50 protein-coding genes (2 of these 50 running past the window's edge) are annotated in these 57,671 nt (G+C 71.1%); 15 read left to right on the top strand and 35 right to left on the bottom strand.

Annotation, left to right across the window (positions count from 1 at the left end):
- The 7 genes from ACZ5T9_RS04975 to ACZ5T9_RS04945 all read left to right on the top strand — a co-directional run.
- A protein-coding gene (locus ACZ5T9_RS04975) for an ECF transporter S component (RefSeq protein ID WP_464834200.1) crosses the window boundary here: on the top strand, positions 1–92 show its end. The gene continues 475 nt to the left of window position 1, outside the view; only the last 92 of its 567 coding nucleotides appear in the window; its start codon lies off the left edge, out of view; the stop codon is at positions 90–92.
- A 127-nt stretch (positions 93–219) separates the two neighbouring features.
- A complete protein-coding gene (locus ACZ5T9_RS04970; RefSeq protein ID WP_464834199.1) occupies positions 220–2,037 on the top strand; it encodes an energy-coupling factor transporter ATPase in 1,818 nt (605 codons plus the stop codon).
- Positions 2,024–2,866 carry an energy-coupling factor transporter transmembrane component T family protein gene (locus ACZ5T9_RS04965; protein WP_464834197.1) on the top strand — a complete coding sequence of 281 codons (843 nt, stop codon included), beginning with the start codon at positions 2,024–2,026 and terminating at the stop codon, positions 2,864–2,866. The genes ACZ5T9_RS04970 and ACZ5T9_RS04965 overlap by 14 nt, the downstream gene beginning before the upstream one ends.
- 17 nt (positions 2,867–2,883) lie before the next feature.
- Positions 2,884–3,438, top strand: a complete 555-nt coding sequence (locus ACZ5T9_RS04960; RefSeq protein ID WP_464834196.1) for an ECF transporter S component — start codon at positions 2,884–2,886, stop codon at positions 3,436–3,438.
- Positions 3,439–3,551: 113 nt separating this feature from the next.
- Positions 3,552–4,778 carry a M20 family metallopeptidase gene (locus ACZ5T9_RS04955; RefSeq protein ID WP_464834194.1) on the top strand — a complete coding sequence of 409 codons (1,227 nt, stop codon included), beginning with the start codon at positions 3,552–3,554 and terminating at the stop codon, positions 4,776–4,778.
- 55 nt (positions 4,779–4,833) lie between these two features.
- Complete coding sequence (locus tag ACZ5T9_RS04950) at positions 4,834–5,634, top strand: SDR family NAD(P)-dependent oxidoreductase (protein ID WP_464834192.1); 801 nt, start codon at positions 4,834–4,836, stop codon at positions 5,632–5,634.
- Between the two features lie 157 nt (positions 5,635–5,791).
- Positions 5,792–6,817 (top strand): isocitrate/isopropylmalate dehydrogenase family protein, encoded by a 1,026-nt coding sequence (locus tag ACZ5T9_RS04945; RefSeq protein ID WP_464834191.1) that lies wholly within the window; start codon positions 5,792–5,794, stop codon positions 6,815–6,817.
- A gap of 460 nt (positions 6,818–7,277) precedes the next feature.
- Here ACZ5T9_RS04945 and ACZ5T9_RS04940 read toward each other — a convergent pair whose 3' ends face one another.
- The 23 genes from ACZ5T9_RS04940 to ACZ5T9_RS04830 form a co-directional block, all read right to left on the bottom strand.
- Positions 7,278–8,768, bottom strand: coding sequence for a CoA-acylating methylmalonate-semialdehyde dehydrogenase (locus tag ACZ5T9_RS04940; protein ID WP_464834190.1), 1,491 nt, complete (start codon positions 8,766–8,768; stop codon positions 7,278–7,280).
- A gap of 3 nt (positions 8,769–8,771) precedes the next feature.
- Entirely contained in the window at positions 8,772–10,091 is a 1,320-nt protein-coding gene (locus tag ACZ5T9_RS04935) for an aspartate aminotransferase family protein (protein WP_464834189.1), read from the bottom strand.
- Positions 10,092–10,509: 418 nt separating this feature from the next.
- Positions 10,510–10,887 (bottom strand): helix-turn-helix domain-containing protein, encoded by a 378-nt coding sequence (locus ACZ5T9_RS04930; protein ID WP_464834188.1) that lies wholly within the window; start codon positions 10,885–10,887, stop codon positions 10,510–10,512.
- 29 nt (positions 10,888–10,916) lie between these two features.
- The gene (locus ACZ5T9_RS04925) at positions 10,917–11,780 is read right to left on the bottom strand and encodes a PucR family transcriptional regulator ligand-binding domain-containing protein (RefSeq protein ID WP_464834187.1); all 864 of its coding nucleotides are present in this window, start codon (positions 11,778–11,780) and stop codon (positions 10,917–10,919) included.
- Between the two features lie 370 nt (positions 11,781–12,150).
- Positions 12,151–13,584: an aldehyde dehydrogenase family protein gene (locus ACZ5T9_RS04920; RefSeq protein WP_464834185.1), complete on the bottom strand. Its 1,434-nt coding sequence runs from the start codon at positions 13,582–13,584 to the stop codon at positions 12,151–12,153.
- 59 nt (positions 13,585–13,643) lie between these two features.
- Positions 13,644–14,777, bottom strand: a complete 1,134-nt coding sequence (locus ACZ5T9_RS04915; protein ID WP_464834184.1) for a zinc-dependent alcohol dehydrogenase family protein — start codon at positions 14,775–14,777, stop codon at positions 13,644–13,646.
- A gap of 19 nt (positions 14,778–14,796) precedes the next feature.
- Entirely contained in the window at positions 14,797–15,633 is an 837-nt protein-coding gene (gene aiiT, locus ACZ5T9_RS04910) for a quorum-quenching N-acyl-homoserine lactonase AiiT (RefSeq protein ID WP_464834183.1), read from the bottom strand.
- A gap of 150 nt (positions 15,634–15,783) precedes the next feature.
- Entirely contained in the window at positions 15,784–17,532 is a 1,749-nt protein-coding gene (locus ACZ5T9_RS04905; protein WP_464834182.1) for a long-chain-fatty-acid--CoA ligase, read from the bottom strand.
- Between the two features lie 60 nt (positions 17,533–17,592).
- Positions 17,593–18,576 carry a phosphotriesterase family protein gene (locus ACZ5T9_RS04900; protein ID WP_464834181.1) on the bottom strand — a complete coding sequence of 328 codons (984 nt, stop codon included), beginning with the start codon at positions 18,574–18,576 and terminating at the stop codon, positions 17,593–17,595.
- 191 nt (positions 18,577–18,767) lie between these two features.
- A complete protein-coding gene (locus tag ACZ5T9_RS04895) occupies positions 18,768–19,979 on the bottom strand; it encodes an MBL fold metallo-hydrolase (protein ID WP_464834180.1) in 1,212 nt (403 codons plus the stop codon).
- 135 nt (positions 19,980–20,114) lie between these two features.
- Positions 20,115–20,867 carry a 3-oxoacyl-ACP reductase FabG gene (gene fabG / locus ACZ5T9_RS04890; RefSeq protein ID WP_464834179.1) on the bottom strand — a complete coding sequence of 251 codons (753 nt, stop codon included), beginning with the start codon at positions 20,865–20,867 and terminating at the stop codon, positions 20,115–20,117.
- Positions 20,868–21,000: 133 nt separating this feature from the next.
- On the bottom strand, positions 21,001–21,459 hold the full coding sequence (locus tag ACZ5T9_RS04885) for a MaoC/PaaZ C-terminal domain-containing protein (protein ID WP_464834177.1): 459 nt from the start codon (positions 21,457–21,459) through the stop codon (positions 21,001–21,003).
- Between the two features lie 62 nt (positions 21,460–21,521).
- Entirely contained in the window at positions 21,522–21,917 is a 396-nt protein-coding gene (locus ACZ5T9_RS04880) for a MaoC family dehydratase N-terminal domain-containing protein (RefSeq protein ID WP_464834175.1), read from the bottom strand.
- Positions 21,918–22,096: 179 nt separating this feature from the next.
- Positions 22,097–23,263 carry an acyl-CoA dehydrogenase family protein gene (locus ACZ5T9_RS04875; protein WP_464834173.1) on the bottom strand — a complete coding sequence of 389 codons (1,167 nt, stop codon included), beginning with the start codon at positions 23,261–23,263 and terminating at the stop codon, positions 22,097–22,099.
- Positions 23,264–23,330: 67 nt separating this feature from the next.
- Positions 23,331–24,044: an ABC transporter ATP-binding protein gene (locus ACZ5T9_RS04870; RefSeq protein ID WP_464834172.1), complete on the bottom strand. Its 714-nt coding sequence runs from the start codon at positions 24,042–24,044 to the stop codon at positions 23,331–23,333.
- Positions 24,032–24,862, bottom strand: a complete 831-nt coding sequence (locus ACZ5T9_RS04865) for an ABC transporter ATP-binding protein (protein WP_464834171.1) — start codon at positions 24,860–24,862, stop codon at positions 24,032–24,034. Before ACZ5T9_RS04865 ends, ACZ5T9_RS04870 begins: the two co-directional genes overlap by 13 nt.
- Positions 24,843–26,108 (bottom strand): branched-chain amino acid ABC transporter permease, encoded by a 1,266-nt coding sequence (locus ACZ5T9_RS04860; RefSeq protein ID WP_464834169.1) that lies wholly within the window; start codon positions 26,106–26,108, stop codon positions 24,843–24,845. The genes ACZ5T9_RS04865 and ACZ5T9_RS04860 overlap by 20 nt, the downstream gene beginning before the upstream one ends.
- Before the next feature lie 2 nt (positions 26,109–26,110).
- Entirely contained in the window at positions 26,111–26,986 is an 876-nt protein-coding gene (locus tag ACZ5T9_RS04855; protein WP_464834168.1) for a branched-chain amino acid ABC transporter permease, read from the bottom strand.
- Positions 26,983–28,638 (bottom strand): long-chain-fatty-acid--CoA ligase, encoded by a 1,656-nt coding sequence (locus ACZ5T9_RS04850; protein WP_464834166.1) that lies wholly within the window; start codon positions 28,636–28,638, stop codon positions 26,983–26,985. Before ACZ5T9_RS04850 ends, ACZ5T9_RS04855 begins: the two co-directional genes overlap by 4 nt.
- 83 nt (positions 28,639–28,721) lie before the next feature.
- On the bottom strand, positions 28,722–29,888 hold the full coding sequence (locus ACZ5T9_RS04845; protein WP_464834164.1) for a thiolase family protein: 1,167 nt from the start codon (positions 29,886–29,888) through the stop codon (positions 28,722–28,724).
- A 68-nt stretch (positions 29,889–29,956) separates the two neighbouring features.
- On the bottom strand, positions 29,957–31,198 hold the full coding sequence (locus ACZ5T9_RS04840; RefSeq protein WP_464834162.1) for an ABC transporter substrate-binding protein: 1,242 nt from the start codon (positions 31,196–31,198) through the stop codon (positions 29,957–29,959).
- 761 nt (positions 31,199–31,959) lie between these two features.
- Entirely contained in the window at positions 31,960–32,946 is a 987-nt protein-coding gene (locus ACZ5T9_RS04835) for an NADPH:quinone oxidoreductase family protein (protein ID WP_464834160.1), read from the bottom strand.
- Between the two features lie 25 nt (positions 32,947–32,971).
- A complete protein-coding gene (locus ACZ5T9_RS04830; RefSeq protein WP_464834158.1) occupies positions 32,972–33,262 on the bottom strand; it encodes a putative quinol monooxygenase in 291 nt (96 codons plus the stop codon).
- A 247-nt stretch (positions 33,263–33,509) separates the two neighbouring features.
- Here ACZ5T9_RS04830 and ACZ5T9_RS04825 point away from each other — a divergent pair, with 247 nt between their 5' ends.
- The 3 genes from ACZ5T9_RS04825 to ACZ5T9_RS04815 all read left to right on the top strand — a co-directional run bounded on the left by ACZ5T9_RS04825 (position 33,510) and on the right by ACZ5T9_RS04815 (position 39,220).
- Positions 33,510–35,090, top strand: coding sequence for a spore germination protein (locus tag ACZ5T9_RS04825; protein ID WP_464834157.1), 1,581 nt, complete (start codon positions 33,510–33,512; stop codon positions 35,088–35,090).
- Positions 35,087–37,546, top strand: a complete 2,460-nt coding sequence (locus ACZ5T9_RS04820) for a Ger(x)C family spore germination protein (RefSeq protein WP_464834156.1) — start codon at positions 35,087–35,089, stop codon at positions 37,544–37,546. Before ACZ5T9_RS04825 ends, ACZ5T9_RS04820 begins: the two co-directional genes overlap by 4 nt.
- Positions 37,547–37,681: 135 nt before the next feature.
- Complete coding sequence (locus tag ACZ5T9_RS04815) at positions 37,682–39,220, top strand: amidase (RefSeq protein ID WP_464834155.1); 1,539 nt, start codon at positions 37,682–37,684, stop codon at positions 39,218–39,220.
- A gap of 142 nt (positions 39,221–39,362) precedes the next feature.
- Here ACZ5T9_RS04815 and ACZ5T9_RS04810 read toward each other — a convergent pair whose 3' ends face one another.
- Genes ACZ5T9_RS04810 through ACZ5T9_RS04800 form a run of 3 tightly spaced genes read right to left on the bottom strand, consistent with a single transcriptional unit; the run spans position 39,363 to position 40,641 of the window.
- Complete coding sequence (locus tag ACZ5T9_RS04810) at positions 39,363–39,860, bottom strand: hypothetical protein (protein ID WP_464834153.1); 498 nt, start codon at positions 39,858–39,860, stop codon at positions 39,363–39,365.
- Positions 39,836–40,282 carry a hypothetical protein gene (locus tag ACZ5T9_RS04805; protein ID WP_464834152.1) on the bottom strand — a complete coding sequence of 149 codons (447 nt, stop codon included), beginning with the start codon at positions 40,280–40,282 and terminating at the stop codon, positions 39,836–39,838. Before ACZ5T9_RS04805 ends, ACZ5T9_RS04810 begins: the two co-directional genes overlap by 25 nt.
- Before the next feature lie 29 nt (positions 40,283–40,311).
- On the bottom strand, positions 40,312–40,641 hold the full coding sequence (locus ACZ5T9_RS04800; RefSeq protein WP_464834151.1) for a cell wall arabinan synthesis protein: 330 nt from the start codon (positions 40,639–40,641) through the stop codon (positions 40,312–40,314).
- A 444-nt stretch (positions 40,642–41,085) separates the two neighbouring features.
- Here ACZ5T9_RS04800 and ACZ5T9_RS04795 point away from each other — a divergent pair, with 444 nt between their 5' ends.
- The 3 genes from ACZ5T9_RS04795 (at position 41,086) to ACZ5T9_RS04785 (ending at position 45,280) form a co-directional block, all read left to right on the top strand.
- A complete protein-coding gene (locus tag ACZ5T9_RS04795; RefSeq protein WP_464834150.1) occupies positions 41,086–41,847 on the top strand; it encodes a TetR/AcrR family transcriptional regulator in 762 nt (253 codons plus the stop codon).
- Complete coding sequence (locus ACZ5T9_RS04790) at positions 41,844–43,433, top strand: acyl-CoA dehydrogenase family protein (RefSeq protein WP_464834149.1); 1,590 nt, start codon at positions 41,844–41,846, stop codon at positions 43,431–43,433. The genes ACZ5T9_RS04795 and ACZ5T9_RS04790 overlap by 4 nt, the downstream gene beginning before the upstream one ends.
- 242 nt (positions 43,434–43,675) lie before the next feature.
- Positions 43,676–45,280: an AMP-binding protein gene (locus ACZ5T9_RS04785; RefSeq protein WP_464834147.1), complete on the top strand. Its 1,605-nt coding sequence runs from the start codon at positions 43,676–43,678 to the stop codon at positions 45,278–45,280.
- 112 nt (positions 45,281–45,392) lie between these two features.
- On the opposite strand, the gene ACZ5T9_RS04780 is transcribed toward ACZ5T9_RS04785, so the two are convergent.
- Complete coding sequence (locus ACZ5T9_RS04780) at positions 45,393–47,345, bottom strand: right-handed parallel beta-helix repeat-containing protein (protein WP_464834146.1); 1,953 nt, start codon at positions 47,343–47,345, stop codon at positions 45,393–45,395.
- 735 nt (positions 47,346–48,080) lie between these two features.
- On the opposite strand from ACZ5T9_RS04780, the gene ACZ5T9_RS04775 reads away from it, so the two are divergent.
- Positions 48,081–48,821, top strand: coding sequence for a gamma-glutamyl-gamma-aminobutyrate hydrolase family protein (locus ACZ5T9_RS04775; RefSeq protein ID WP_464834145.1), 741 nt, complete (start codon positions 48,081–48,083; stop codon positions 48,819–48,821).
- Between the two features lie 75 nt (positions 48,822–48,896).
- Here the strand turns inward: ACZ5T9_RS04775 and ACZ5T9_RS04770 are convergent, their stop codons facing one another.
- The 4 genes from ACZ5T9_RS04770 to ACZ5T9_RS04755 form a co-directional block, all read right to left on the bottom strand.
- Positions 48,897–49,340, bottom strand: coding sequence for an RDD family protein (locus ACZ5T9_RS04770; RefSeq protein WP_464834143.1), 444 nt, complete (start codon positions 49,338–49,340; stop codon positions 48,897–48,899).
- 133 nt (positions 49,341–49,473) lie between these two features.
- Positions 49,474–50,784 (bottom strand): Ger(x)C family spore germination protein, encoded by a 1,311-nt coding sequence (locus ACZ5T9_RS04765; protein WP_464834394.1) that lies wholly within the window; start codon positions 50,782–50,784, stop codon positions 49,474–49,476.
- Positions 50,784–52,022, bottom strand: coding sequence for a GerAB/ArcD/ProY family transporter (locus tag ACZ5T9_RS04760; RefSeq protein ID WP_464834142.1), 1,239 nt, complete (start codon positions 52,020–52,022; stop codon positions 50,784–50,786). Before ACZ5T9_RS04760 ends, ACZ5T9_RS04765 begins: the two co-directional genes overlap by 1 nt.
- Positions 52,023–52,097: 75 nt before the next feature.
- Positions 52,098–53,975 (bottom strand): spore germination protein, encoded by a 1,878-nt coding sequence (locus ACZ5T9_RS04755; protein ID WP_464834140.1) that lies wholly within the window; start codon positions 53,973–53,975, stop codon positions 52,098–52,100.
- A gap of 173 nt (positions 53,976–54,148) precedes the next feature.
- On the opposite strand from ACZ5T9_RS04755, the gene ACZ5T9_RS04750 reads away from it, so the two are divergent.
- Complete coding sequence (locus tag ACZ5T9_RS04750; RefSeq protein WP_464834139.1) at positions 54,149–54,616, top strand: universal stress protein; 468 nt, start codon at positions 54,149–54,151, stop codon at positions 54,614–54,616.
- Positions 54,617–54,813: 197 nt separating this feature from the next.
- Here ACZ5T9_RS04750 and ACZ5T9_RS04745 read toward each other — a convergent pair whose 3' ends face one another.
- The 4 genes from ACZ5T9_RS04745 to ACZ5T9_RS04730 form a co-directional block, all read right to left on the bottom strand.
- Positions 54,814–56,196, bottom strand: coding sequence for a short-chain fatty acid transporter (locus ACZ5T9_RS04745; RefSeq protein WP_464834137.1), 1,383 nt, complete (start codon positions 56,194–56,196; stop codon positions 54,814–54,816).
- 124 nt (positions 56,197–56,320) lie between these two features.
- Positions 56,321–56,548, bottom strand: a complete 228-nt coding sequence (locus ACZ5T9_RS04740; RefSeq protein WP_464834136.1) for a hypothetical protein — start codon at positions 56,546–56,548, stop codon at positions 56,321–56,323.
- The gene (locus ACZ5T9_RS04735) at positions 56,548–57,438 is read right to left on the bottom strand and encodes a tryptophanase (protein ID WP_464834135.1); all 891 of its coding nucleotides are present in this window, start codon (positions 57,436–57,438) and stop codon (positions 56,548–56,550) included. The genes ACZ5T9_RS04740 and ACZ5T9_RS04735 overlap by 1 nt, the downstream gene beginning before the upstream one ends.
- 135 nt (positions 57,439–57,573) lie before the next feature.
- Positions 57,574–57,671: the 3' portion of a nuclear transport factor 2 family protein gene (locus tag ACZ5T9_RS04730; RefSeq protein WP_083855329.1), read on the bottom strand. It continues 112 nt past the right edge of the window; only the last 98 of its 210 coding nucleotides appear in the window; its start codon lies beyond the right edge, outside the window; its stop codon occupies positions 57,574–57,576.

Genomic DNA, 57,671 nt, shown 5'->3' with positions numbered 1-57,671 from the left:
GCATCCCGGAGATCATCGTGGCCGCCATCGTCACCTACGCCGTGGCCGTGCCGTGGAAGCGGCTCGATGGGGGGCAGCCGCGACGCTCCTAACCGCCCCGACCTACCCGAGCGTCACTCTGTCGGCTGCGGCCGTGTCAAGTTGTACGAAGGAGTTGGCGTGTCGAATGCGAAACGGATCCCCTTAACTGGGGGGCGGCTGCGGGTTGGCGGTGACGCCATGAACTCAAATACCCGATATCTCATCGAAGCCCAGGACGTGGACTTCGCCTACTCCGCACGGTTGGCCGCGCCGGTACAGGCGCTGGCGGGCGTGTCCTTGCGGATCGAGGCCGGGGAGCACGTAGCCATCGTCGGGTCCAACGGTAGCGGCAAGTCCACCCTGGCCCGCCACTTCAACGCGCTCCTTCTCCCCACTGCGGGCACCGTCTACGTCGCCGGCCACGACACCCGGCTGGTCACCGGGGATCCCACGCTGCGGAAACACATCCGGGCTACGGTCGGCATGGTTTTCCAAAACCCCGACAGCCAGATCGTGGCCACCATTGTCCGAGAAGACGTCGCCTTCGGCCCCGAGAACCTGGGCATCCCGCGGTCTGAGATCCAGCGGCGCGTGGAGGAAGCGCTGGCTTGGGTCGGCATGGCCGCGGCGGCGCTGCGGCCTCCCCATCTGCTGTCGGCCGGACAGCGGCAGCGGGTGGCCATCGCCGGCGTGCTGGCCATGAAGCCGCGGGCGGTGATCTTCGACGAGGCCACCGCCATGCTGGACCCCAGCGGCCGCCACAGCGTCATGGAGATCCTGCACCGGCTGCACCGGGCGGGAGTGACGGTCATCCAGGTCACTCACCACATGGACGAGGCGGCCCTGGCGGACCGGGTCGTGATCCTTCACCACGGGCGAATCGCGGCGGACGGCGCGCCGGACACCGTGCTGGTCGAACCGGACCGCATCAAGAGATTCGGCCTGGCCGTCCCCCCGACGGTGGCCATCGCCCGTCAGGTCGCCAGCGCCGTTCCCGGTTTCCCCACCGGCGTCATGACCGTCGAAGACCTTGTGCACGCCGTTCTGCGCCGTGCCGACGGAACTGGGACCCGCGTTGCACCCCCGCACGTTGCACTCCCGCCACGGGACTTGCCGGGGCGCCGCATCCAGGATCCCATTCTTGAGGTCGAGGAATTGACCCACGACTACATGCGGGGAACGCCGCTCGAGCACCGGGCCCTGGAGGACGTGTCGCTGGCCGTGGGCGCCGGCGAGGTGGTGGCCATCATCGGCCAGACGGGGTCCGGCAAGTCCACCCTTATCCAGCACTTCAACGGGCTGCTGCGGCCCCACAAGGGCCGGGTCCGGGTGGCGGACTTCGACCTGGCGAACCCGCGGGTCGACGTGCGCGCCCTGCGCCGGCGCGTGGGCATCGTCTTCCAGCGGCCGGAGGACCAGCTGTTCGAACGGTACGTGGGGGACGACGTGGCCTTCGGCCCGTACAAGTACGGCCTCCGCGGTGAGGCGCTGCGTGAGCGGGTGCGCTGGGCCCTGGGCGTCGTCGGCCTGGACTTCGAGACCTTCCGGGACCGGCCCATTTTCGCCCTCAGCGGCGGCCAGCGCCGCAAGGTGGCCCTGGCCGGCGTGCTGGCCTTGCGACCTGAAATCCTCGTACTGGACGAACCGACGGCGGGCCTGGACCCGCAGAGCCGCGACGAACTCCTGTCGATCCTGGCCGAGCTGCGGGAGCGGGAAGGGCTGACGGTGGTCCTGGTCAGCCACAACCTGGACGAGGTCGCCCGCCTGGCCGACTATGCCTACGTCATGGTGGGCGGTCGTGTCGCCCTGCACGGGACGCCCCGCCAGCTCTTCGCCCACCCGGCGGCCCTGGAAGCGGCGGGGCTCGACGTACCCCCAGCGTGCCGGGTGGCCCACGAGCTGCGGGCCGCCGGCCTTCCCATTCACGCCGGTGCCATTCACCCCCACGAGGTGGCGGAAGCCATCGCCCGGGTCCTGACGGTGCCTCAGGAGGCGCAGAACCGTGCAGGAGTTTGACCTCCTTCGCAACGTCACCATCGGGCAGTACCTACCCACCGGGTCGGTGATCCACCGGCTGGACCCGCGGGCCAAGCTGCTGTCCGCGACCGTATTGATCGTCGCCATCACGGCCAACGCCAGCTACGCTGGGCACGCGGTGCTGCTGCTGGTCTTGGCAGGAATCCTTACCCTGGCGCGCATTCCCCTGGGCTACGCCCTGCGCGGCGTGCGCCCTGCCCTGCCCTTCCTGATCATCCTGGCCCTCATCCAGCTGCTGTTCTTCGGCCGGAGCATCGACCCGTCGAGCCCCGTGCTGTGGGAATACGGGTTCGTCGTGATCACCCAGGCCACCGTCAAAGCCATCGTCGTGTCCTTCTTCCGGCTGATCGAACTGATCCTCCTGGCCAGTGTGGTGACATTTTCCACCGCCGTCACCGAGCTATCCCACGGCATCGAGGGGCTCTTGCGCCCCTTCCGGCGGCTGCGAGTACCCGCCCACGAGCTGGCCCTGATCGTGACCATCGCCCTCCGGTTCGTGCCGACCTTCGCCCAGGAACTGGAGCGGATCATGAAGGCCCAGGTCTCACGGGGAGCCGACTTCGGGGCCGGTGGCCGGTTCAACTTCGTGCGCCGGACGGTGAGCATCCTTCCCCTGCTGGTGCCCCTGTTCACCATCGCCCTTGAGCGGGCGGAGGAACTGGTCCTGGCCATGGAGGCCCGGGGTTACGTCGGGGGGCAGGATCGCTCCGCGCTGGTCGAGCTCAAGACCACGTGGCGGGACGCGGTGGCAGTCCTATGCAGCCTCGCGGTATCCGTGCTGGTGCTGGTCGCGAGGTTCCCGTTTTAAAGTCATCCGGAAAGGGGGTGAACACCTTGTCCAACTACAGCCTGTCGGTACGGAAGATCGTCATCGCGGGGGTGCTGGCTGCCGTCGCCATTCTGCTGGGGCTCACGCGGCTCGGGTTCATCCCGATGCCGACGGGCGTCAACGCCACCATCATGCATGTCCCGGCCATCATCGGGGCGGTGGTGGAAGGCCCGCTGGTGGGTGCCATCATCGGCACGATCTTTGGCATCTTCAGCCTCGTCAACGCCACGCAGCCGCTTTTCATGGACCCGCTGGTGGCCATCCTGCCGCGCATCTTCATCGGCATCACGGCCTACTACGCCTACGCCGCCCTGCGGCGAAACGAGTGGCTGGCCCTGGGTGCCGCGGCGGCCGTCGGGACCCTGACGAACACGGTCCTGGTCCTAACGATGGCCACCCTGCGCGGGTACCTGCCGGCCAACGTCGCCCTCACCGTCGGGGTCACCCACGGCATCCCGGAAATCATCGTCGCCGCCATCGTCACCTATGCCGTGGCTGTGCCCTGGAAGCGGCTCGACGCGGGCCGGGTACAGCGGGCCCGAAGGGTGTGAGGGGAATAGAGCGGGGGTGGGTGAGCCGCCCGCCTGGGTGCCTCGCCTGCCCCTTTGCCTCACAATGGAGATCCGGGTTTGTATCGCGCCAGCGCCAGGGAGGAAGTCATGGGGTGGAACCCGGGATCGTGGAACGCGTGTTGCGATACGTGGATGCCGAGTTACTGGTCGAGCTCACCCGCTCCTTGATCCGCATCGACAGCGTCTACCGGCCCGAACGGGGAACGGCCGAGGCCGGCGTGGCCCGTTACGTGACCGAGCTCCTTGAGGCGTGGGGCTTTTCCGTCCGCGTCGAAGAGGCGGCGCCGGGGCGCCCCAACGTCCTGGCCGAACTGTGCGGCACCCGGGAGGGGAAGACCCTCCTGTTCGAGGCGCACAGCGACGTGGTGACGGAGGGCGACGCAAGCCTCTGGACCTACCCGCCTTTTGAAGGGGTGGTGGTGGACAACCGCATCTACGGGCGGGGGGCCTGCGATACCAAGGGGAACCTGGCGGCCGGCATGGTGGCGCTCAAGGCCATCAAGGACGCCGCCGCAGACTTCGGGGGGCGGATCCTGCTGGCGGTCCCCGTCGACGAAGAAGGCCTGATGATCGGCATCAAGAAGATGATCGAGTCCGGCTGGTGCGACGAGGTCGACGGCGCCATCATCTGCGAGCCCGAGGAGAACCAGCTTTGCATCGCCCAGAAGGGGGCACTGCGCATCGGCATCCGGGCCCACGGCAAGATGGCCCACGGTGCCATGCCCCAGGCGGGGATCAACCCCATCACCCCGGTATGCCGGATGGTCGCCCGCCTGGCCGAGCTGGAGCGAAGCGAGGGCGCACGCCACGGGGAGGATCCGCTGGTGGGCTGGCCGAGCATCACCCCCACCATCTTCCTCGCGCCGCCCAGCGGTGAGCCGCAGATCAACGTCATTCCCGACCAGGCGTACGTCACGCTGGACGTTCGCACCACCCCGCGACAGGACCACGGGTTTCTGAAGGAGGCCGTCCTGACCATCGCCCGCGAGGAGGCGGACAAGGTGCCGGGCCTGCGCGTGGAAACGGCGGTCATCGACGACCGCCCGTGTACCTACACCCCGCCCGACGACCCCGTCGTCCGGGCTGCCGCCGAGGCGGTGCGCCTGGTCACGGGCCGCGAGCCGCAGTACAACGGCGTTCCCGGGGCCACCGACGGGACGTTCCTTTGGGCCTGGAAGGGGATTCCCATCGTCACCTTCGGTGCCGGGAAGCGGGAAGTCCCCCACCAGGTGGACGAGTACGTGGACATCCCCGAGCTGATCGAGACGGCCCGCCTGTATGCAGCGGCGGCCATGATCTTCCTGTCGACACCGCGGTAGGGGTGGCGGGGCCGCGTTTTGGCGGTGCGCCCCGGCGCTGCGAGGAGGCATCGATATGGGCACGTACCGCGACATGTTCGACCTCACCGGGCGGGTCGCCCTGGTGGCCGGTGCCGCATCCGGCCTGGGCCGGGCGTCGGCCCTTGCCCTGGCCGACTTCGGCGCCTTCGTGGTCGCTGCCGACCGGGACGCCGCCGGGGTGGAAGCCCTGGTTCGGGAGCTCGAGGCCGGCGGGACCCAGGGCCAGGCCGTGGGCCTCGACATCCGCGACCGGGACCAGGTCCGCCGCACCATCGCCGGCATCGTGGAGCGTCACGGACGCTTGGACGTGGCCGTGACGACACCCAGCGTCAACATCCGCAAGCGGCTGCTGGACTACGCTGACGACGAGCTGGACCGGGTGCTCACCCTGAACCTCAAGGGCACGTTCAACGTCCTGGTGGAAGCCGGGCGGGTCATGGCGGACCGCGGCCAGGGAAGCCTGATCGCCTTCGCCTCTATCCGCGCCCAGGTGGTCGAACCCGGCCAGGGCGTCTACGCCGCCACCAAGGCGGGGACGGTCCAGCTGATCAAGACCCTGGCGGCGGAGCTCGGCCCCCGGGGCGTTCGGGCCAACGCCGTGGCACCGGGCGTCATCGACACCCCGCTGACGCAGCCCATCAAGAGCCACCCGGAGTGGTACGGAGCTTACGCCGCCAAGACGGCCCTCGGCCGGTGGGGGACACCGGACGAGGTGGCGGCCGCCGTGGTCTTCCTGGCCGCCGAGGCCAGCCGCTACGTCACGGGTTCGGTGCTCACCATCGACGGGGGATGGACCGCCATCGACGGCCGCTTCGACCCGCCCCTCAACCCGTGACCCCAGCCGTGCGAACCCGGCAGACCGTTTTCGCCACGCAGAGGGTGACGCCATGCATTGCACCGCGTTTAAGCAGACCGTCCAGCCCGTAGAACCCGCACAGCCCGTTCACCCGGTCCGGCTGGCGGTCATCCCAGGGGACGGTGTAGGACCCGAGGTGATCGAGCAAGCCCTCCGCGTGCTGCAAGCCATCGCAGAGGCAACGGGCCACCGGTTCGACACCGTGACCTTCCCGTGGAGCTCGGAGCACTATCTTAAGACCGGTGACGTGGCCCCGCCCGGCTTCCTCGACACCCTGCGGAGCTTCGACGCCATCCTGCTGGGGGCCATGGGCGACCCGCGCGTCCCGGATCCCATCTCCGTGGGCCTGGTCCTACAGATACGCAAGGGGTTCGACCTGTACGTCAACCTTCGCCCCGTCCGGCGGCTGTCCGGCGCTCCGTCGCCCATCGCCCATGCCCCCGCCGTCGACATCCTGTTCGTTCGGGAGAACACGGAAGGCGAGTACTCCGACGCGGGCGGGCGGCTGAACGCAGGACGTCCGGACGAACTGGCCCTGCACACGGCGGTCTTCACCCGGCGGGGCATCGAGCGCATCGCCGTCTTCGCCTTCGAGCAGGCCCGCCACCGCCGCCGCACCGTCACCAGCGTGTCGAAGGGCAACGCCCTGCCCCACACCTTCGGCCTGTGGGACGAGGTGGTGCGCGACGTGGCCCGTCACTTCCCTGACGTGCGGCTGGAGACGGTGCTGGTCGACGCCATGGCGTACCACCTGGTGCGCCAGCCGGACCGGTTCGACGTGGTGGTGGCGTCCAACCTCTTCGGGGATATCCTGACGGACCTGGGCGCTGCCCTGCAGGGCGGTCTGGGCCTGGCTGCCAGCGCCAACATCAACCCCGCCGGGCCGTATCCGGGGATGTTCGAGCCGGTCCACGGGTCCGCCCCGGACATCGCGGGCCGGGGCATCGCCAACCCCATCGGGGCCATCTGGTCCGCCGCCCTTATGCTGGACTACCTGAAGAACCGGGGCCGCCTGCCGGATGGCGACCGGCTGGCCGGCGCGGTGCTGCAAGCCATCGCGGACGTGCTCCGGGAGGGACCGCACACGCCGGACCTGGGCGGGACGGCAACCACCCGTGAGGTCGGCGAGGCGGTGGTGCGGCAACTCGCCCGGCTCCTGTGAGGATGCGTGGCGGGATGAGTGCGAGGCGAGGCGATTCAGCCCGTGGGGTTGGCTTTTCGGGCCGGGTCCCACCCCGAGCCCCTCGGCGCAGGTCGCCTCCGGCGTATCGCACCCGCACCGGAGGGGGTATCGCCCACGTGCACCCGCACGGGCCGCGGCGCCGCCGATAGGCACCCGATGCGGACCGGCCCCGTCCTCATGCCCCGCCCCAGGTAGGCTTCTTTCACGCGCGGGTCGCTGGGCACCTACGCGGCCTGCCCGGTCGGCACGATGCGCCCCGTCCCAGCACACCGCTGCGGCTGGTCACCTGCAGGGCAGCGTGGGCGTTCTGCTCCACCAGAGGATCGTCGTGCCGGGCTGGCGGATCTCGTCGATGACTGCGAAGATCTTCCGAACCAGGATCGGAGGCAATCCCATGGACGGCTCGCCAAGACGCAGCATCCGGCCGCCGCGGGCCCGCTCACCAGCGGCTGGTCACCATCTTGACCTCAGTGAAGAACCGGACGCCGTCCTTGCCCGTGGCATGGAGATCGCCGTAGAAGGACGCCTTCCACCCGGAAAAGGGGAACCACGCCATGGGCGCCGCCACCCCCACGTTGATCCCCAGCATGCCGGCCTCGATGCCGTAGCGGAAGGCTCGAGCCGCTGCACCGCTGCGGGTGAAGATGCTGGCCGCGTTGCCGTACCGCGACCGGTTGGCCACGGCGATGGCCGTATCCAGGTCGGGAACCCGGACCACCGAGAGCACGGGACCGAAGATCTCGTCACAGGCCAGCTCCTGCCCGGGCTGCACGTGGTCGAACAGAGTCGGCCCCATCCAGAACCCGCCCTCCGGCCCCCGCAGGTGGGGATGCTGCCGCCCGTCCAGCACCAGCGCCGCCCCCGACCGTGCGCCCCGCTCGATGTAGCCGGCGATGCGATCCCGGGCCTCGGCCCGGATCACGGGGCCCATGTCGACCTGCGGATCGGTCCCCTCGCCCACCACCAGCTTCCCGGCGGCCTCGGCCAGGGCGGCCACCAGCGGATCCCCCACCTCCCCGACGGCCACCACCACGCTGCCCGCCAGGCACCGCTGGCCGGCGGAGCCAAAGGCCGAGCTGACCACCGCCCCCACCGTCGCCTGCAGGTCGGCGTCGGGCATGACGATCAGGTGGTTCTTGGCCCCGCCCAGGGCCTGCACCCGCTTGCCGTGGCGGGCGGCCTCCGCGTAGACGTTCTGGGCCGCGGGCTGGGACCCCACGAAGGAAACGGCCTTCACCTCGGGATGGGCCACCAGGGCATTCGCCACCTCCCGGCCCCCGTGGACCAGGTTCAGCACGCCCTCGGGCGCTCCGGCTTCCAGGAACAGTTCCGCCAGCCGCACGGCCGTCAGGGGGGTCCGCTCCGAGGGTTTGAGCACGAAGGTGTTGCCGCAGGCCACGGCAATGGGGAACATCCACAGGGGGATCATGGCCGGGAAATTGAAGGGGCAGATCCCGGCCACCACTCCCAGGGGCACCCGCACCAGCTCGCTGTCGATGCCCCGGGCCACGTCCTCGGCCATCTCCCCCAGCATCAGGGTCGGGGCTCCGGCGGCAAACTCCACCACCTCGATGCCCCGCCGCACCTCGGCCCGGGCTTCGGCCAGGGTCTTGCCGTGCTCGCGGGTGATGGAAAGGGCCAGCTCTTCGAAGTGCCGCTCCAGCAGATCCCTGTAGCGGAACATCAGCCGGGCCCGTTCCACCGGAGGCACCCGGCGCCACGCCGGGTACGCCGCGGCCGCCGCCTCCACCGCAGCCGCCACCTCGGCCCCGGTGGCGAAGGGCACCCGGGCGATCACCTCCCCGGTGGCCGGGTTGTACACCGGCTCCCAGCGTTCCGCGGCCGGCGTGATCCAGCGGCCGCCGGCAAGACCCGGCACGGCCGGGACGTCCGGCGCCGGTTCGTCCCTTTCCAGGTGCAGCTGGGCCACGGTTCACACCTCCATGTACGGTTGGACCTCGGCCATGGCCTCGTCCATGATCCGGAGCATGATCTCCGCGTCGCTGCGGGTCACGTTCAGGTGGGGCGCGATGCGGGCCACGTTGCCGTGCAGGCCGCCCTTGCCGATCAGGAGCCCCCGCTTGCGGGTCGCCTCCAGCCACCGGTTCAGCAGGTCGGGCGCCGGCCGCTTGCCGCCGTGGACGAGTTCCACCCCGATCATGAGCCCCATGCCGCGGACGTCGCCCATGCAGGGATACTTCTCCTGCAGGGCCTTGAGCCCGTCCATGAGAAACCGGCCCACCCGGGCGGCGTTGTCGGCCAGGCCTTCTTCCAGGATCACGTCGATGACGGCCAGGGCGGCGGTGGCGGAGACGGGATTGCCGCCGAAGGTGGAGATGGTGCTGTGGCGGAAGGAGCGGGCGATCTCCTCGGTGGTGATGGTCCAGCCGATGGGCAGGCCGTTGGCCATGCCCTTGGCCGACGTCATGATGTCGGGCTCCACGCCCCAGTGCTGGATCCCCCAGAGGTAGGTGCCCGTCCGTCCCCAGCCGGTCTGGACCTCGTCGCAGACGAACAAGCCGCCGTACCGCCGGACGATGGAGACCACTTCCTTGAAGTACTCCGGTGGCGGGGTGATAAACCCGCCCACCCCCTGGATGGGCTCGGCGACGAAGGCGGCCACCCGGCCCGAGGTGGCGGTCTGGATCAGTTCCTCCACATCCTTGGCGCAGCGCAGGTCGCAGGACGGGTAGGTGAGCCCGAAGGGGCAGCGGTAGCAGTAAGGGCTGGCCAGGTGGTGCACCCCGGGGACGGGGGTGGCGGCCCGGTAGCCGTGGGTCCCGCCCAGGGTCATGGTCAGCATGGAACGGCCGTGGTAGCTGTGACGCAGGACAATCACGTCGTCGCAGCCGGTGTGGGCCCGGGCCACCACCAGGGCGGTCTCGTTAGCTTCGGTCCCGCTGTTGGTGAAAAAGCTGCGCTTGAGCTGCCCCGGCGCCAGCTCGGCCAGGCGTTCGGCCAGCCGCACCTGGGGCTCGGTCACGTAAAGGGTCGAGACGTGCTGCAGCGTCCGCAGCTGGCGGGCGACCCGTTCCGTCACCTCAGGGTGGCAATGCCCCAGGCTGACGGTGAGGATCCCGCCGAAAGCGTCCAGGTACTGCCGCCCCTGGTCGTCCCAGACGAACTTTCCCTCGCCCCGGACGATGACCAACGGCTCTTCATACAGCGTGGCCAGGTTGGGGAACAGGTACTCCCGCTGCTTGCGGCGCAGGTCGCCGCCCTCATGGGCCATGGCGGGCATGGCATCGGCCATGGATCTCCCCTCCCGCGGGACATGGATCCATGGAGGAGTTCGCCAGCCCACCCGCCGCCGCCTGGCGACAGGTTGACCCTAGGAACGGGAACAGGCTATCCGTGCCGGTCGAACCGGCCGGAACCGGCTGGGCGAAGCGGGAGCGGCTGTCGTCAGGAGCCGCCCTAGGGACGACGCGGCCGCGTTCGTCCCCACCCGGGTACCGCCATTACGGGCAGCACCGTCGCGGTTTGCCCCCCTCTAGAGCATAACCTCGGGGTGCCACGGTCGTCGTCTTCCGAATGGGCGCTCCGCCGTGGAGGGCATGGCCGTGGAGGGCATGACCGAGCGCTCCGCCATCATCGGCAGTCGTACGATCAGGGCTCCCGGTTTCCCCCCTGCCCGGCCATACGCCCGTGAACGCCAACGGCACCCCGGCTCACTCCTCCGGGTACAGGCCGAGCAACTGCGACGCCCGGATCGCCAAGAGCAGCGTGGCCCGCCGGTCGCACTGGTCGAAACCGGGTCCCAGCAGCTCCTCGAGCCGGGCCAGTCGCCGGTAGAGGCTCTGGCGACGCAGGTGCAACACCTTGGCCGTGGCCGACACGTTGAAGTTCTGCTCGAGGAGCGCCAGGAGGGTACGCAAGAGCTCGGGCCGCTCGTTCCGGGGCGTCCTGAGCAATGCCCCGATTTGGGTTTCTACCAGGTGCCGGAGGGCGGGCTCGGGCATCGCCAGCAGGAGCTGACCCAGCTGTAGTTGGTCGAAGTGGACATGCGGCCAGGGATGCCGCGTGGACTGGAAGCGCAGGACGGCCATGGCCTCCCGTAACGCGACGTTCAGCCCGCTTAGGGCCTCTTGCGGCCGGCTGACGCCGATGCGCAACGCCACCGACCCGCCCTTAACCGGGTTGGCAGTATTCCGGCGCAGCAGGGGACCAAGACATCCCAGGCACTGCGCAAGGACGCTGGGGACGGCCCGGTGAGGATGACCTTTGCGATCTGTCCCCGGTTCGAACACGCCAGCCGCGCCACCGCCGTACGGGCGACCCCCCGGGCCGCCCGTGGCACCGCCTGGCGGACCTGGCGAACGGCTTGTTCCAGGACAACGGCCCCGCCCGCCCGCCCCATCCCTGCCGCCTTGATCAGGCCTAGGACCACCCAGGGGCCCGCATCCAGGCCCGCTGCTTCGAGGCGTTCCCGGGCGATGGGTTCCGCCCACGAGCCTGCCAGCAGCATCTCGGCCAGTTCGTCCTCGTCGAAGCCGGCGGGACGGCGGCCCGTGTCCAGAATCCGGCGGGTGACCTCTTCCGCAATCAGCCGGAAGCGGACTTCCGATCGCCAGACCACCAAGGGCAGCCCGTGGACCTCGCAAGCTTCCACCAGGGCCGCAGGCGGCTCGTGGATCCACTGCACAAGCTCCAATCCCAACGCCGCGATACCGGCCTCGGCCAGCGAGGCGGCGTATGCACGCAGCGCATCGGGGGCTGCATCCTGGAACCGCATGCCCGTCGTCAGGAGGAACTCGCCGCCGGTGAGAAGTCGCGCAATGTCCAGCAGCTCCGAGATGTGCACCCAGCGGACCGGTCGGTTCATCCCTTGACGGCCGGCCACCACCTCGGCTCCGGCCGCGGAGGGAAGGCCCAGGACGTCACGTACCGTGACGCCTTCCCGTTGCGGAGGATTCGATTGCGGTACCGCCGCGACCGCCATGGCCGACCCCCCTGAATCCCCCGTGGGCACCGGCGGTGGATGCCTGCATTGCGGGGTGACGCCTTGTGGCAAGCACAATTCGGGGTGAGCAAGCCGAAATCCTGGAGTAGAAGGAGCCGGAACACGTGGCCCGGGGTGTCGAGGTGTGCGGCGGTACTGGGCTCGGCCTATGCAAACCGACTGGGCTCGGCGTATGCAAACCAGGGTAAAGATCGTCGCTTGTCGTGAAGCAGGTCGATGCCGCAGTCTGCGCCGGCATGGGTGGACGGCGCAGACCGCGGCGTGCCTGCACGTTGGGGGCATCCCCGTCCGTTTGAACCCTGAAGTCCGCCCCGAAGGGGGATGCACCGGCCGTAGTCGCCTGCCAACCCTACAGGTTGAACACCACCAGTCGCAGGTCGGTCAGGTGCTCGATGGCATACCGCGGCCCCTCGCGGCCGATGCCGCTGCCCTTGACGCCGCCGTAAGGCATCAGGTCCACTCGCCAGTTGGGGATCTCGTTGACCATGACGCCCCCGACCTCGATCTGCCGGGCCGCCTTCATGGCCACGCCGATGTCCCGGGTGTAGATGCCGGCCTGCAGGCCGTAGAAGCTGTCGTTGACCATGGCGATGGCCTCGTCCACATGGTCGAACGGCACCACCGAGACCACCGGCGCGAAGACCTCCTGGCAGACCACCTTCAGGTCCGGCTGGACGTCCACCAGGACGGTGGGCTCCAGCACAGGCCCCTGCCGGCGGCCGCCGGCCAGCACCCGGGCGCCCCGTTCCACCGCCTCGCGGATCCAGGCCTCGGCCCGCTGGGCCTCGGCCTCGCTGATCATGGGCCCCACGTCGGTCTCCGGGTCGAGGGGATCGCCCACCTTGAGCTTGCGGGTCTCGGCCACCAGCTTGTCGAGGAACCCCTGGTAGACGGGGCGCTGCACGTAGATCCGCTGCACCGAAAGGCAGATCTGCCCGGCGTTGGCGAAGGCGCCCCGGGCGCAGCGGGCGGCCGCCAGGTCCAGGTCGGCGTCGGCGCAGACGATGGTCGCCGAGTTGTTGCCCAGTTCCAGCACCACCCGCCGCAGGCCCGACGCCGCCTTGATCCGCTCACCCACCGCGGCGCTGCCGGTGAAGGTGTAAGCGGCGATGCGGGGATCGGCCAGCAGCCACTCCCCCACCTCACCCCCCGCACCGGTGACCAGGTTGAGGTAGCCCGCGGGCAGGCCGGCGTCGACCAGGGCCTGCACCAGGTGGACGGCGCTCAAGGGAGTGGCGGTGGCGGGCTTGAGCACCACGGCGTTGCCCGCGGCCAGCGACGGCCCCACCTTGTGGGCGGCCAGGTTCAAAGGGAAGTTGAAGGGGCTGATGGCGGCCACCACCCCCACGGGAACCCGCAGGGTGAAGGCCAGCCGGTTCTCGGCCCCTGGCGCCGCCTCGATGGGCACCTGCTCGCCGTGGATGCGCTTGGCTTCCTCCGCCGAGATCTCCAGGGTCTGGGTGCAGCGGTCGACCTCGGCCAGGGCTTCCTTCAAGGGCTTGCCCGCTTCGGCGGCGATGGTGCGGGCCAGCTCGGGCTTGCGCTCCCGGATCAGCTCCGCGGCCCGCTTGAGGATCTCGTACCGCCGGTAAGGCGGCAGAGGGTTCTCCCGGTACGCCCGCTGCGCGGCCGTCACCGCCCGCTCGACGTCGTCGCGCGTCGCCCGGGCGACGTAACCGATCACCTCGCCCGAGTACTTGTTGTGCACCGGAATGGTCTCGTCCCGCTCGACCCAATGCCCGTCGATGAACAGGCCGTGGGTGCGAACTGCGACGGCAGCCATGGTCTCTACACCTCCCGTCCCCGCAGGCCGACCTCGGGCCACCCGCCGGGAAGGCCGGCTCAGCCTGCGTTGGGCATGACCACCTGCCGCACCGCTTCACCAGCGGCCAGGCGATCAAATCCCCGGTTGATTTCGTCGAGGCCCAGGCGGTGGGTGATCAGCCGGTCGACGGGCAGCCGGCCCGCCCGGAAAAGGCGGAGGAAACGCGGCAAGTCCCGCCGGGGCACGGCGGAACCCATGTAGGAGCCACGGAGGACCCGTTCCTCCGCCGTGACCGTCACCGCCGGGATGGACAGCGTCGCCTCAGGGTGGGGCAGGCCCACGGTGATGGTCGTACCACCGCGCCGCGTGGCCCGGTACGCCTGGGCGAGAACGTCCGCGTTGCCCGCCGCCTCGATGGCATAATGGGCACCGCCGCCGGTGAGATCCCGCACCGCCTCCACCGCGTCGGCCGACCGGGCGTTGACGGCGTGCGTGGCACCCAGCATACGGGCATGCTCCAGCTTTTCCGGAAGCACGTCGACCGCCACCACCGGATGCGCCCCTGCCGCCACGGCGCCCATCACGGCGGCCAGCCCGACCCCCCCAAGACCGAACACCGCCACGGAACTTCCGGGTTCCACCCGAGCCGTGTTCACCACGGCACCGACACCCGTCATCACGGCACACCCGAACACGGCCGCGACCTCGAAGGGGACGTCGGGATCGATCTTGATCAGCGACTCCTCGGCCGCCACGGTGAACTGCGAGAAGGCCGACACCCCCAGGTGGTGGTGCACGGGCTGGCCGTGGCGGTGGAACCGGCGTCCACCTCGCAGGAGCTCGCCGCGAGCATTGGCTGCGTTGCCCAGCTCGCACAAGGCGGGCCTGCCGCTGGTGCAGTACATGCACCGCCCGCACATGGGAACGAAGGTGAAGACCACGTGGTCGCCCGGCTGCAAACTGGTCACACCGGGACCGGTCTCCCGGACGATGCCCGCCGCCTCGTGTCCCAGAACCATCGGCGTGGGCCGGGGCCGGCTCCCGTCCACCACGGAGAGATCCGAATGGCAGATCCCCGCTGCCTTGAGCTCAACCAACACCTCGCCGTATCCCGGGCCGTCCAAGTCCACCTCGTCCACGACCACCGGGTGGGACTCGGTGTACGGCCGCGGTCGTCCCATCTCGACCAGAATGGCGGCCCTGGTCTTCACGGCCGGCCCCCCCCTCGGATCACTCGTAATAGCCCTCGGTCGACTTGACGAGCTGTGCAAACTGCTCGGCATCGTGTCCGAACCACACCTGGGAACGGGTGGCTTCCGCCAGCCGGCGGATGCGCTCGACGGTCCGCGTGTATCCCAGCGAGTCGTAGATGATGCCGGGCAGGCGCACGGGAGGGCCGTAGTTGGCGGCGCAGTAGACGGCATCCGACGCAAGGATGATGCCGCCGGTGCCGGGCAGTTGGACCTGCAGCCCGAGCATGCCGAAGGCATGGCCGCTGCCCAGGTTGAGGATGTGGACCCCTTCCACCAGCGGCAGGTCCCCCTCGTCGCTGCGCACCGGCCGCCAGTGAAGCTCGTTGCGGATCCACGCATCGATGTCGTCCCAGATGTAAGCCCCCAGGCGCTGGTGCATCGCGTACAGCTTCAAGGCTCCCGCCAGTTCGTCGTCGTGGACGATGATGGTGGACTTGCGGAAGTACTCGAGGCAACCGGCGTGGTCAAGGTGCAGGTGCGAGCACACCACGTAACGGATGTCGTCCGGGCGCACGCGCAGTTGTTCTAACCGGTGGGGCAGGTAACACTCCTCGCCACTGACGATGGGGAAGGTGTTCTGGGTCTGTTCCGGCCAGCGACCGTTCGGCCCCATGGAGTTCGGGTTGCAGCCGGTGTCAAACAGCACGTTGCCGTCGGGGTGGTCGATGAACACCGAATAGATGGGGAACTCGATCCACTCGGCGGGCCGGTTCGGGTTGTCCCGGGAGGCCAGGGTCGCCCCGGCGAGCATCAAGGACTTGTCCATCTGCATCCGGCCGCAGTCCAAAACGTACAGTTTCATCCGCACGGACATGGTGGCATCCCCCCAGATCTGCACACGACCAAGGTGTTCCCGCCCACGTGGACCCCGCCCCCCGGCATTTCCTGGGCTCCCGGCGGTCCGCCGCTGCCCTGCCCAATCCGCGGCAAGCGCCACCGCCGGCATCCGGTGCCCCGGCGGGTCTTACCCTTCCCTCCCCCGCTCCCGCAGCACCCGCCGCAGGATCTTCCCCGTCAGCGTCTTCGGCAGCTCGGGCACGATCTCCACCTGCCGCGGGTACTTGTAGGCCGCCATCCGCTCCCGGCAGAAGGCGATGAGCTCCTCCGGCGTCACCCTGCCCTCGAATTCGGGCTTCAGGGACACCACCGCCTTGACGGTCTCGCCCCGGTAGGGGTCGGGCACCCCCACCACCGCCGCTTCCCGGACGGCGGGGTGGCGGTAGAGCACGTCTTCCACCTCCCGTGGCCAGACCTTGAAACCCGAGGCGATGATCATGTCCTTCTTCCGGTCGATCACGTAGAACCAGCCCTGGGCGTCCATCCGGCCCACGTCCCCGGTGTGCAGCCAGCCGTCTCGGATGGCATGGGCCGTCTCCTCGGGTTTCTGCCAGTATCCGGCCACCACCATGGGGCCGCGGGTCACCAGCTCGCCCACCTCGCCGGGCGGCAGGTCCCGGCCGGTCTCCAGGTCCACTACCTTGACCACGGTGCTGGGCACCGGTACGCCCACCGACAGGGCGCCCGACTCCTGGTCCACGGGCGCCCGGCGCCCCAGGGGCACGGCGTGGGAGGGCGAGGTGGTTTCCGTCAGCCCGTAGATGTTGTGGATGTACGTCCCGGTGGCCGCCTCGAAGCGCTCCACCACCGCCGCCGGGATGGGCGCCCCGCCGCTGTAGGCCTTGCGCAGCGAGCTCACGTCGCGGCGCCCGAAGTCGGGATGGTTCATCAGGGCGATGTAGGCGGTGATGGCGGCCACCATGAAGGTCCCGCGCCAGCGCTCGATGAGCTCCAGCATCGTGCCCGGGTCGAACCGGTACCCCAGGATGACCGGCACGCCGGCCAGACCGGCGGCGGCCAGGTGGCCGATAAGCCCGGTGATGTGGAAGAGGGGCGCCGCGCCCACCACCACGTCCCCCGGCCCCAGCCCCATCCAGGTCCGGTAGACCTCCGCGTTGAAGGCCACGTTGCCGTGGGTGTTCATGGCGCCCTTGGGCGAGCCGGTGGTGCCCGAGGTGTAGGTGAGCAGCGCCACGTCTTCGGGCCGCGGCTCGGCCCCGGGGTCGGCCGCTCCTTCCAGCCGGCGGCAGATCTCCACCAGGTCCCAGGTCTCGCCAAACCGGCGCCGGGACGAACCGGCCAGAACGGCCGGGACCCCGCCCCCGGACCCGGAGCCGGCCGCACCCGGCGCCCCCGTCGGCGGGGTGAGGAAATCCAGCTCGGAGGTGGTGATCACGTGCCGGACCTCGGTCCGCCCCAGCACCCCGCGGGCCACGCCATCGTAAAGGGACTCCAGGCTGACCAGCACCGTGCTGCCCGAGTCGTTGAGATGGTAGGCCAGTTCTTCTTCCTTGAACATGGGGTTCAGGGGCACGGCGATGGCGCCCGCCTTCCAGGCCGCCAGCAGGGCGATCCAGAACTGGGGGACGTTCTGGAGGAACAGGGCCACCCGGTGGCCGGGTTCGACCCCCAGGTCCCGCAGCCCGGCGGCCAGGGCATTGCTCAGGCGGTCCAGCTCGCCAAAGGTCAGCACCCGGTCGAAGTAGTACACCGCCGGCCGGTCGCCGGCCCGCCGGGCGGTGTTCCGGAACTGGTCCACCGCCGGCCGGGCGGGCAAGGGCAGGTCGGCCGGTACGCCGGCGGTGTAAAGCCCCAGCCAGGGGCGGCGGGGCGGGATGCCCGCACCGCCCCCCTGGGCGCCATACGGTTCCATCATGGCCAGGCACCCCCATGGAGCGGGCCGTACGGGCCCTGCTCGGCCCACCGGGCCCGTTCCTCACTCCGCCCCGAAGAGCCGGGCCGGGTTGCGGGTGAAGATTCCCTCCAGGACCTCCGGCCGGACCCCCGCCGCCACCAGGGCCGGCACCACGTCGTCGAAGAGGTGGGTAGGATGCCAGGCCGCCAGCAGGTCCGCCAGCTCGGGCGGCCACCGCACCGGCCGGCCCAGCCAGAAATTCACCGAATCGTGGGAGAGCATGATGCGGTCGGCGTAGCCCAGGGCGATCAGCCCGGTCACCAGGGCGTTGCGGGTCTCGTCGGAGGGCATGCCGACGAACCGCTGGATCCCGTAGCGGTCGAAGGCGATGAAGACGCCGTGGGCCAGGGTGGCCAGGTGGTAGGCGATGTCGGTGTTGCCGTCCATGTGGCCGATCATGATGCGCCGTGGATCGGCCCCCTCCCCCACCAGGAGGGCCGCCTGTTCCGGCCCCATGGTGCCTTCCTGGGTGTGGGTGATGATGGGAACCCCCGTCTCCCGCTGGGCACGGGCCGCAGCCCGGAAGAACATCTGCTCGTACTCGGTGATCACGCCCTTGCTTGAGGCCAGCTTGATCACCCCGGCCTGGATCCGCGTGCCGCCGATGCCCTCGGTGATCTCCCGCATGAACATCTCGTAGATCTCTTCCTCGGCATCGCCCAGGGCGCGGCGGAACTTGAAGTACGCCGGGGCGCCTTCGCCCTCGTAGTAGTAGCCCGTGGAACAGATGATCTGCAGTCCCGTCCGCTCGCTGATCTCCCGCAGCAGCTCGGGATCGCGGCCGCAGTCGCTGGGCGTGGCGTCGACCACCGTGCGGACGCCGCACGCCATGACCCGCCGTGCCACATCGAGTCCGACCTCCAGCGCCCGCTGCCGGTCGTAGGGCGCCACCGTCAGGTCCCCGTGAAATCCGGGGTACCCGAACACGAAGTGCTCGTGGACCAGGGTCTTGCCCAGGTCCTCGGGACGAACCGGCCCCGTCACGGTGTTCACCGTGCGGCCCACAAGACCCACCCCCTCTGGCGGGCGGCTTCCCGCTCCCGTTTCTCCGGGGCCTTTCCGGCGGGCCGGGTCCGGTGTCACCCCGCCGGGTCCGGTTCCGCCGGATGGCCCCGCCCGGGTTCCCCCAGCGACCCGGGCAGGCCGGCCCCAATGCATGTCTATTCGGCGCTTGTCCGGGGTATGTCTCGGGACCTTCACCCCTCCCTGGGACCGGGCAGCCGGTACCACCGGGCCGGCGCATCGCCCCGGCGCCCGGCCAGCCCCTCCCTCTCCAGCCACAGGAGGAAGGCCAGGGTCTCGGCCACCGCCCCCCGCAGCCGGTGGGGCTTCTGGCGGGCATCGTCGGGCCGGCGGGCCGCCACGATCTCGAAGGCCGTGGGGCCGGGTTCGTCCGGCAGTCGGTCGCGCAGGGCGAGGGCGGCCCGCCGGTGCCACCCCGCCAGGGCCGCCGCATGGGGCATCATGGGCCCGCACCACGGCAGCCCGTGGCCGGGAAGAACCGGCCCTGCCGCCCGGGGGCCAGGGTCCCGCCCCGCGCTCCCCTCCGCACCGGCCGCGCCTTGCCGCCAGCCCCCGGGCCCGCCCTCGCCCCGGGCCAGGCAGGCCGCAGCCTTTGCCCCGGCCGCCCCGGCCACCTCGTCCGGGGCTTCCAGCCCCCAGGCCGCATCCAGCCGGGCCACCGCCTCCAGGTTGGCCAGATAGGTCCCCATGGGGTCCGCCGGCCCGGCAGGGTTGGCCCAGACGTTGATGCCCGCCCGGGGGAGGACGTGGTCCCCGGTGAACACCCAGCCCGTTTCGGCAACCCGTAGCATGACGTGGCCCGGCGAGTGCCCCGGCACGTAGACCACCTCAAAGGTGAGTCCCGCCACCGGCAGGGCGGCCGCGGGCAGGCCCGGGCCCCCGGCCAGGGGGGCCAGCCACGGGTACGGCACGGCATCCGGCGGCAGGGGCATGCGCTCGGCCCGGCGCAGGAGGGTCTCCATCACCTCCGCCGGCATGCCCGTGACGGCAAGCCATGCGTCCAGCACCGCCGGGTCCGCCCGGTCCAGCTCCAGCTCGGCCGGATGGACGTAGACCCTTCCACCCCACCGCTGGCGGACGGCCACCACGTCGCCCGCGTGGTCGGGGTGGCGGTGGGTCAGCAGGATGGCGGCCAGGCCGCCTTCGGGCACCCCGGCCGCCCGCAACGCCCAGCCCAGGGCCCTGAGGCAGGCCGGAGTGCCCACCCCGGCGTCCACCAGCACCCACCCGCCGGGGGCCCGGACCAGGTAGGCGTTTACGAAGGGCACATCCCAGGGCAAGGGCAGCAGGATGCGGTAAAGCCCTGGTGCCAGCTCCCAGCAGTGCTCGTCGATGGGCCGTTCCGGCAACCGGTCCGGCCCGTTGCCTTGCGACGTCGCCCCCACCCCCCGCCTTGGAAGAACCGGCCCCTGCGGGCCGGGCGCCCGCGGCGCAGGGCCTGCGCCACGGGCGGGCCCCGGTCGGGCCCCGAGAACCCCGGCCCGCGGGACGGAGAGCTGCCCTGGCCGGGACGGCGGCGCTCACGGCCCGCCGCGGACGTAGATCACCTGGCCCGAGACGTAGCCGGCGTCCTCGCTGCAGAGGAAGGCGATGACCCCGGCCACGTCCTCGGGCTGCCCCACCCGGCGCAGGGGCGTCCGCTCGGCCGCCGCCTTCTTGAGCTCTTCGAAGTCGACCCCGGTGCGCTCGGCCACGGCCCGGGTCATCCGCGTCTCGATGAAGCCGGGCGCCACGGCGTTGACGTTGATGTTGAAGGGCCCCGGCTCGATGGCCAGGGTCCGGGCCATGCCCTGGATCCCCGCCTTGGCGGCCGAGTAGTTGGTCTGGCCGCGGTTTCCCAGGGCCGAGGTGGACGACAGGAAGACCATCTTCCCGTAGCGCTGGGGCACCATCACCCGCTGGGCGGCCTGGGCGCAGAGGAAGGTGCCCTTGAGGTGGGTGTCGATCACCCCGTCCCAGTCGTCATCGGTCATCTTGTGGATCAGGTTGTCGCGGATGATCCCCGCGCACGTCACCAGAAAGTCCAACCGGCCGAAGGTGTCCACCGCCCGCTGCACCATGGCCTCCACCTGGCCGCGGTCCCGCACGTCGCAGGCGACGGCCAGGGCCCGGCCGCCCTCCTGGCGGATCTGGGAGGCCACCTCCTCCGCCGGCCCCTCATCCACGTCGGAGACCACCACCGCCGCCCCTTCCCGGGCAAACCGCAGGGCGGTGGCGGCCCCAATGCCCCGGCCGCCCCCGGTGACCAGGGCGACCCGATCGGCAAAGCGCATCCGGATCCTCCTCTCCCTCCATGGCCCGTCGCTCGATGGTTACGCCGCCCGGCCGGCGGGCCGGTTCGTCCAGGGCCCGGTACCGGTTCCCGGGCAGGCCCCGTTGCAGGACCGGCTCCCGGTCGGGCCCGCTTCAGCACGAACCTGCCGGCGCCGGCACCAGCACCTCACCCTCGCCGGCGGTGACGGCTTCGCCCCGCTGGTTCTCGGCCCACACTTCGACCCGCACCCGCCGCAGGCCGGGGGCCTCTTCCGGGCCCACCTCCACCACCCGGCCCTTGCAGGTCAAGACGTCGCCGGGCCGGACCATTTGCCGGAAGCGGACCTTCAACCGGCGCACCCCTTCCGGGCCCGCCAGCTGGACCAGATACTGGCCGAGGAAGCCCATGCTCAGCATGCCGTGGGCGATCACGCCGTCAAGCCCGACCCGCCGGGCGGTCTCGTCGTCGGTGTGGATCAGGTTGTAATCGCCGGAGGCCCCGGCGTATTTGACCAGCTGCACCTTGGTTATGGGTTCTTTGACCAGCGGCGGCAGCTCGGCCCCGGGTTCCCAGCGCACCGGCGCCGCCTCTGCCCGCACCGGTTCCACCACGGTTGTTCACCTCCCTGGCAGCCTGCACAGCGAGCACCCCGGCGGACGAGCGCCCCGGCCGCTCAGCGCACGATGATGGTACTCCGCCCGGTGAAGATCAGTTCCCCGGCCTCGTCGCGCCCCTCGATCTCGGTGACCAGGAAGGTCATCTTGCCCAGGCGCCCCTCCCGCTCGTAGACGTCGGCCAACCGGGTCTTGCAGCGCAGCCGGTCGCCCGCCCGGATCGGGCGGCGGTAGCTGTACTCCTGCTCGCCGTGGAGCACCCGGCTGAGCTCCAGGTTCACACCGGGAATCCCCATGCGAAAGGTGGTGGGAAAGGTGGGCGGCGCGATCTCGCCGCTGCGGAAGGCGGGGTGGGGGTCACCGATGGCTTCGGCAAACTTGCGGATGGCCCCCTTTTCGACTTCGAAGATCTCTTCGGGCGATTCCTTACCAATTAATGAACGGTCGATGGCCACGGATCCCTGCCTCCTTTCCGACCCCGTCGACCGACCGCCGCACCCCGGCGGGACGGCCGGGCGCCGGGAGCCCTGCTCCGCCGCCCGGCCGGGTTCGCCCATGGCGCCATCTCCGGGCCGTTCCGACCTGCGCTCTTCGGGCCGGCTCGGTCCGCCGGCGGTACGTCTCGCCGCCGCGGTCAGTCCCAGGTGCCGGTGCGCACGAGGTCGCGCAGCAGGTTGCGGGCGATGGTGCGGCGCTGGATCTCGTCGGTCCCCTCGTAGATGCGGTACACGCGCACGTCCCGCAGGACCCGCTCGATGGGCATCTCCTTGGTGTAGCCCATGCCGCCGTGGATCTGCATCACCCGGTCGGCCACCCGCCAGATCATGTTGGCCCCGGCCAGCTTGGCCATGGAGGCCTCGTGGCGCACGTCCTTGCCCTGGTCGGCCTTCCAGGCGGCATGGAGCACCAGCCACTTGACCTGCTGGATCTCCACGGCGCTGTCGGCCAGCATCCACTGGATGGCCTGGTACTCGCCGATGGGCTTGCCGAAGGCCACCCGCTGGCGGGCGTAGTCGATGCCCATCTGCAGCAGCCGCTCGGCCTGTCCTACCGCCCGGGCGGGGATCAGGATCCGGCCGTTGCCGATCCACTGCATGGCCAGTTCGAAACCGCGGCCCACCTCGCCCAGGACGTTCTCCTCGGGCACCCGCACGTCGCTGAACACCAGGCGGGCCGGGCTCCACCCGCCCATGGTGGCGATGGGGTACGACTTCCAGCCCATCTCCCGGTCGACCAGAAAGCAGGTGATGCCGCCGCGGGCGCCCTTCTCCTTGTCGGTGACGGCGAAGACGATGGCGAAGTCCGCCTCCAGGCCTCCGGTGATGAAGATCTTCTCGCCGTTCAGGACCCACTCGCGCCCGTCCTTGACGGCCGTCATGCGGATGTTGGTGGCGTCGGAGCCGGCGGTGGGCTCCGTCAGGGCGAAGCACGAGCGGCGCTCGCCGTTGATGGTGGGGATGAGGTAGCGCTTCTTCTGCTCCTCATTGCACGCGAAGAGGATGTTGTCCGCGGACCCGCCGTAGGTGAAGGGCACGAAGCTCCTGGCGGTCTCCATCAGGATCAGGCAGGTGGTCACGTAGTCGAACCCGGCCCCGCCGTATTCCGGCGGGGTCATCAGCCCCCACAGCCCGATTTCCTTCGCCTTGAGCTGCAGCTGGCGGTGGGTCTCGGGGTCGGGGAACCGGCGCCCCTCCAGCTCGGCCCGCTGCATCTCCCGCTCCAGGGGCATGAGCTCGCGCCGGACGAACTCCCGCACCGTCTCGACGATCATCTTCTGCTCCGGCGTGAGGGAAAAATCCATGCGGGAGACACCTCCAGCCTCCTGATTTCCATCTTCCTCCGGGCCGTCCTGCCGGAATCCGGACGATTCAGGCCCGCAGGCCCGTGTAGGCGCGCCACACCTCCTCCCGGGACCTGAGCTCGCGGGCCGGAGCGGACAGGACGACGCGGCCGTTTTCCAGCACGTAGGCCCGGCCGGCCACCTGTAGGGCGATATGGGCGTTCTGCTCGACCAGCAGGATGGAGACCCCCTCCCGGTGCAGGTCGCCGATGATGGTGAACACCTCCTCCACCAGGCGGGGCGAGAGGCCCATGGAGGGCTCATCCAGCAGCAGCAAGCGGGGCCGGGCCATGAGGGCCCGGCCGATGGCCAGCATCTGCTGCTCGCCGCCCGAGAGGGTGCCCCCCAGCTGGTGGCGCCGTTCCTTGAGGCGAGGAAACCGCTGGTACACGGCCTCCAGGTCCTGCCGGATCTCCGCCCGGTGGCGCCGGGTGAAGGCGCCGGTCCAGAGGTTCTCCTCCACCGTCAGCTCGGGAAAGATCTGGCGCCCCTCGGGCACGTGGACCACCCCTCTGCGCACCACCCCCTCCGGCGGGTCGCGGTGCAGGGGTACGGAGCCGTCGAGGACGATGGCGCCACGCCGCAGCGGCACCAGCCGGGAGATGGCCCGCAGGGTGGTCGACTTCCCGGCGCCGTTGGGACCCAGCAGGGCCACCAGCTCGCCGGACCCCACCTGCAGGGAGATGCCTTCCAGGGCCCGCACGCTTCCGTAGCTCACGTGGACATCCTTCAGCTCGAGCACGCCTGCTCCCCCCGGTCCTGGCCGTCCAGCGTACCGTCCGGACCGCCCACCGCACCGGCCTCGCGGCCGATGTAGGCGGCGATCACCGCCGGGTCCCGCCGCACCGTAACGGGCGGGCCCTGGGCGATCACCCGGCCGAAGTCCAGCACCGTCACCTCCTGGCAGAGGTCCATCACCAGGCCCAGGTCGTGCTCCACCATCACCACCGTGGTCCCCAGTTCCCGCTGCAGGCGGGCGATCAGGGCGGCCATCTGCCGCCGGTCGCCTTCGGCCAGCCCGGCCGCCGGTTCGTCCAGAAGGAGCAGCCGGGGGCGGCTGACCAGGGCTCGGGCCAGTTCGACCCGCTTCTGGGCCCCGAAGGGCAGCTCGGCGACCCGCCGGTGGGCCCACGGCCTCAGGCCCACCCACTCCAGGGCCTCCAGCGCCCGGGCGCGGGCCGCCTCCTCCGCCCGCATCGCTGCCGGCAGGCGGAGGGCGGCACCCCAGAAGGAGACGGGCAGGGAGCGGTGCAGGCCCGTGAGGACGTTGTCCAGCACCGTTAGCCTCTGGCAGAGCAACACGTTCTGGAAGGTCCGGGCGATGCCCAGGCCGCCCACGGCATGGGGCGGCAGCCGGAGCAGTTCCCGGCCGGCGAAGATCACCCGGCCGGCCGCCGGCTGGACGAACCGGCTCACCACGTTGAACAGCGTGGACTTGCCCGCCCCGTTGGGCCCGATGAGCCCGTGGATCGTCCCCTCCGCAACGGTCAGGCTGACCTCCGAGAGGGCCACCAGGCCACCGAAGCGCACCGTGATGCTCTCAACGGCGAGGAGGGACATGGGGGTTCCCTCCTTCCGGGCCGGCCAGGCGGGGGGCTGGTTCGTCCCCACCGGTCCAGGTCGAGCGGCCGGTGGGTCCGGCCGGGCGGGTTGCGGGACCCGGCTCTCCGGCGGCGGGGGAGCCGGTGGCCGCCTCCGCCGCCGGGGCAGGGGGCGGCTGAGGCAGACCGGCCCTGGCGGGAAGGACCGCCTGCCTGGTGCGCCAAGCCCGCCAGCGGGCCGGTAGCGACGCCAGCCCGCCGGGGAGGAACATGGCGAAGAGGACGATGATGGCGCCCTCGACCACGGACAGCCAGCCCGGCATCCGGCTGAACACCTGCAGCAGGGCCACCAGGACGGCCGCTCCGAGCATGGAGCCGGGCACCGACGCCAGGCCGCCGAAGACGATCATCGCCACCAGGGCGATGGACGAGGTCAGGTTGAAGTCGAAGGGGCTGATGAAGCCTACAAGGTAGGCGTACAGGCCCCCGGCGATCCCGGCGTAGACGGCGCTGAGGGTGAAGGCCAGGGTCTTGTAGGTCAGCAGGTTGATGCCCAGGGACTGGGCCAGCACGTCGCTTTCCCGCAGGACCATCAGGGCCCGCCCCGGCCGGGTGCGGAGCAGGTTGCCGGCCACGGCCATCAGCGCGAAGGCGGTGCCCCAGGCCAGGTAGTACACCTGCCGTTCCCCGGCCAGCTCCCAAGGCCCCAAGGCGGGCCGCGGCACCAGGACCCCGGCATGGCCACCCGTCAGCGTGTCCCACTGCAAGATGATCTCCGGCACCGCCGCACCGAAACTGATGCTGGCCAGGGCCAGGTAGTGGCCGTGGAGGCGCAGGGCCGGCAGCCCCATGAGAAACCCCACGGCCCCGGTGACCGCGGCCGCACCCAGCAGCGCCACGGGAAAGCTGGCTCCGGCCCGGGTGGCCAGCAGGGCCGTGGCATAGGAGCCAATGGCCATGAACCCCGCGTGGCCCAGGGAGATCTGCCCGGCCACGCCGATCAGCAGGTTGAGGCCCAGGGCCGCGATGCCCCAGATGGCCATCAGGGCCGCCAGGTAGTGAAGGTAGGTGCTGCCCGGGATCAGATAAGGCAGAAGGAGAATCAGGACCGCCGCCGCCAGGGTGGCCGCGGTCCCCGAGTCGAAGCGGGACACCGGCGGCGTGGCTGCCAGACCGTGCCCGGCAGCCGGCGTCGCCCCCGCACCCGCCGCCGGCGTGGCGGCGGGACCGGCCCGGCGATCCAGTCCGCGGAAGACCCTGGCCATGCCTAGACCCTCCTCGCCGCGGGCTGGCCCAGGATGCCGTGGGGCCGCAGGATCAGGACCAGCAGGATCAGGGTGAAGGAGAAGACGTTCTTCAGGTCGGTGGAGATGAACCCCGCGACCGCCGTCTCCAGGACCCCTAGCACCAGCCCCCCGGTTACGGCCCCGGGCAGGCTGGTGATACCTCCCAGGATGGCGGCCGCGAAGCCCTTGATCAGGACCTCCGCCATGAAGTTGGGGTCCAGGGAGGTGGCGGGGGCGATGAGCATCCCGGCGATGCCCCCCAACCCCGCGGCCACCGCCCAGCTGACGGCAAAGACCCGGCCCGCCGGGATGCCCATGAGCTGTGCCGCCGGCAGGTTCTGGGCCACCGCCCGCACGGCGACCCCCAGGCGGGTGTACCGGTAGAAGGCGAAGAGGCTCGCCATCACCACCAGGGCCACGGCCAGGACGGCCAGATGATCGGCGCTGATAGCCACTCCACCCGCCACGAGGGGCGCTCCGCCGACCGGGGCCGGAAAGGCCCGCGGTTCGTAACCCCATTGCAAGCCGGCCAGGCCGTTGAGCATCATCCCCAGGCCGATGGTCACCATGATCTGGCTGACCACCGATACGTGGAGCAGGGGCCGGAGGAACAAGCGCTCGAGCAGTGCCCCCACAAGGGCCGCCGCCGCCGCACCCAAGACGAAGGCCTCCCAGTAGCCCAGGCCCAGCTGCTGCAGGCCGACCAGGGCGAGGAAGGTGGCCACCATGGCGATTTCGCCCTGGGCGAAGTTGATGATGCCCGTCGCCTTGAACACCGTGACTAGGCCGACGGCCACCAGGGCGTAGAGGCTGCCCGTGGAAAGGCCCGCCACCAGGTTCTGCAGCACCGTGATCATGGGCCGGCCTCCCGAATGGAGGGAGCGCCAGCGGCCGTCCCCGGTTCCCTTCCTGTGGAGGGGGAGGAACCCTCCCTCAAGGCCCGCCGCAGGATCTTGCCCACCATGGTCTTGGGCAGCTCAGCCCGGAACTCCACGGACCGCGGGACCTTATAGGGGGCCAGGTGCTGCCGGCAGAAGGCGATGAGCTCTTCCTCCGTCACCTGCTGGCCGGGCTTGCAGGCCACGTAGGCCTTGGGCACCTCGCCCTTGTAGGGGTCGGGTACGCCGATCACCGCCGCCTCCAGCACCGCCGGGTGGGTGTAGAGGACTTCCTCCACCTCCCGGGGGTAGACGTTGTAACCGGAGACGATGATCATGTCCTTCTTGCGGTCGACGATGTAGAAGAACCCGTCCTCGTCCATGCGGGCGATGTCGCCGGTGTAGAGCCAGCCGTCCCGCAGCGCCTGCCGGGTCTCCTCAGGGCGGTTCCAGTAGCCCTTCATCACCTGGGGTCCCCGGATCACCAGCTCCCCCTCTTCTCCGGGTCCCAACACCCGTTCCCCCGTGGCGGCGTCGACGATGCGGGCGTCGGTGTCCGGTAAGGGGATGCCAATGGACCCGCGGCGCTGCAACCCCGGGGCCCAGTTGGGGTTGACGTGGGTCACCGGCGACGCTTCGGACAGCCCGTAGCCCTCCCCGATCTTGGCGCCGAACTTGCGCTCGAAGGTGTCGGCCACCTCGACGGGCAAGGCGCTGCCTCCTGAACCGATGGTCTTGATGTTCTGGATGCCATAGGCCTCGGCGTCGGGGTAGTTCAGCACCGCCACGTACATGGTGGGGACGCCGGGGAAGGCGGTGATCTGGTGCTCCTTGATGGCCTGCATCACCTGGTCGATGTCGAAGCGGGGTAGCAGCACCAGGCGGGAGCCGTGGTAGATGCCCAGGTTCATGCAGGTGGTCATGCCGTAGGAGTGGAAGAGAGGCAGGATGGTCAGAATCCGCGTCTCCCCGGGCGCGGTGGGGTCGCCCATCTCCGCCAGCTGCAGGACGTTGGCCACCAGGTTGAAGTGGGTCAGCATGGCCCCCTTGGGCGTTCCCGTGGTGCCACCGGTATACTGCAGGACCGCCACGTCATGAGCGTTCACGGCCACGCCCGGTTCCTCCCCGGGTGCCGTGGCCAGGAGCTGGTCGAAGCGCACGGCTTCGGGGCCGGGTTCCACCGGCGCCGCCAGGGGCACCAGCACCACGTGCTCCAGGCTCGTCTGGTCGAGCACGGCCTGCACCCGCGGGTAGAACTCGCCCGCCGTGACGATCCACCGCGCCCCGGTGTCCCGGGCGACGAAGGCGATCTCCCGCTCCACGTAGAGCGGGTTCACCCCCACGGCGACGCCCCCGGCGCGGAGGACACCGTAGTAGCTGATGACGTAGGCCGGGCAGTTGGGCAGCATCAGCAGGACCCGCTCCCCGGGCTCGAAGCCGCGGGCTAGCAGGGCGGCCGCCAGCCGGCGCGTCATGGCGGCCAGCTGGGCGTAGGTCAGCTGCTGGTGGTAGAAAGCCAGTGCAACCAGGCCGGGGTTCTGCTCCGCCCGGTCGTCCAGGAGGCGGTACAGCGGGATCTCCGGGTAGTCCAGGGAGACCCGCGCCCCGGGACGGTAGAACCTGTGCCACACCCGTTGCTCCATGCCGGTGGGAAGGAGGCCCCCTCCTCCTTCCCGCACCCCCTCTCGCAACAACCGGCCGCTGGAGGGCCAATTCAGAGCCGCTCGATCAGGGCGGCAATCCCCTGTCCCCCGCCGATGCAGGCGGTCACCAGACCCAGCCGCCCGCCCTGCCGCTCCAGGGTGCTGAGCAACTTGGTCACCAGGATCGCCCCCGTGGCCCCCAGGGGATGCCCCAGGGCGATGGCCCCGCCGTCGGGGTTCACCCGCTCCGGATCCAGCCCCAGCTCCCGGATGCAGGCAAGCACCTGGGCGGCGAAGGCCTCGTTCAGCTCCACCACCTCCACCGCATCGAGCCGGGTTCCCGTCCGCTCCAGGACCTGGCGGGTGGCGGGCACGGGGCCGATGCCCATGTAGTTCGGGTCGACCCCGGCCACCGCCCAGCCGGCGATGCGACCCAGGGGACGGAGTCCCCGGCGCTCCGCCTCGGCAGCGTCCATCACCACCACCGCCGCGGCGCCGTCATTGATGCCGCAGGCGTTTCCAGCGGTGACCGTGCCCCCCGGCTTGAACACGGGGGGCAGGGCCGCCAGCTTCTCCAGGGAGGTGTCGGGACGCGGGTGCTCGTCCCGGTCGAAGGAAGTCACCTGCCCCTTGCCCGCGGGAACCGGCACCGGCACGATCTGCTCCGCGAAGTGGCCCGCTGCCTGGGCCCGGACGGCCCGCCGGTGGCTCTCCAGGGCGAAGGCGTCCTGCTCCTCCCGGGAGATGCCGTAGCGCTCGGCCACGTTCTCGGCGGTAATGCCCATGGGCGGGTTGCCCAGGGCCTCCGGCGCCAGCTGGAACCGGAGAAAGCGGGGAGGGGTCCGCGGGAAGGGCTGGGCCGGCCGTTCCATGAGGAAGGGAGCCCGGGTCATGCTCTCGGTGCCCCCTGCCAGGTAGATCCGGCCCTGGCCGGCACGGATCAGGGACGCCGCCAGGACGATGGCCTGAAGCCCGCTCCCGCACTGGCGATCCACGGTCATGCCGGGAACGGTCACGGGGAGCCCCGCCTCCAGGGCCGTGAGGCGGGCGATGTTGCCGCCCCCCGAGAGGACGTTGCCCAGGATCACGTCGTCCACCTCGGACCCGTCAAGACCGGCCCGCTCGAGGGCGGCCCGCAAGGCCACCGCCCCGAACTGGTGCGCATCGAGGGCTGCCAGCCCCCCGCCTACCCGCGCTACCGCCGTCCGCACCGCGCTGACGATGACCGGCTCACCCACGGACCCACCCCTCCTCCCGCTTGGGGCCGGCCGGCGCCGTCACCGGCCGGCCGCTGCTGCCATGCCCGTCATTCGGCAGGGATCCAGTCGCTGACCCGGACGAATTGCTGGCCCTGCAACTGGCGGATGAAGCCTTGCTTGTAGCCTGAGTGGTCATCCTTGGTGTACGTGACGGGTCCGAGGCTCTGGAAATCCTGCATGCTCTCCAGGGCTGCAATAAGGCTTTCCCGGGTCAGGTCCGGACCTGCCCGGCGCACGGCCTCGACGAACAGCCGTGCCGCCGCCCAGCCGGTCAGGTTGGTGGGGGTAATGGGCGTCTTTTCATACTTGGGGTAGAGCTCCAGGAATTCCTTGACCACGGGGTGGTCGGTGTCGGTCACCGTCGCCGAGTAGGCCGCGAAGTAGGCGCCCTGGGCGGCATCACCGGCCAGCTCGATCAGGGACGGGCTGGTGACCACGGCACTGGCCAGCCACTTGGGCTTGTACCCGATCTTCTGCGCTTCCTGCATCAGCAGGGCCGCATGCTTGACCGTGGACCACATCAGCACGCCCTCCGCGCCCGCTTCCTTGAGCCGCAGCGCCTGGGCGGCTACGCTGACGTCGGCCGGGGCGTAGCTGACTTCGGCCACGATCTGGGCGCCCAAGGCCGCAGCCGCCGCCTTGGCCCCCTCAAGCCCGTCGCGGCCGAAGTCGTCGTTCTGGTAGAACACGCCGAGCCTGGTGATCTTGAGGGTCTCGACGGCGTACCGGACCAGGAGATTGGCCTCCCGCTTGTAGGACATGAGACCGGCGAACAGCAGCGGGTCGACGGGCTCGGAGAACTTGGTGGCCCCATTCATGTAGGCCACCACCGGCACCCCGTGCTGCTTGAGGTAATCCCGCACCGCCGTGAGGTTGGAGGTCCCCACGGGGGCCACCAGGGCGAAGACCTGGTCCTGTTCGACCAGCTTCTTCACCGCCGCCACGCTGCGGGAGGGCTGGTACTGGTCATCCTCCACGATGAACTTGAACTTGCGGCCGTTGACGCCGCCCTGCTCGTTAACGTAGGTGAAGTAGGCGTTGAGCCCCTTGGCCAGCTCACCCCAGGCCGCTGCCGGCCCGGAAAGGGGCATGAAGGTCCCGACCACCACCGTGTCGGCGGTCACGCCGGGCACGGCCTGGCCTACCCCCTGGCCCGGCCCCTCCTGGGACGGCCCGCCGCCCGCACCGCCTGCCGGCTGGCCGCCTCCCCCACAACCGGCCAGCACAACCATCAGTACCGCCAGCAGCCAGGCCAGCCAGGCCCGCCGCCGGGCATCGGTTCCACCCATGCCTGCCGGTACCCCCTCTCCTGACGCATTCCCAACAGGTGTGGCGCCTTCTGTCGCGACGCATCCCCCAGCACCGGCCCATTTCCCCGAGGGCCCCCGGCCGCTTCCGCAGGAACGGGCGGAAGGGCAGGGTCGAGTTCGGATCAGACCCCCTGGTGGTCTCCCGCCGCCGCACAGCGGGACGGACCGGGGAATGGATCGCGTACGATCGCCGGCCAGTGGATCTCACGCGATGACAGCCATGGAACACCCGCAAAACGGAATCCACAGGAAGCGGCCTGTTGGGCTCCGGCCCGGCAACCTCACCTCCCGGTGGAGGCCGTACCGGCATGACGGTTGCAGATGGCGGGCCGCCGCAGCGGCCCGGTTGGGGCAGCGACGAGGTGGGATGAACCTGCCCGCGGTGGGCCGACCGGCCCTACCGGCACAGCCGCGCCCAGCACACCGGGCAGGACGGCCCGGATCTCTTGGGTCCCGTAGTTTCCACCTCCGGGTGGCCCGCTCCTTCCGGCCGCTCCCGCCGTTTACCGGCCGAACACCACGTCCCACCCCCTACCACTGCCCACTGGCCGGAAGGAGAAGGGTAGAGGCGCCACCACCACAAGGAGAATGGAAGACTATTCCTCTGCACCAGGACATCCCGCCGGCCCGACGGTGGATGGCACGCCGAGCCCCTGGCTCGCGGGCCCCGGGGTGCCCGCCGGGTGGTGCCGGCGAGAGCACCCGCCCCTCCCGCCGGCGCGGCTTGCCCGGCCGGTGGCTCAGGCCGGCCTCCGCAGGACCAGCTTTCCGTAGGAACGGCGCCCCGCCAGGTCATCCAGGGCCTCCACCAGCTGGTCGAAGCCGTATTCCCGGAACACCACGGGCCGGATGATGCCCCGCTGGTAAAGGTCCAGCAGGTACCGGTGGTCGTCCCGCACGGCGGCGGGCTGCAGCCGGGCCCGGTAGCCCCAGTGAATCCCCACCACGCTGTAGTTCTTCACCAGCACGTGGTTGGCGGGCACCTGGGGAATGCCGCCGCCGGCAAAGCCGATGACCAGGATCCGCCCCTCCGGCGCCACGCACCGCCTGGACCGGTCGAACCCTTCACCCCCCACCGGGTCGAAGATCACGTCGGCACCCCGGCCGCCGGTGGCATCCTTCACCGCCTCGACGAAGTCCTGCTGGCGGTAGTCGACGGCCAGCTCGGCCCCCAGCCGCCGGCACAGGTCCACCTTCTCGGCACCGCCCGCGGTGGCCAGCACCCGGGCGCCCATGGCCACCCCCAGCCGGATGGCCGCCGACCCGACCCCGCCGGCGCCCGCGTGGACCAGCAGCACTTCGCCCGGCTGCAACCGGGCGCGATGGCGCAGGGCGTAATCGGCGGTATGAAAGGCGATCAGGAAGGCGGCAGCCTCCGTGGCCGGAATGCCCGGGGCCACGGGAAAGACCCGGTCCTTCGGGACCACCACCGGTTCGGCCAGCCCGCCCCGGGGCAGGACGGGCAGGGCCATCACCCGGTCCCCGACCTGAAAGGCGGAGCCCGGCCCCGCTTCGATCACGGTGCCCGCCACCTCGGCCCCGGGCGTAAAGGGAAGAGGTGGGCGTTCCTGGTACTGGCCCAGGCAAAGCAGGATGTCGAGGAAGTTCAACGCCACCGCTTCGACCTGAACCTTCACGGTGCCGGGTTCCACCGCCGGTTCGGGCACGTCCGTCAGGCGCAGGACCTCCCGCGGCGGCCCCAGCCGCTCGACCTGCCAGGCAAGCACAGCCTCACCCCTAGCACCGCGGCCGTCACGGCGTCACCGGCCGGTAGAACTGGCGCTCCCTCTGCTCCAGCATAGGCACGATGGTCTCCTCGACGATCCGGCGAAAGTGGGGCGCCTGCCGGTGGGCCTCCAGCGCCGCCTCATCGCGGTACACCTCGTAGAGCAGAAACTCGTTCTCCCGCTCCACCGAGCGGTTCACCTCGTAGCGCAGGCAGCCCTCTTCCTGGCGGGAGAGGGTGATCATCTCCCGCAGGGCGGCCTCGACCCGGTCCGCCATGCCGGGGCGGGTGACGTAGCGGGCCACCAGGACGATCATGCCGTCCACCTCCCGCAGGTTGTTTCCCTGCGGGTGGTGCAAGAACCTCCAGGCCCTGGGGCCAGCCACTCGCTGTCCACACCGTGCAGGCCCCGGCCTTCGGCGACGGGGTCGGCGGCGTTCGGCCCCAGGCCGGTTCGCCGCCGGGGCTCGACGGCCTTCAGGACCGCCGGCCCCTGCCAGCGGCTCCTCCGGCACCCCACGAGGACAGGCGGCACGGTCCGCGACGGCACATACTACGCCTGCTATGGTCAACCGCAACCTGCTGGATCGGCTCACGCACGAGATCCATACGGCCAGCAGCCGCCTTGGCGCGTACCTGGACGGCTGGGCCGCCGATCGGGCCGCGGCGGAACCCCTTTCCCACCGGCTCGATGAGACCACCCGCCGCCTGGCTGCGCTGCTCGGCCATGCCAGCGACCTGCACATCCGCCACCTGCGGCTGCGGGGCCAGGTCCGGGTGGCCGTGGCGGTGATCGACGGGCTGGCCGTCGACGAACTGATCCATCGCTTCGTGCTGGTCCCGCTGGGAAGCATCCCGGCCGATGTGAACACCCCGGACGAGGTGGTGCGGTGGCTCGTCCGCCGCGGGCTCCAAGGAACCCGGCTGCAGCAGGCCCGCCGCTTCGACGACGTCGTGCGGGAGCTGCACCGCGGCAGTGCCGTGGTGCTGGTGGATTCGGTCGACCGCGCCCTCATCCTCGACTTCAGCGGCTTCGAACACCGCCTGCCCGAGGAACCGGCCACGGAGGTGGTGACCCGCGGGCCGCGCGAGGGGTTCACCGAGGTGCTCCGCACCAACCTGGCCGCCGTCCGGCGCCGCCTGGCCGATCATCGTCTGCGCGTCGAGGACTTCGAGGTCGGTCGCCTGAGCCACAGCCGGGGTGCCCTCCTCTACGTGCTCGGCCGAGCCGACCCGTTGCTGGTCGAGACCTTGCGGCGGCGGCTGGCCGCCGTGGACCTCGACACCGTGGTCGACACGAGCCAGCTCGCCTCCTTCCTCTCGGGACGGCCCTGGTCCCCCTTCATGCAGTACCGCAGCACCGAACGCCCGGACGTGTGCACCGCCGCCCTCGCCGAGGGCCGGGTGGTCCTGATGCTGGACGGCACGCCCTTTGCGCTGATCGTCCCGGCGACCTTCTGGGACCTCCTGCAGAGCCCGGAAGACTACTACCTGCGCTGGCCCTTCGGCACGGCCATGCGACTGCTGCGCCTGTTCGCCGTGCTGGTCAGCGTCAGCGGCCTGGCGCTGTACGTAGCCATCGTCAACTACCACCACGAGCTGATCCCGACCAACCTGCTGGTCACGATCCTCACCAGCCGCGCCGCCGTACCCTATCCCACGGTGGTCGAGGCGATCATCCTGAACGTCGGCTTCGACCTCCTGCGGGAGGCGGGCGCCCGCATGCCCCGCGGCATCGGCGGTGCGCTCTCCGTGGTGGGCGCCCTGGTGGTGGGGGAGGCCATGGTGCGGGGCGGACTGGCCAGCGCCCCGATGGTGGTGCTGGCCGCGACGACGGCCGTCGCCACCCTCTCGCTCCCGACCTTTGCCGTGACGGTCCCCTTCAGGCTGATTTCCTACGCGTTGTTGCTCCTGGGCAGCGCCCTGGGGCTGTTCGGCATCGCCGTCGGGGTGACCGCCGTGGTCGGGCACCTGAGCTCCCTGGAGTCGGTGGGCAGGCCCTTCCTCGCCCCGCTGGCACCGTGGCGCGGCGAGGCGCTGCTGGAAGACGCCCTGGTGCGCCTGCCCTGGAGGCGGCACCGCAAGCAGGTCCCCTTCGTCCCCGTGGAGCGGAGCGCCGGGCGGGCGGCGGAGCCCGAACCATGAGGTCGCAGCGGGTCGAAGCCCTGCAGGTCGCCATCAACGCCACCATCGCGGTGACCACGGGGGCGCTGCTGTACCTGCCGCGGCCCGTGGTGGTGAAGGCGGGACGGGACGGCTGGATGGCGGTGGGCGTGGCGGCGATGCTCGGGATGGTCCTGGCCTGGTGCTGGTGGGCCCTGTACTTCCGGCCGGAGCGGGCGCCGGGCGAGCGGACGGCCGGGGACCGGCCCGGCTGGGGCGACCGCCTGCTCGCGGCGGGCTTTGCCGGGTATGTCACGTACCTGGCGGTGGTCCTCGTCGCCCAGGTCACCACCGTGTTCGCCACCGTGCTGCCTGAGATGCCGGTGGCGGTGTTCGCCGCCGGGACGGCGCTGACGGGTTGGGTCCTGGCAGCCTACGGCTTGGAGGCGGTCTACCGCAGCGGCCAGGTGCTCTTCCCCCTGATGGTGGGCGCCAGCGTGCTCAACCTTGCCGTCGTGCTGGCGGGGAACGTGGACATGCGCGAGCTGACGCCGGTCCTGGAAACGGGTGTGGGTCCGGTGGCGACCGCCCTGCCGGTCGCCTTCGCCTTTTCCGGCGCGTCGGCCGTGGTGCTGGCGGCCGGCGGCCGGTTGCGGGACCCCGGACGACTGCGCTGGGCCCTGCCCCTGGCCGTGGCCCTGTCGGGCCTGCTGCTGGTCGCCTACACCGCGGCCGCCGTCGCAGTGCTCGGCGTGTCCGAGGTGGCGCGGTCGACTTTCCCGGTGCTCAGCCTGATCCGTCAGGTCCGCGCCAGCCTGTTCCTCCAGCGCCTTGAGATCCTCACGCTGTTCGCGTGGCTGACGGGGACGTTCGTCCATCTGGGTCTCTTGCTGACCGCGGCCGCTACGGCGGTGGCCCGGGCCCTCCCCGGGAAGCCGCGATGGCAGGGCGTGGTGACGGCCGTGATCGGCGCCGGGGCCGGGTGGGTGGGCGTCGTGGGGTTCACCAGCGGCCCGGTGCTTCTTCACCACGTGGAGAGGGTCTTCCCGGAGGTGTCCATGGCGGGGACGGCCTTCCTGCTGGCCGGCGGGTGGATGAGCCTCAAGGCACGCCGGTCCGGCCGGCCGCGACCGCCGACGCCCCGGACCGCGTCCCCCAGGACGGACGGGGGAGAGGAGCCACCACGCGAGGGACCGGAAGGGGGGCGTACCGGCCTGCGCCGCGTCCCTGGTTCGGACCTCGGAGGCCGCCTCCCTGGTCCGGATCCTGGTGAAAGGCTTCCGTCATCCCAGGTGAGCGGATCCGGTACGTCTGCGAAAGCGGGTCCCTCCGGCTCTGAGGTCCGGGGCGCCGCGGCCAGGTCGCGGCGGGCGGCAGCCCTGGCGATGCTCGCCCTCTGCGCCGGCCTCTTCCTTGGCGGCTGCTACGGCCGCATCGAACCCGAGCAGGCCGCCGTGGTGACGGTGCTGGGCCTCGATCGAACCCGCAGCGACCGCCTGCTGCTCACCGTGGAGATCGTCGGCGCCCCCACCACCGGCCCCAGGGAACAACCGGGCAGCATCGCCCACCGGCTGCTCCAAGCCGAAGGCCAGTCGCTCCTCGATGCGCAGCGCCAGTTGGAGCTGGCCGCAGCACGGGAAATGCTGTGGAGCCACGTCAACGTGGTGCTGGTGGGGCGGGACCTGGCGCGCTCCGGCCTCGAGCCCGTCCTCGACACCCTGTCCCGGCGGTACACCTTCCGGCGCAACGCCTTCCTGTTCGTCACCGACGGCCCCGCCGGCCGGTTCCTCCAACGCCTCCAGCCCGCCTTCGGCGCCCCGCGCTTCGTCGCCTTCCAGCGGATGATGCTCCGTCCGTCCGCCCGCCTGGGCCCGCCCATCGATCTGAACACCTTCCTCCGCACCGTGGGCCACGGAGGTGAGGATCCGGCGGTGCCCGTGGTGGATCTCGCCGTTTCGACGTCGTCGGAACCTATGGTGCGGCGCGTAGCCCTGTTCCGCGGCCTGCACATGGTCACCGTGGCGGACGAACGGGCCACTCGGGGCCTCTACTGGCTGACCGGCCAGCAACAGGTGGACCGGCTGGTGTGGCCCTGCCCCGGCGATCCACCGGATCGCGGGTTCGGGGTCACCGCCGTGCGCAGCAGCAGCCGGCGGAGTGTCCGCTGGACGCCCGCCGGGCCGGCGGCCTCCGTGCGGGTGCGGATCGAAGCGGACGTCGAAGAGTGGCGGTGTACGGAGCCCCTGACGACGTCCGTGCTGCCGCGGGCCCAGGCGGCGGCGGCACGCGCCGTGGGCCGCGACGTGGCGGCGCTGCTGCAGCTGGCCCGCCGGGAGGGGATCGACCCCGTGGGGTTCGGCCTGGAGTTGCATCGCCGCGATCCGGCCGCGTGGCGGGGCGTCGCCCCGCAGTGGCGCAGGCGGCTCGCGAGCCTGCCCGTCACGGTCCAGGTGGACGTCCACCTGCGCCGCACCGGCTTGACGATGGGTGCCCCGTGAGGCCCGACCCGGCCCCGGACAGCGCGGGCAGGAATCCACTGCCAGGGAACGTATATGGCGAACATGGCCGGCGACGGGGCGGCATGTTCTGCTCTAACCGGCGCAGTCCGCTCTGGAGAACGGGGGACCCGAGCCGTGGGTTTCAAGGAATACGACCGCTACGACGGTCTGGGTCTGGCAGAACGGATCCGCACGCGGCAGGTCAAGGCGGCCGAGGTGGTCGAGGCGGCCATCGAGCGTGTGGAGGCGCTCAACCCCCGGCTGAACGCCGTGGTGGTGCCCCTGTTCGACCAGGCCCTGGAACAGGCCCGGGCCCTGGATGAGGGCACGCCCGGCGGGGCCGCTGGCGCTTCCGGCGCCGGCGCCCCTGGCCCCTTCACCGGCGTCCCCTTCCTGGTCAAGGACCTGGGCGAGGCCCTGGCCGGGGTGCCCCTGACCCACGGCTCCCGGGCCTATGCCGGGTTCGTCCCGGATCACGACGCCGAGACGGTGCGCCGCTACAAGGCGGCCGGGCTCGTCATCCTGGGGAAGACCAACACGCCGGAGCTGGGCCTGGTGGCCTTTACCGAGCCCGAGCTCTACGGCCCCTGCCGCAACCCCTGGGATCCCTCCCGCACGCCGGGCGGCTCTAGCGGTGGCTCCGCGGCGGCGGTGGCAGCCGGCATGGTGCCCCTGGCCTCGGGCGGCGACGGGGGCGGTTCGCTACGGATCCCCGCCTCCCACTGCGGGCTGTTCGGCCTGAAGGCCAGCCGCGGCCGCACCCCCACCGGCCCGGATTTCGGGCAGATGTGGCACGGCGCCGCGGTCTACGGGGTCCTCACCCGGTCGGTGCGGGACAGCGCCGCCATCCTGGATCTCCTGGCCGCACCGGAGCCGGGGGCTCCGTACGTCATCGCCCCGCCCCGCCGCTCCTATCTGGACGAACTCGGCCAGGACCCCGAGCCGCTGCGCATCGCCATGGACACCCGCTCGCCCATCGGCCGGCCCGTCGACCCGGAGTGCGTCAGGGCGGTGGAGCGGGCGGCGCAGCTCCTGGAAGAATTGGGGCACCGCGTGGAGGAGGCCCGGCCCGCCATCGACGGCCTGGCCCTGGCCCGGAGCTACCTCACCATGTACTGCGGCACCGTGGCGGCCGAGGTCCGGCGGGTGCGGGAGCTGCGCGGCCCGGAGGCGGTCAAGCAGCTCGAGCCCGCCACCCGCATGCTGGGCCTTCTGGGCGAGACGGTCAGCGCGGGCGAGTTCAGCCAGGCCCTGGACCAGTGGGATCACGCGGCCCGGGCCCTGGGCCGGTTCTTCCAGGATTGGGACCTGTACATGACGCCCACCGTGGCCCGGCCGCCCGTGGCCATCGGGGAGCTGAAGCCCTCGCCGGGCCAGGAGCGGCTGATGAGGGCGCTGAACGCCATGGGCGTCCTGGGCTCGGGGCGGATCTACCGGGCGGCCCGGATCCTGGAGACGGTGGCCCTGGAGAACCTGGCCGCCACGCCCTTCACCCAGCTGGCCAACCTGGCCGGCGTTCCGGCCATGTCGGTGCCGCTCCACTGGACGGCGGAGGGGCTGCCCATCGGGGTCCAGTTCGTCGCCCCCTTCGGCGCGGAAGACCTGCTCTTCCGCCTGGCGGGGCAGCTGGAGCGGGCGGCGCCGTGGTTCGATCGGCGGCCGGCGCTGCCGTGATCCCGCGGTCCGGCCGGAGCCATCGGGCGCAGGGGCGCACAAGTCCGCGGGTCCGGCAGCGGGCGCCCCGGGTTGCCCTGTTGCGGGCGGTCCGTCCTCACCGTGCGGTCACCCCGGGCAGGTGCAGGATCCATGGCAACCGTCAGTGCCCCTGCGGGCGCCTCGTGGCTGCCCTGGCCGCAGCCTGCAGGACCAGCGGCGATACGACAAGACCCGCCCCGATGTAGGCCGGCGTGTAGTACGGCAAGGCCTCCGCTTGAAGGAGGCCGAGCCAATCCTGACCGTTGAAGAGGTCGCGATGGGCCAGGTAGGTGAGATAGGCACCGCCCAGGATCACCACGCGCTCCGTCGCCGCAGCCACCACGCCCAGGGCGGCCACCTTGGACCACGGGTATGCGGTTTGCCTGCGACGGCTGACCCAGCCGACGAAAAGACCGCCCACCGCGTACGGGATCGTGCTCATGAGCAGGCCGCTCATCCACACCGCCGCGGGAGACCAGGGTGCGTTGTGCCAGGCGCTGAAATCGGTCCGGCCCAGCAGGAGCATGGCGAACACGATGACCAGCCCCAGGACCTGGGGCGTCAACACGTACGCCACTCCGGTCACCGCCAGCGTCAGGACGCACTCGATGGCAGGCACCGTCGGATCAACCCCCCCTCAGCTTGGGGCCGGCCGACGCAAACGGCCAGGTCCGCAGCGATCAGCACCAAATGCGCCACCAGAGTCAGCAGGACGACCAACCGCACGGGCGACATCAAGAAGGGCACCGCCAGGATCGCCGTTCCTCCCGCCAGGGACAGGTCATAACCCAGGAGCCTGGCGGTACGGGCACGCGGGTTGAGCCGCCGTTTGGCCAGCGGCGCCCAGCTGAGGGAGAGCAGGGCCAGCAGGGTTGCGAGCAAGATCATGCCAGTGCTGTGGAACCGGCCCCCCTGCACGTGGTAAGGGAGCCAGAAAAGGGCCCCATAGAGGACCGCCGCAGAACCTGCCACCCCCACGAGCAGCGGCGGCACCGCCGTGATCCGGTCGACCGTCTTCACCCCCGTCTTCACCCCATCCATCGCGTTCACCCCTCCATGTATCAGCAGTCTCAGTAGGCGGTCGCCATCCCGTACATCAGGAGCAGGACAAGCACCGCCAGGTAGACGGGCGCCACCGCCACCGCGGCGAGATCCGTCCGGCCCCGCTGCATCGCCACCCCCGCCCCCACCAGCAGCAGCGGCCCCAGAGCACCGAGGGTGGCCAGCACCGCCGACAGGCCGAGCAGATAATAGCACGGCCCCAACGCGCAGATCGCCGCGACGAACAGACATCCCGGCCGTCGCCGCACCAGGCCAAGGAGCGACGCCACCACCATCGCGACCACGGCGCCGAGGCCCATGGTCAACTGGACGGTGACCGCGTGAAGGTCGAAGGGCACGGATCACCCCTCCCCGTTGCCAGCCGTCTGTCGCCCCGATGCAGGGGCCGCCTCCCGTCGCCTCTTCCGGAACACCGCCTCCTCCGGAACATGCATCGTACCTTGCCGCCTCGCCGCCGGCGTACGGCGCCGCTTGGGCACGGCGGACGCGCGGAGCGTCGTTGGCGAATCCCCGCGACCGGTCCCTTCGACGTCGGGGCCGGTAGCTCCCGCCAGGTGTCACCGCTGCCGGCCCGGATGGGGACGGGCCGGAGTGGGCCCAGCCAGGAGGCCGCCGTTGGAGAAGGATTCGAACGGCAACCGGCGTAGATAAGTTAGTGATCACTCAGCTGTAATCCCGTTACCTGTGCCATCGCGTCACCTGGCGATGGTTCGCACCAACCCCGGGGCTCTGGACGGCCCGGGCGAGGAGGTGGGTGCGCGATCTGCCCGCGACGAGCGAAGGTGAAGCGGTCCGAACAGATCCTGCGCACGGCCAAGGCCGTGTTCGCCCGGTCCAACTACCGGTCCAGCACCACGTCGGCCATCGCGGCCGAAGCCGGCGTCTCGGAACCGCTGATCTACCGCTATTACCCGTCGAAAAAGCAACTCTTCCTGGCGGTACTCGATGACGTCACCCGGCGGATCTTGCAGCGCTGGGACGCCATCCGCCGGTCCGAGCCGTCGAGCCTGGCCTGCCTCCGGCGGATCGGCCAGGACTACCTGGATCTGGTCGACCGGAACAGCGACGACCTGAAGGTCTTCTTCAAGGCCGTCTCCGAGGACAACGACCCGGAGATCCGCCACTTCTTGGCGGAGAGTTACCGCAAGTACGCCCGGTACCTGGAAGACGTCGCTCGGCGGGGACAGGAGCAGGGCGAGATCCGTGGCGATGTCCCGCCCCGGATCATCGCCTGGCAGATGATGAGCCTGGGCGCTGCCTTCAACCTGTTCGCCGCCCTGGGACTGTCGGAATGGACCAGGGCGGACCGCGAGGCCCAACTGCTGGCATTCCTCGAGCGAATTCGTGCGGCAGGCCCGCCCGCCGGAGCGCCGGGCGGCACGGACGACGGGGAGGCAGCGCACGGCCAGGCGCCGGCCTGTTCGTCCGCCAGGTCGCCCGCCGGCGCAGCGGACCGCGCGGCGAGCGGCTCCGCCGGGAACGCGGGGCGAAGTGCAGGGGTCCGGCCGGTCACCCCGCCGGATCAAGGGGGGCAGGAAGCATGAGATACCAGTCCTACGCCTACGGGCAGAACCACTGGGAGCTCGACCCGGACCTGCGCCACGTGCTGGCGCACTACTGGCCGGGTTTCACCGTCCACGAGGCCCAGCTGCGCCGCTTCGGCGCCCTGGCCGGTGAGGAGGTCTACGAGGTCGCCTACCACGTAGACCATGACGCCCCGCCGGTGCTGGTCATGCACGACCTGGACGGCCACCGGGTGGACCGGGTGCGCCTGTCGCCCGCCCAGGAGGCGCTCCTCCGAGAGCTCGCCCCGATGAACCGCCCGCCCTATGAAGGTGGAAGCTGGCATCACCACTACGCCCTGGGCTACCTGGTGGCCGACCCCGGCATCTACTGCATCCTGACCATCACGAACCAGACCGCCTACATTATTCATAAGTACGCGCCGGAGTTCGCCGAGTGGAAGGACAAGCTGCTCCGCGGCGAGTTCTGGGGCGCCACCTGGATGACCGAGGTCCAGGGCGGCAGCGACCTGGGCGCCAACACCCTCCAGGCCACCCGTGACGGCGACGCCTGGCGCCTCGACGGCGAGAAGTACTTCTGCAGCGGCGCCGGCCTGACCGATGTGGCCGTCGTCACCGCTCGGCCGGAAGGGGCGCCCGCCGGGCCCAAGGGGCTGGCCCTCTTCCTCGTGCCCCGGATGAACCGGGCCGGCGAGCTGAACTACCACGTCCGCCGGCTCAAGGACAAGAGCGCCACCCGCGCCGTCCCCTCGGGTGAGGTGGATTTCCGCGGCAGCGAGGCCTTCCTGGTGGGCGAGGCGGAGAAGGGGATCTACTACACCCTCGAGGTCCTCACGGTCTCCCGGCTGGCCAACGCCATCGCCGGCATGGGCATCGCCCGCAAGGCGCACCTGGAGGTGCTGGAGCGGGTGCGGCGCCGCCGGTCCTTCGGCCGGCAGCTGGTGGACCACCCGCTGATTCGCCGGGACCTGACCGACATGGCCGTGCGCATCGCCGGCGGCCTGGTGCTGGGCTTCCACGCCGCCGACCTCTTCGAGAAGGCGTGGGACGAGTTACCGCCCTACACGTCCCGCTACCATTACGCCCGGTTCCTCTCCCACCTGGCCAAGAACCGCACCGCCGATCACGCTGCCGAGGTGACGCGGCTGGCCATGGAGCTCTTCGGCGGGCTCGGGTTCCTGGAGGAGTACGCCGTGGCCCGCTGGCACCGCGAGGCCCTGATCACGCCCATCTGGGAGGGGCCCAGCAACATCCAGGCCCTGGACCTGCTGGAGGCCATGCACAAGAAGCGGGCCCACGAGGCCTTCCTGGCCGAGTTCATCCCGATGCTGGAGAAGGCCGGCACGCCCGAGGCCCGGACCGCCCGCGAGGTCATCGAGGCCACCCTGGCCCGGCTGGCCGGCGGCAAGCCCGAAGAGGCCCAGTGGTACGCGAAGGATGCCACGGCCCGGCTGGCCGATGCCGCCCAGGTGGGCCTCCTGTACAAGCTGGCCGAGACCGCGGGCGAGCGCTATGCCCAGCTGGCAGCCCTGTATGCCCGCCGGTTCCTCCTGGGCGAGGAGTACCCGGCCTGGGCACTGGAGAAGCCGGAGGTGTGGTCCGCATAGGCGCGGGCAGCCCCCTGGGCCGGGTCCCGGGGGACGGCCCAGGCCCGTGAGCAGGCGTGGGGGACGGGGGAGGTGGCGGGGAGGGCGGCAGGCCCCATTGGCCATTGCGCAATTGCCCAACATGCGATCCGGGTACCACAAGGCCGATGAACGACGGGAACGACGACAAGGAGCCCGCACCGGCCGGCCCGCCGGTCGGGCCTGCATGCCATCACTACCTACGCGGAGAGGGGGAGCGTCCGGTGCGCGAGCTGGTCGTCCACGAGGTATTGAAGAGCGCTCTGCACAACGGGCCGGAGTCCGAGATCGTCTACGGGGGGCGGCGGTTCACCTACGAGCAGGTCTACGAGCGGGTGCTGCGCCTGGCCCAGAGCCTGAAGAAGCAGGGCGTGGGCCGGGGCACCGTGCTGGGGGTCATGGACGTCAACAGCCACCGGTACCTGGAGCTGCACTACGCTAGTTCCATGCTGGGGGCCGTGTTGCACACCATCAACTTCCGCCTGCCGCCTGACGACCTCCTCTATAGCCTCCAGCGCGCCGGCGTCGAGTGGATGTTCGTATGGGAGGGGTTCCGGCAGCCGCTGGCCAAGGCGCGGCCGCTCTTCCGGAACTGGGTCTGGCTGACGGACGGCGACGAGTCGCCCGAGCCGGGCACGCCGACCCATGAGGACCTCGTCCACGAGGGCCGGGCCGAGGTCCCGGACGAGGCAGAGAAGGTCCGCGAGACCGACCCGTATTCCATCTTCTACACCACCGGCACCACGGGCCGGCCCAAGGGGATGCTCTACCGGCACCGGGACGTCCTTCTGGCTTCCCTGGGAATCTTGCACCACTTGGCCATCCATCCCACCGGGGCGGCGGCCGGCAGCCGCGACGTGTACATGCCGTGCATCCCCTTCTTCCACATCCACGGCTGGGGGACGGCGCTGTTCGTCCCCTACCTGGGCGCCAAGCTGGTCCTGCCGGGGAAGGCCACGCCCGCCGAGCAGCTGCGCTTGATCCTGGACGAACAGGTCACCTGGTCCAACATGGTGCCGACCCAGCTCCACATGCTGCTGGAGGCGGCCGACCAGGCCGGGGTCAGCGAGCTCAAGGGGTACAAGGTCCTCACCGGGGGCAGCCCGGTGCCCTCGGGGCTGGCCCGGCGGGCGCGCGAGCGGGGTATCGCCTACAGCGTGATCTACGGCGGCTCCGACCAGCTCGCGGCCACCATCTCGGTGGTGCCCCGGGGCGTGGAGCCAGGCTCGCCCGAGGCCTGGGAGGCGCTCCGGACGAACATGCTACCGCTGGCCATGGTCGAGGTCCGGCTGGAGGGCGACAACGGCCAACCCGTCCCCGCCGACGGGAAGAGCATCGGCGAGGTGCTGGTGCGCTCTCCCTGGCTGCCCGACGGCTACTACAAGGACCCCGAGCGGAGCCGCGGGGTCTATGAGGGCGGCTGGTTCCGCAGCGGCGACCTGGGTGTGATGAACCCCGACGGCACCCTCTACGTGGTCGACCGGAAGAAGGATGCCGTCAAGAGCGGCGGGGAGTGGATCGCCACCGGCGTGCTGGAGGCGCTGATCTCCGAGCATCCGGACGTGGCGGCGGTGGCCGTCATCGCCCAGCCCGACGAGCGCTGGGGCGAGCGGCCCCTGGCCGTGGTGCAGCCCCGCCGGGAGCTCTCCGGCGATGACGCCCGGGCCCGCCTGGAAGCGGCGCTCCGGAGCCATCTGGCGGCAGCGGTGGAACAGGGCCGGCTCGCCCGCTTCTGGATCCCCGACCGGTTCGTCTTCGCCGAGCAGCTGCCGCTGACCAGCGCCGGGAAGATCAGCAAGGCGGCCCTGCGGCAGCAGCTGGCCGGTTAGGTCGGCCCCCCGCCCGGCCTGCCCCGCGGGGGGCGAGCTGCCCGTTGCCGTTACCACACCCGGGCCCTGGCCATCGCGCACCCGGCCAGGGCCCGCAGTCCTTGCCGGGTGCTCACGACCGCGCTCCCGCCGCCCGGACCCGCCAACGGCCCCACCGCGCCGACACCCAGTACACAAGCCCGCCCAGCAGGGGCAGCACCACGGCCAGCCCCACCCAGGCGATCCGGGCCGAGGTCCGCAGCCGGCGCCGGCCGGTGTCCCGCCCCGTCCAGACCACCAGGGCCAGGTCGGCCAGAGGGGGCAGGACCATCATCGCCAGGTATCCCGCCGCTCCGGCCAGGTCGGCGGCCAGGGGCCGGCCTGCCGGCGGGAGCTCGGCCGCCGGGGGCAGGACGGCCGGTTCTTCCCCGGCGGTCGCGCCGGGCGCCCCGGCGGCTGGCTCACCGGCCCCGCGCAACACCTCCACCGGCAGGGGGGACGGCGGATCCACCGGCGCCTCCTCCACCGCTGCCGGCACCTGGCGGCTCTCCGGGGTCGGCCAGGACGGCTGGGGCGGCGCCAGGGGATCGGGCATGTTGGGCTGGGGCGGCGGCACGGGCTGGACCCGCCAGTCGTTGTCCGGCACCCGTCCCAGGCTGGCGGCCAGGAAGAGCCGCCCCGTCACCAGCAAGGGCCCGGGGTCGCCACCGCCCACCCGGCGCAGGAGGCTCCCCTGCCCGCACCCGTACAGGGCCTGGATGCCCCAGGGCCGGCTCGTCCGGAAGCGGTTGCCGGCAAAGCAGCTGCCCGGCCCCGCCGGGGCCGCCAGCGCCAGGTCGGCCCGGCCCGAATCCCACACCGTGTTGGCCCGCACCGTGTGCCCCGAAGCGATCCAGACCTGCTCGTCCAGGTTGGGGACGATGAGGATGCCGTAGTTGGGGTGGTCCCAGATCAGGTTGCCCTCGATGACGTCGTTGATGCCGCCCGCCACCACGATCCCGTTGCCGAAGGACGGGTACTGCAGGGCCTTGGTCGGCGCGTCGAGGTTGTGGTTGCTGTAGATCAGGTTGTTGACGATCCGCGTCCCGTCCTGGGGGGCCAGCTTCTCCGAGTCCAGGGTGTTGGGAACGATGCCCGACATGTTGTACCGCCAGACGGAGTTCATGATGGTCAGGTTGCCGCCGGCGTTGGTCCCCGAGTAGCCGAGGGCGTTGTACTCGGCCACCACCTGGGTGATCACGGCGTGGCACGGCTTGCACTGGCCGATGTAGAAGCCCGAGTCGGGGCTGCCCGAGGCGTAGGAGTGGTCGAACTGGCCGTAGACCGAGTCGTAGGCGTAGATGCCGTAATCCCCGTTGTTGTAAGCCGTCAGGTAAGAGCCGCGGTAGCCCAGTACGCCCGTCCAGTAGAAGCCGTTGAGCAGGTGGTTGCGGGCGGTCATGTTCTCGACGACCACGTCGTCGGCGCCCAGGACCTTGATCCCGTTGGCCCGCTTGAACTCCCCGTCGATGATCACCCGGTTGCGGTCCAGGCCGCGGAGGGTCAGGTGGGGCTTGGTCACCACCACCTCCTCCCGGTACACGCCCGGCCCCACCAGGATCAGATCACCGGGTTGGGCGGCATCGACGGCCGCCTGGATGGTCGGGTAATCCTCCGGCACCCGCAGGGTGTGGTAGGGCCCCGCCGGTCGCGGCGGCGGTGCCGGGGGCAGGGGTTCGTCGCCCGAGCCCTGGCCTCCCGTGCCCGGGCCCTGGCCTCCCGCCGATCCTGGGGCTCCGCTCGCCCCGCCAGCCGGCGTGCCGGGTGCCGCCTCACCCGCGGTGCCGGGTTCTTCCACGATGACGGCGCCCGCCATCCCGACGCCGCCGGGGGCCCCGTGGTAGACGCAGTAGTAGTTGTACCGGCCGGGCCGGTCGAAGCGGACGCGGTACACGTCGCCGGGCACGAGGTGCCCCGAATCCCAGGAACCGTCGTCGGCGGTGACCGTGTGGGGGTTGCGCCCGGTCATCTTCCAGACCACCGTGGTGCCGGGCACCACGCGGACCACGGCGTCGCGGAAGAAGTCGTCGCCCCCTTCGACGTACACCTCCGGCCCTCCGGAGGCGGTGGACGGCGGCCCTGATGCGGCCTCCACCCTTCCGGAGGCCGGGACGCCCCCGAGCTTGCCCCCGGTTCCCGCGCTCCCCGCGGCCACCGCGACCGCGAGGGCAACCAGGACCAGCCCCCTGGCCGGCCGCCGGCAACGGCGGGCCACCTGTGCCCTGACTCGGGCGGAGAGGGACAGCAGCGGCCGAACTGGCCACGCGGCAGGCCCCCCGAGCGGCCCCCCACCCGGCCCCGCGACCGGCATCGCCGCCGGCATCCCGGCCGGCACCCCGACCTGAAACCCGACCCGCACCCCGGCCGGCTCCATGGCCCGCCCCTCGCCACCGCTCTTGCCATCCCCCATGAGGCTTCCCTCCCGCAGCATCACCCCGCCGGCATCCCCCAGCACCGGCGGCGCCTCTGGCGCCGTATGAACTAGCGGGGTCTCCGGCCACCTGGTCCCCCGGCCCAGTGCCGGCCGCCCGGTCCGCCCGGCCCAGCTCTCGCCAGCCGCTCCCTGGGCCGGCTCCCGCCACCCGGTCCCCGTCCTCCGGCCTGCCTCCGAATCGGCGCCCGGCGCATTCCGTTGCCCCGCCGATTCGACCTGGCGGGCGCCGGTCCTTGCTTCCGGAAGGGCTCCGGAAAGGTTCCACCCCGTCGAAACCACCAGGAGGAACCAGCCCGCCACCCGCGAACAGCACATCAACCAGATCCTTGCACCTGCGGAGGGATTGCCGTGGCCCGTCCCCGCATCGGCCTGACCTCGACCGGTTCCGGCGCCCTGGGCCGCCCGCCCGTCCCGAGGGCTTACCTGACGGCCGTCGCCCTGGCGGGCGGCGAGCCGGTGGTGCTGGATGTCCTTGATCCCGCCGCACCCCCACCCGAGGAGGTCGTCGACGGGGTGGACGGCATCGTCCTGGTGGGCGGTGGCGACGTGGACCCCGCCTATTACGGTGCGGACCCCCATCGGGAAACCCGGCCCGTAGCCCCGGCCAGGGACCGGTTCGAACTGGCCCTCGTGCGGCTGGCCATCGAGCGCCGCGTGCCCCTGCTGGGCATCTGCCGCGGCGCCCAGGTTATGAACGTCGCCCTGGGTGGTGATCTGGTTCAGCACATCCCTGACCGCTATGGGGACACCGTTCCGCACACCCCCGCCGACCCGTCGGGGCCGCGGGCGCTGCATGCGGTGCGGGTGGTGGCCGGTTCCCGCCTCCACCAGATCCTGAAGGAGGAGGTGGTCCAGGTCCGCTCCCGGCATCACCAGGCGGTGGACCGCCCCGCTCCCGGCCTGCGCGTGGTGGCCACCGCGGACGACGGCGTGGTCGAAGCCGTGGAGTGGGAAGATCCCGCCCATCCCCTGGCCATCGGCGTCCAGTGGCATCCCGAGGACGGCATCGAGGACGACCCCGTGCAACAGCGGCTGTTCCAGGCGCTGGTGGCGGCAGCCGGGGCAAAAGGCAAGGAACGGGAAATGTAAGGAATGGTCAAATCAATAGCAAGAACTCGTCAAATCAATGGCAAAAGGAATAGGGACTCGAATGCGACAACCGCCTTACGAGGAGATCCCCACCGGCCCCGCAGCCTGGACGGCGGGCGGGTCGGCCGTGACATAGGTTCCGGCGATGAGATCGTGCAGGGAGCGCTTGTCTTCCCGGGCCGCCACCAGGATGGCGCTGACGATCAAGCCGGCCCCCAGGGTGACGAAGTACACAAGCCCTCCCACCACCGAGCGCAGGAACATGGTGCCGATGCCCACAGGGGCACCGTTGAGCCGTACGATTCGAATTCCCACGATGCGCTTGCCGACCGTGTACCCGTGCCAGACCACGGGCACCACCAGCGCGTAGAGGAGATTGGCCAGCGACGTGAACCAGTTGGCTTCAGCGGTGCCGGTGGCCAGGTAGCCCGCCAAGGTGATCGGCCCGCCCACCACGATCCCGTCCAGCAGGCTGGCGGCGAAGCGCTTCCAGAAGCCGGCCGGATTCGTCACCGCCATGGCGCCTCTCCTCCTCTCGCGAGGCCTTCGCACGCCCCGTTCATCCCCTGGCATTGTATGCCAGGATATTCGCGCCGCAGGCCATCCTTCCTGCACCTGGGCATCCTGCCCTCGGGCCCTGCCCCGTAAAACTTCAGGGGGCCGACACCGTGAGGTCGTAACTCCGCAGGTGGAACCTCACCCGCACGGCGGGCCTCAGCTGCTGCAGCTCGCGGCGCCACCCGGCCTCCAGGGCGCGCCACGCCGCGGGATCCTGCCGGTACAGGGCCGTCCCCAAGCCGGCGGGATCGGCGCCCAGGGCGGCGGCCTGCTCCAGGGCCGCCCGAACCTGCCGTTGCGCGTGCCGGGCTACCGCCCGGCCGACCGCCATGGCCCGGGCCTCGTCGACGCGGCCGCCGGGACATTGCCACTCCAGCAGGGTTCCCGCCAGCTTGACCTCGACGGCCACCCGGGGCGGCGGTACTGCCTGCTCCACCTGGATGCGGGCTTCGTTGCGGTCGATCCGCAAGGACACCACCGGCTGCACCGGCACACCCTGCCCTTCCCCGCCCGCGTCGCCCCCCGTCCCGCCGCCCGCACCGCCGCCGGCACCGCCTGGACCGCCCGTCGCCAAGCCGCTCGCCTCCGGACCGGCCGCACCCTGAACACTCCCACCGCCTCCGGCCGCCTCAGGACAGGGAACGGCCAGGGTAAAGGGGTGGGCCTCACCCCGGGCCATGAGCAGCCCCACGTCAAGGGGCGGGCGGAGGAACCCCACCAGCCGGTCCCGGGCGAAAAGGGCCAGGCCCGCCGGCACCGGGTTGATGGTATCCCGGGTCCGGCCGGTGGCCAGCACCGGCAGGAAGGGGTCGATGCCCGGCGTATCGAGCCAGCGCAGCACGGTGTTGCCGTCCACCACGCGGGTGGTTCCTGGCCGGTTCTTCCGGCCCAGGGCATCGAAGGAACGGGCCAGGGAGCGATCCAGGGCGGGCTGCAGCGCCTCCAGCAAGCGGCCCGCCTCGCCCCGGACCACATAAAGGGAGGCCTTGCGCTCCACCCGGTAACTGCGGGAGATCATCTCCAGCAGGGGCCGCAGGCCCGACCGGGCGGCCGGCTCCCCGATGAGGATGTGTTCGGTGAAGGACCAGCGGACCTCCCGCGGCACGCTGCGGTCCAGGGACTCGGCGGCCATGCGCGGGGTCTGACCGGGTGCCGACCGGAACAGCGTGTTGCGGCTCATGCCCGGCCCTCCCGCACCGCTCCCCCCCACCGATGCCGGCAGGACCAGCTCGGGCACGGGGATCGCCACCGTCCAGAGGTAGCGTCCTTGAGGGTTCCGGTCCAGGGCGGCCACCGTAATGAAGGCCAGGTCGTTGACCTCGTTGTAGCCCCAGCATCCGCCCAGCAGCAGGGCGCTCAGAACCAGGACGAACCCGGCCCGCCAGCGGCCCCCGCGGCCCATCATCACGGCATCCGCTCCCCGGCAGGCTCCCCGCCGGCGGCGGCAGAGTGCCCGGCTTCGGGGGCCTCGTCGCCCTGGGGCGCCGGGCCGTAACCCGGACGGTACCGCCCGGCGGGCATCCCCGCCGGTGCCTGCCCCGGGGACCGTTCCTCCGCCCTTGCGGCCGCCCGTCCCGGCCGGGCGGGCAACAGGCCGGTCACCAGCCCCGCCACCAGCCCGGCCATCCCCACCAGGGGCCAGACCCGGTTAAATTGCCAGTCCCAGCGCTCGGTGTCGGGGAAAAGGATGGCCGCCACGACGACCGCAGCCAGGGTCATCAGCCCGTGGACCGCTCCCTGCCACCGCTCGGTGAGCCCCAGGCCTGCCCGTGCCGTCACCCCCGCCGCGTAGACGAAGAGAGCCAGCTTCAGGGCAATGCCCAGCAGCCATGCCGAAATCGTGAACACCTCCGGGTGGGACATCACGGGCACGGGCCGGGCGAGCCGCGCCAGGATAAAGGTGGGGGCCACCGCCCGGGCCGTTTCCCCCGAACCCAGCACGACGATGCCGGCCAGCGCCACACCGGCCAGCAGCACCACCATGCCCGCCGCGGCAAGCATCAGCGGCCGCAGAACACCATGGCGGGACGACAGCCCGTCGGCAAAGTAGGTCAGGATCAGGGTCTCGGCCGTGGCCGCCACCATCACCGGGATCCCTCGCAGCAGCGGCCCCGCGCCCCCTTCCAGCAGCGGCAAGAGCTGGGCCCACTCCGCATTGCCCGGAAGGAGGATGAGCAGGTTCGTCACCAGGGCCAGCACCATCACCGGCAGGACCAGCAGCCCCAGCCGCGCCAGGGTTTCGCGCCCGTACGCCACCAGGACCCACGTGGTCAGGGCCATGGTGGCATGAAAAGCCCATACCGGCGTCTCCGGGAAGACCACCACCATGAGGAGCACCGTTTCGCCCAGAATGCCGCCGGCGTGGTAGGTCGCATACGCCACCAGCACAGGGAGGACCAGCCACCGCATGAGCGGGTGAAACCGCAGGCGGTCGAGGGGCGTAAGCCCCGGGCGGAAGTAGAAGGCGTACCACGCCCCGACCACCAGGGCCACCACGGGGGTGCTGGCCAGCACGGCGAGCCAGGCGTCGCGGCCGGCGACGGCCGCCAGCGACCGCGGCAGGAAGAAGGCCAGGGTGGCCAGCACCACCACGATCAGCAGGGCCGCGATGGAGGCGGGATCGACCTGGTCACGGCGCGGCACGGCCGGTTCCTCCCCGCCGCCTGCCTCGGGCTCCTGCCTCTCTGAGCGTGCCGTCCAAGCCTCGCCCCCGCCCCCTCACTGGCCTGCACCGGCGCCCGCGCCCTCGCGTCCGATCAGGGGCGGCTTGCCCCGCATCATCGCCCAGGGGGCGCGGACCAGGGCATCCTCCCAGCCCTGGGGGCGGTACGGCGCATAGGGCGTGAGGTAGGGCACGCCCACCGAACGCAGGGACACCATATGGGCCAGCACGATGAGGAACGCCGTGACCAGCCCGTACATCCCCAGCACGGTCGCCACCCCCAGGAACACGTAGTGCAGCACGCGGAAGGGAATGGCCGCTGCGAAGGTGGGCAGGGCGAAGGCGGCCATGGCGCTGGCGCCGATGAGGATCAGGGTCGGAGCGGTGACGATACCCGCCCGCACCGCCGTATCCCCGATGACCAGACCCCCCACGATGGTCAGGGCCCCGCCCACCTGGCGGGGCAGCCGGGTGGTGGCCTCGCGCAGGATGTCAAAGACGAAGCTCAGCCCGACGGCCTCGAGCGCCGTCGGAAAGGGCAGGGATTCGCGGGAGGCTGCCAGGGAGAAAAGGAACTCCCGCGGGATCAGCTCCTGGTTGTAGGTCGTAACGGCCACGTAGAGCGGGAGCCCCACGGTCATCAGCAGAACGGCGAAGAACCGGACCATGCGCAAGATGCCGGCGAAAGGCCAGCGCAGGTAGTAGTCGTCGGGCGACTGGAGCAGGTCCCAGAACTGCAGGGGCACCACCACGGCGAAGGGTGTGCCGTCCAGCAGGACGGCCACCCGCCCCTCCATCAGCCCCGCCGCCACCACGTCGGGCCGCTCCGTGAGCCGCGCCTGGGGGAAGAGGGAGAGGGGCCGGTCCTGCAAGAGGGCCTCCACCTGTTCCTCCGAGAAAAGCATGTCCCAGGGCGCCGCTTCCAGGCGCCGGCGGACCAGGGCCACGGTGCCCGGGTCGGCCCGCCCCGCCACATGGACCACGGCCGCCCGGGTGCGGCTCAGGCGGCCCGTCTCCAGCTCTTCGATGCGCAGGTAGGGTGTGCGCAGCCGCCGGCGCAGGGTCGCGGTGTTCACCCGCAGGACCTCGACGAAGGCCTCCCGCGGGCCACCGATGGTCCCTTCCGTGGCCGGGGCGTCCACACCGCGGTGCTCGAACTCCCGGACGTCCACCAGCCACGCGGTGGTCACCCCGCCGGCCCGCTGCCCGTCCGGGGTGGCCGCGGGGCCCGCACCGGACGCCCCCTGTTCCGGGGCACCGGCCGCCGGTGCGCTCCCGGAACCGGCGGCGGGGAGTCCGCCCGCGGCGTCGACGGCGATCAGGGCACACCCTTCCAGAAGCCCGTCGACCGCCTCTGTCAGTCGGGTCACGGGACGAACCCGGCCGCCGGGCAACAGGCCCCGGTCCAGCCAGCGGGCCACCTGGGGTGCGGTGGCCGGCAGGCGTTCCAGCAGCGGCCGGAGGATGAACTGGTTGAGCAGGGTGTCGCCCACCAGGCCGTCCACGTACATGACCAGCAGTTCCGCGCCCCCCGGGCGCCGGAAGGGCACGGTCACCAGGTCGGCGGCGTGGCCCAGGGCATCCCGCACCAGCGCCTCCAGCGACCGCACCTCCGCCGGTACGGCTTCTTCCAGCGCCAGGTCGGCGACCCAGCGGTCCATCCGGCCCAGGAAGTCTTCCAGGTGCTCGCGCAACCGGGTGGCAGGGGTTTCCGCCAGGGGCGGCCGGCCTCCCGGAGGCGTGGTCGACCAGGCCGGCAGCCGGGCGTGGAGGCGATCCAGCCGCCCGGCGGCGCCTTTCAGCCCGGCCTCAGGGTGGACGGGCTGCCGGGCGGGCGCCCCGGCCGGCGGCTGCACCCCGGCCCGGGTTTGCCCGCCGGCCGGCCGGGCCCCGTCCCCCGGCCCCCACCCCATCCGCTGCACGCTGCGGCTCACGCACCCACCACCTCCCACCCTTCCCACCTGGATAAGATCACCGCCAGAACCGGCGCCTATGCCGCCCCAGGGCCGCACCGGTCCGGCCCTTTCCTCAGGTTCCCGTCACGGGGCACTCAGCAGGAATTCAGGTGGCTTGTTGACGATGAAGTTGCAAGAAGGAGGTGGGTGCAATGATCCAGCGTATCCTGATCGCTGCCGACGGTCCCGCCGACGCCCTCCGCCTCACCCGGGCCGTCCGGGAGCTGTTCCCCCAGGGCGGGGGCGCCACGGCCACCATCCTGCAGGTCCTGCCGCCGCCGGTTCCACCCGCGCTGTCCAACCCGCTGGCGCCGCCCCTGACGGCCGCTGACGACGTCCTGGTCCTGGGGGAGGCCAACGCCCGGCGCGACCTGGAACCGGCGCGGGATGAACTGGCCGCCGCCGGCTTCCGGGCGGAGGTCGACGTGGCCACGGGCGCCGCCGGCGAGGAGATCTGCCGCTATGCGCGGGCCGGTGGCTACCAGCTCATCGTCGTGGGCCGGCGAGGCCTGGGACGGCTGCAGGAGGTCCTGCTGGGCAGCGTAAGCGAGTACGTCCTTCGCCACACCCGCCTGCCCGTGCTGGTGATCCAGCAGGAGCAGCCGGCCAGGAACGAATGAAGGATCCCGCGAGGGATTCCGGCAAGTCGCCCCCGGCCGCCCGCGGCCCAAGGGCCGGGCGACCGGGGGCGTCGCGCCTGGGATGCCCCGGTGGGGCAGTCACTCTCTTTGCGTAAGGAAGGGCATGTCCCAAGATCCTGACCCCGCGCCGGTCAGGTGGGAACCCCGCGCCGGTCAGGGGGGACCCGGGCAGGCCCTCAGGGCAGGAAGACCAGGCCCAGGGCCATGACGGCGAAGGCCACCAGCATGACCACCGCGGTGTAGCCCAGGATCTGGCCGGCCCGCAGGCCCGTCATGCCGAGCAGCGGCAACGCCCAGAAGGGCTGGATCATGTTGGTCAGCTCGTCGCCGAAGGCCACCGCCATGACCGCCTTGCCCAGATCAAGGTTGAGCGCCTGGGCCGCCTGGATCACGATGGGCCCCTGGACCGCCCACTGGCCCCCTCCCGACGGCACGGCCAGGTTGACCAGGCCGGCGCTGACGAAGATCCAGAAGGGGAAGGTGAGGGGGGTCGAGATCGCCACGAACCAGTTGGCGATGACGGCCACCAAGCCCGACCCCGTCATGATGCCCATGATGCCCGCGTAGAAGGGGAACTGCAGGATCACCCCGCTGGCCGACCGCACGCCCTCGGCGATGGCCTGGGCGTAGCGGATCGGGGTTCCGTGCAGCAGCATGCCCAGGATCAGGAAGATGAAGACCACCATGTTGATGTCCAGGGCCGCAAGCCCCTTCTGGCCGAAGGCGCTGATGATGTAGACCACGCCTGCCAGGACGATCAGCCCCGTCAGGATGCGGCTGTGCTCAAGGCGCTCCGCCGGTGTGATTCCCACGCCCGGGCGCCCCGCGCCGGGCGCCAGGGGCGGCTCAGCCGTCGCGGCGATCCCCTCCCCGGCTCCACCGGCCAGCCCTGCCGGGATCTCTACCACCTCTCCATCGGACGGGTGCATGCGAGCCATGATCCACGGCGAGAGGAAGAGCAGCACCAGGGCCACCACCACGTTGAAGGGCCGGAACAGGGTTTCCGTCAGGGGCAGCAGCCCCATCTGCTTCTCCAGGAAGTGCCCCGGTGTGTTGACCGTCAGCGGAGCCGACCCGGAGAGCCCGTTGTGCCAGATCATCAGGCCGATGTAGCCTGCCGCCACCAGCAAGGGGAAGTGCACCTTGATCCCCCGCCGCGAGCAGGACCGCCCCACCTCGATGGCCAGCAAGGCCCCGGCCACCAGGCTGAGCCCGTAATTGATCAGGCCCAGCAGGCCGGTCATGAAGGCCACCAGGGCCACGGCCTGGCCGGCCGACCGGGGCCAGTCCGCCAGGCGCTGCAGGCCCCTGCGCACGCTGGGCGTGTTCGCCAGGGCGTACCCGGTGACCAGGATGAGCGTCATCTGCATGCCGAAGGCCAGCAGGTTCCAGAAGCCGCCGTACCAGTCCAGCACCAGCTGGTAGGGCCCGTGGTCGGTGAAGACCAGGCCCATGACGTAGACCACCAGCGTCAGCAGGATGGCAAAGATGAACGAGTCCGGAAGGTAGCGGCGGGTGAACCGGCTGAGCGCCTCACCGATCCGCTGCAAGCATCCCACCCCCAGTTGGGAACGAAGATGAGCCCACCGGCATCCCACAGCGCGAATGGCATTGCCATTCGGCTCGAACTCGCGGCGTTCCTGCCTGGAGGCCGTCGCGCCGCCCTGCGCCCTGCGGCCGGGCTCATCCCGGCTCGCACCAGTCGAACCGGGCGGTGAAGTGGCGCAGGACGGCCGGTTCGTCCACGAACCGCACGCCGCGCACTTGCTCCCGCCGCCGGAAGACCTGCACCACCACCTCCGCCACATCCTCCAGGTGGCGGTGGGTGTAGACCCGGCGAGGCACCGCCAGCCGGTAGAACTCGAAGGGGGACGGGAGCTGCCGGCCTGTGGCCGGATCCCGCCCCATCATCAGCGAGCCCACCTCCACACCCCGCACTCCGCCTTCCAGGTAGGCTTCCAGCGCCAGGGCGTGGCCGGGGAACCGTTCCGGCGGGATGTGGGGGAGGAACTGCCGGGCGTCGATGAACACGCATGCCCCCCGGTGGGCCACTGGATCGGGACCCCGGCCTCCCGCAGGAGCCGCCCCAGGTACTCCACCTGGCCCACCCGGTACGCCAGGTAGGCCGGGTCCAGCGCCTCCCCGAGCCCCACGGCCAGAGCCTCCATGTCCCGCCCCGCCATGCCGCCATAGGTGAGAAAGCCCTCGTAGGGCACCAGGCGCGCCGCCGCCCGGCGGTACAGCTCCTCGTCCTTGAAGGCGGCCACACCCCCGATGTTGACGAGCCCATCCTTCTTGGCGCTCATCAACATGCCGTCGCCCAGGGCGAACATCCCCCGGGCGATGTCCCGGGGGTCCCGGCCGGCGTAGCCTGGCTCCCGCTCCCGGACGAACCAGCAGTTTTCGGTGTAGCGAGCGGCGTCGAAGAGTAAGAGAATGCGGTGACGGCGGGCCAGGGCGGCCACGGCGCGAATGTTGGCCATGGACACGGGCTGGCCGCCGGCGGAGTTGTTGGTCACGGTGAGGATGATGCATGCCACGTCTTCGGGCGGATGGCGGTTCAGGAACTCCTCCAGCCGGGCCACGTCCATGTTGCCCTTGAACGGATGGGGGGTCCGGGTGTCCATGGCCTCCGGCGCCACCAGCTCCACCGGCCGGCCGCCGGCCAGCTGCACGTGAGCCCGGGTGGTGTCGAACAGCATGTTGCTCAGGACGAACCGGCCCCGCCGCCCGATGAGCTCCGGCAGCACCACCTGCTCGGCTCCGCGGCCCTGGTGCACCGGAAGGACGTAGGGGTTCACCCCGGGGGACGAAGTCTGCCTCCGCCGATTCGCTCACTGGCCCGCCCCCTTGATGGCCGTCTCCGGAGGGGTCCCTGCGGCTTCCCCTCCTGCCGGTGCCGTTGGTTCGCGGCGCCTCAGTCCCGGGTCGCGTGCCTACACGAAGCGATCCATGAAGTAGCTGTAACGGCGCCAGATCAAGCCGTCGCGGAAATGATGGAAGTCGGCAAACCGGACGGTCACTTCTTCCCCCG

It is taken from the genome of Thermaerobacter nagasakiensis (assembly GCF_055396825.1).
Note: the sequence above shows the minus strand (reverse complement) of the source record. Positions and strands in the feature narration are given on the sequence as shown.

Bases quoted from the DNA above. Each gene is read 5' to 3' on its own strand.
- ACZ5T9_RS04875 (WP_464834173.1), bottom strand. From the start codon at position 23,263: ATGGATTTTTCCCTCACGCCGGAGCAGAAGATGATCGTCGAGACGGTG.
- ACZ5T9_RS04925 (WP_464834187.1), bottom strand. From the start codon at position 11,780: ATGGCGGTCGCGGCGGTACCGCAATCGAATCCTCCGCAACGGGAAGGC.
- ACZ5T9_RS04770 (WP_464834143.1), bottom strand. From the start codon at position 49,340: ATGGCGGTGACGAATCCGGCCGGCTTCTGGAAGCGCTTCGCCGCCAGC.
- ACZ5T9_RS04790 (WP_464834149.1), top strand. From the start codon at position 41,844: ATGAGATACCAGTCCTACGCCTACGGGCAGAACCACTGGGAGCTCGAC.
- ACZ5T9_RS04950 (WP_464834192.1), top strand. From the start codon at position 4,834: ATGGGCACGTACCGCGACATGTTCGACCTCACCGGGCGGGTCGCCCTG.
- ACZ5T9_RS04825 (WP_464834157.1), top strand. From the start codon at position 33,510: ATGGTCAACCGCAACCTGCTGGATCGGCTCACGCACGAGATCCATACG.
- fabG (WP_464834179.1), bottom strand. From the start codon at position 20,867: ATGCGCTTTGCCGATCGGGTCGCCCTGGTCACCGGGGGCGGCCGGGGC.
- ACZ5T9_RS04930 (WP_464834188.1), bottom strand. From the start codon at position 10,887: ATGGCCGTCCTGCGCTTCCAGTCCACGCGGCATCCCTGGCCGCATGTC.
- ACZ5T9_RS04920 (WP_464834185.1), bottom strand. From the start codon at position 13,584: ATGGCTGCCGTCGCAGTTCGCACCCACGGCCTGTTCATCGACGGGCAT.
- ACZ5T9_RS04830 (WP_464834158.1), bottom strand. From the start codon at position 33,262: ATGATCGTCCTGGTGGCCCGCTACGTCACCCGCCCCGGCATGGCGGAC.
- aiiT (WP_464834183.1), bottom strand. From the start codon at position 15,633: ATGTCCGTGCGGATGAAACTGTACGTTTTGGACTGCGGCCGGATGCAG.
- ACZ5T9_RS04740 (WP_464834136.1), bottom strand. From the start codon at position 56,548: ATGATGGGGCGGGATCCGGCCACAGGCCGGCAGCTCCCGTCCCCCTTC.
- ACZ5T9_RS04860 (WP_464834169.1), bottom strand. From the start codon at position 26,108: ATGGCCAGGGTCTTCCGCGGACTGGATCGCCGGGCCGGTCCCGCCGCC.
- ACZ5T9_RS04840 (WP_464834162.1), bottom strand. From the start codon at position 31,198: ATGGGTGGAACCGATGCCCGGCGGCGGGCCTGGCTGGCCTGGCTGCTG.
- ACZ5T9_RS04855 (WP_464834168.1), bottom strand. From the start codon at position 26,986: ATGATCACGGTGCTGCAGAACCTGGTGGCGGGCCTTTCCACGGGCAGC.
- ACZ5T9_RS04820 (WP_464834156.1), top strand. From the start codon at position 35,087: ATGAGGTCGCAGCGGGTCGAAGCCCTGCAGGTCGCCATCAACGCCACC.
- ACZ5T9_RS04935 (WP_464834189.1), bottom strand. From the start codon at position 10,091: ATGGCCGATGCCATGCCCGCCATGGCCCATGAGGGCGGCGACCTGCGC.
- ACZ5T9_RS04865 (WP_464834171.1), bottom strand. From the start codon at position 24,862: ATGTCCCTCCTCGCCGTTGAGAGCATCACGGTGCGCTTCGGTGGCCTG.
- ACZ5T9_RS04905 (WP_464834182.1), bottom strand. From the start codon at position 17,532: ATGATGGAACCGTATGGCGCCCAGGGGGGCGGTGCGGGCATCCCGCCC.
- ACZ5T9_RS04750 (WP_464834139.1), top strand. From the start codon at position 54,149: ATGATCCAGCGTATCCTGATCGCTGCCGACGGTCCCGCCGACGCCCTC.
- ACZ5T9_RS04970 (WP_464834199.1), top strand. From the start codon at position 220: ATGAACTCAAATACCCGATATCTCATCGAAGCCCAGGACGTGGACTTC.
- ACZ5T9_RS04765 (WP_464834394.1), bottom strand. From the start codon at position 50,784: ATGATGGGCCGCGGGGGCCGCTGGCGGGCCGGGTTCGTCCTGGTTCTG.
- ACZ5T9_RS04805 (WP_464834152.1), bottom strand. From the start codon at position 40,282: ATGGATGGGGTGAAGACGGGGGTGAAGACGGTCGACCGGATCACGGCG.